Here is a 57,671-nt window from a genome sequence, read left to right as displayed (position 1 = left end):
CATGCTCGTTCCTTGCTACGATAACAGCAATTTCCTGTTTAATATCCACCAATTCTTCAAGCACACAGGGCACATCAAAAGCCTTTTCAATATCCGCCGGTGTTCTCAAAACCATCACGCCATAGCCATCGTACCCATCGCGCCGTTTTTTTAAACAGCCAGGTAGTTTACTCTCATACCGGTGCAGGTCATTTTTACCCTGAACGGCTTCACCTGGCACTACAGGTATATTGTGCGACTGTAAAAATTGCTTCTGGCTGAATTTATCCTGGATTATTTCAATAGTATCAGGAGTTGGAAAAACCTTTACCCCCTGTTTTTCCAGCTGACGCAAAGCAGCGATATTCACAGCTTCCTTTTCTATGGTAATAACATCCAGTCCCTTGCCAAACTCCAGCACGGCTTCATAGGAAGCGGGATCAGCACAAAAAAAAGAAGAAGTATAACGTGAACAGGGCGCGTTAGCATCACTGTCCATTACTGAAACGTTGAGGCCAAAATCTATTGCAGGCCGCATAAGCATAGCACCCAGCTGTCCGCCTCCCAGTACTCCTATTTTCAAATTTTCAAACATAATCTTCAGTTAGCAGGCAAAGGTATAAAACTATTTCAAATGATGGCAATACGCCCGATTACTGTAATTTCTGAGTAGCAGCCATCATTAAGAAGTTGTTTCATTATAACAATTTTCAGCGCTCCCGGTACTGCTGAAAGCATTGCACGTGACGAAAAACTGTTACTTAAAAAAGAAAAAAGCGAAACCCTTTTTAAAAGAATTTCGCTTTGTGACCCCGTCAGGATTCAAACCTGAAACCTTCTGATCCGTAGTCAGATGCTCTATTCAATTGAGCTACGGAGCCATGTGTTTTTGTGAGTGGATGGCAAAGGTAGGGGATTTTTTGAAAATCCCAAACAGTTATTAAAAAAATTTCCGCAATCTTCTGATTTACACTTACTTTTACAGCAATTGCTTAATCATTATACGAAGTGAAGATCCAACTCTGGAGCATAGGAAAAGAACACGATCCCTACATCAGGGACGGGATGGCCGTTTTTCAGAAAAGACTGCAGCATTATGTGGATTTTGAGGTTAAATTGATCTCAACTGTTAAACAGGCTGCCAGTTTATCTGTTCCGGAACTAAAAAAGCAGGAGGCGAAAATTATCCTGGATATGCTGCTGCCTACCGACTTCCTGCTGGCGCTTGATGAGAAAGGGAAAATGATGACCACTGTGCAGTTTGCCGATTTCCTGCAGCAACGTAATAATGCCGGCACGCGGCAGCTGATCATCCTGATAGGCGGCGCTTTTGGCATTGATGATGCGGTATTGCAAAGAGCGCAGCTGAAAATGTCGTTATCTCCGCTCACTTTTCCCCATCAGCTGGTACGTCTTATTTTTACAGAACAATTATATCGCGCCTATACAGTATTGAATAGGGAAAAGTATCATCATCAATAAGTACCTTTATCACCTAAACAAAAGCTTTATGATGTTTTCGATCAGTTTGGTTATTATCATTGTTACCTGCCTCGTATCCTATACTGCCCTTAAGAATTATGACCAGCTGGATAAGATGAGCCTGCAACCCTATATGGTAAAGAACTACAGACAATATTACCGCTTTATTACTTCAGGGTTTGTGCATGCTGATTTTCAGCATCTCATTTTCAATATGCTTACTTTATTTTTCTTTGGTCCTGCCATTGAAAATTTATTTATGCAGCTTTTCCAAAGTAAGGTGGTGTATATTTTATACTACCTGCTTGGAATAATTGTAGCCAATATTCCCTCTTATATAAAGCACCGGAATAATTCCAGCTATTCTTCCCTTGGAGCCTCCGGGGCTATTTCTGCGGTGGTATTTACGGCTATTATGGTAGATCCCTGGAACACCATTTACTTATTTTTCATCCCGATCCCCGCGGTCATTTATGGTGTTTTATTCCTTGCTTTGTCGGCGTATATGTCGAGGAAAGGTGGTGACAACATCAATCACGATGCGCATATGTGGGGTGCGTTATTTGGTATTGTGTTTCCATTGGTCTTTCATCCCGAGCTTGGAACTTATTTTCTGAATATGCTTATGCACCCGAGGTTTGGGAGATAAATAAAATTGCCGGCAGCGGTTTGGCCCCTGCCGGCAACCACTATCCTGCCAGGGTAATACTGATTACATTCTTTGTTCCTGAAGTGATCTTCACACGATCGTCTACCCTCATTCCCACCAGCCATACAATCCGTTTATCGGACTCCAGTACCCATACATTTTCCTTCCGGGGCATGGATAATTTCTGATCGATCAGGAAACGGCTTACCTTTTTCTTTTTAGGCATTCCCAGCGGATAAAAGTAATCGCCCTGCTTCCATTTTCTCAGGATCAGCGGAAACTTTACCTGGGCGGCATCCAGCCAGGCCGTTTCCGGGGATGCCGGGATACCGACGTTGCCTCTCTCCTGCTCACGGATCTGCAATTGTCCGCCTCCAAAATGAATGTGCGATTGTCCCCGCTCAATCACTACCAGGGGCGATACTTCCGTTGCCAGCGGCGTAATGAGCAGCCATTGACGGTTGCGGACAATACGGTGGCTACCGGTATCTACAAACCTGCCGGATTCACTTTCCAGCAACGACAATACCTGTTGTGTTTGTGCAGAAGTACATCCGAAGTTGCGGAACAGTTCCCAGGCAATTGTGTGCAGCGGCACTGTTTTCTGCAGCTTTAATACAGGCACCATCCAGGTGTTCCCCTGCTGGAACAGCAGCCGTTTACGATGTTTCGCCAATGCCTCCTGGTAAAGGATCTCCGCTTCCTTCATCCGTTCAATGGTGCCGGCCATATTTTTTACCACACCCAGGAATGCTTCCTGTAAACGGGGAATTACCTGGTGCCGGAAATAATTACGTGTATACTTATCAGTTATATTGGAACTATCTTCCACAAAAGAAATATTATTCATGGCAGCATACGCCACCAGTTTATCTTTCTCCGCAAATAACAACGGGCGGACCAGGTGTTCCTGTTTAGGAAGGATACCATGCAAACCTGCGATACCGGTACCTTTGGCAAAATTCATCAGGGCTGTTTCCACGCTGTCCTGCATATGATGGGCGGTAGCAATAAAGGCATACCCGTTTGCGGCGCGTGTTTCTTCCAGCCAGCGGTAACGCAGCTCCCGCGCGGCTACCTGTATGGTTACACGATGTTCTTCCACATAGGCATGGGTATCAAATTTCACTACATGAAGCGGTAATTCCAGGGCTGCCGCCATGCTGCGCACAAATGCTTCGTCCCGCTCAGATTCCTCCCCTCTCAGCTGAAAGTTACAGTGGGCAATGCCTGCGTGGTAGCCGGCATTTTTAAACAACCAGGCCATTACCACCGAGTCCACACCGCCGCTTACCGCCAGCAGCACCTTTTGTGCAGGATCAAATAATCGCTGACGGGAAATATAAGCAGCAAAATCAGTTACTAAATGTTGAGGCATGCGTTGTTTGTTGGATGAATAATATCAGTATAGCAGGTCTTCATAGGCCGATTGTAGCTCATTGTATGCATGTCTTTCATTACCCGCTTTAGCCATGGCCATACCTTTTTCATATATGCTGATAGCGCCGGTATTATCACCTGCGCGCTCCAGTAATTTACCCAGGTGATAATAAGAACCTACATAACCGGGTTCATGAGCCAGCAGTTCTTCAAACAGCTGCCTGGCCGTAACATCATCGTTGAGCTTAATGTATTCCAGCGCCAAAGCATGTTTCAGGAAGCTGTCGTTAGGCGTAGCCTCCAGGAACTGCTTTATCTGTGCGATTCTGTCCATTCAGATATTATTATTTTTTTATTCAATATGTCGTTGTTCGCGACTGATTAAAATCATTTTTCCGCCAGCGGTTGGCTTATATTATTTAGATATATTTGCTATTACCGCATTTTTAAACAAAACAGTTTAAGGCCATGAAGATTTTAGTATGTATCAGCAAAACTCCGGACACGACTGCAAAAATAGCTTTCACGGACAACAACACGAAATTCAATGAGGCAGGTGTACAGTTTATTATTAATCCGTACGATGAATGGTATGCATTGGTAAGGGCGCTGGAGCTGAAAGAAACCATCGGGGCCGATGTGCATCTTATTACGGTAGGCGGCGCTGATTGCGATCCGGTGATCCGTAAGGCACTGGCTTTGGGCGGAGACGAGGCATTCCGTATAAATGCGGATAATGCAGACAGTTATTATATAGCATCGCAGATTGCGGCGCATGCGAAGGATAAACAATACGATATAATTTTTACCGGTAAAGAGACCATTGACTACAATGGCTCCGGTATAGGCGGTATGGTGGCGGAGCTGCTGGAACTGCCCTATGTATCCATTGCTGCCAAATTTGATCTTAACGGCACCGTAGCTACCATTAACCGGGAAATAGAAGGCGGAGAAGAAGTGTGTGAAGTATCTCTGCCGGTGGTGGTTTCCTGCCAGAAAGGAATGGCAGAAGCCCGGATCCCCAATATGCGTGGTATTATGGCGGCCAGAACCAAACCCCTTACCGTGGTGGAACCTGTTGCGGCAGATGCCCTCACTTCAGTAGTAAGCTTTGAACTGCCTCCAGCAAAGGCCGGCGTTAAACTGATCAGTCCTGATAACGTGGAAGAACTGGTGAAGTTACTGCATGAAGAAGCAAAAGTGATCTAAGGGTAAATTATCTCTCAACTACTAATTAAATTATTGATGTCTATATTAATATTCGCCGACCAGGCACAGGGTAAGATCAAGAAAGCGGCGCTGGAAGCCGTTCAATATGGTGCAAAAGTAGCTGAACAGCTGGGAACTACCGCCACTGCGCTGGTGCTGGGCCCTGTGGATGCTGCCGAGCTGGCCGCACTTGGCAACTATGGCGCGCAAAAGGTTTTGCATGCTGCAGATGCCCGCCTGCATGAAATGGAAACCATCGTGTATACTAAAGTGATTACTGAAGCAGCTGAAAAAGAAGGCAGCAAAGTGATCATCTTCCCTCATAATTTTGATGGAAAAGCTATTGCCCCAAGGGTATCCGCCCGGCTGAAAGCCGGACTGGTAGCGGGCGCTATCTCCTACCCGGATACGGCCAATGGCTTTGTGGTAAAGAAGAATGTATTTTCCGGTAAGGCGTTTGCCAATATCAATATTACGTCAGACAAGAAGGTGATCGCCATTATCCCGAATACATTTCCTGTAAACCCGGGAAGCGGAACGGCCAGCGTAGAGGCCTTCTCCCCTGCCATCAGCGATGCGGATTTCAAAGTGAAAGTAGTTAAAACGGAAACCGTGAGCGGTGAAGTGCCGTTAACCGAAGCGGAAGTAATTGTAAGCGGCGGCCGTGGTATGAAGGGCCCGGAAAACTGGGGAATCCTGGAAGACCTGGCCAAAGCCCTGGGAGCGGCTACAGCGAGCTCCCGGCCGGTAGCAGATGCAGGCTGGCGCCCTCATCATGAGCACGTAGGACAAACCGGTTTAACGGTACGCCCCAATCTATACATCGCAGTAGGCATTTCAGGCGCTATCCAGCACCTGGCCGGTGTTAACGGCAGCAAGGTGATCGTGGTGATCAACAAAGATCCGGAAGCGCCGTTTTTCAAGGCTGCAGATTATGGCATAATAGGTGATGCATTCGAGGTGGTACCTAAGCTTACAGAAGCGGTGAAAAAGCTGAAACTCAGCTAAGCGAACAGGTTACGGTATAAGAATTACGGATGAGATATTCAGTTTTTAAGATCGTGTTGATTTTTCATCCGTAATTCTTTTACCTTAATTCTTATATCATAGATTTATCACTATAGATTTTTTTTAGATAAGGAATATTTTTCTAACTTCACGGTCTTACAAACTATTCAGCGACAACGCAAGACAGATATGAGAAAAATAGAACTGGAAATAGTTGCTTTATCGCACAGCATTACGCAAACTCATTCATATGCCGTGGTATTGGGAGAAGTGAACGGTTTACGCCGTTTACCCATTGTGATTGGGGGCTTTGAAGCGCAAGCGATTGCAGTGGCTCTGGAAAAAATGCAACCCAGCCGGCCTTTAACACATGACCTGATGAAAAACTTCATGAATGCCTTTAACGTGGAATTACAGGAGGTGGTCATCAGCAATCTGCAGGAAGGTATCTTTTACTCAAAACTGATCTGTTCCAACAATGATGAAACAATAGAGATAGATTCCCGGACATCAGATGCACTGGCGCTTGCAGTCCGCTTCGGATGCCCTATCTACACTTTCGAAAATATCCTCAACAGTGCAGGGATCCTGCTGGATGACCCTGCCGGTAAAAAGACCAGTAAGCCGGTTACCCCTACTATTTCAGAGCATGAGAAAGGCGCCGAAGATGACCTCAAAGCCTTAAATGTAGAGGAATTAACAACACTGCTCCAGGAAGTGCTGGAACAGGAAGATTATATCCGGGCTATCGCTATCCGCGATGAGATCAACAGCCGCAAAAGCAAATAATTTTTATTTCATATACGCCCTGCAGCTGGTTTAAACGTGGCTGCCGGATTACTGTGCAATAAACAATACATGATTGTATTTCCTAACTGTAAAATAAACCTGGGCTTACATGTTACCCGGAAACGCCCTGATGGCTTCCACGACCTGGAAACTATATTTTATCCCCTGCCTGTTAATGATGCGCTGGAAGTGATTACACATACAACGCTACAGTTTGAAAGCAGCGGGGTTCCTGTTCCTGGTAATGCGGCCGACAATCTCTGTTTAAGGGCGTTTCAGCTGTTACAGTCCGATTTCCCGCAACTACCACCGGTAAACATTCATTTACTAAAAAATATACCCATTGGAGCCGGCCTGGGTGGAGGTTCTGCAGATGCGGCTTTTATGCTGCAGCTGCTTGACCAGAAGTTTCAGCTGGGCTTAACAGAAGCGGCGCTCGTGGATTATGCCGCACAACTGGGGAGCGATTGTCCCTTTTTTATTGTGAACCGGCCTTGTTATGCTACAGGAAGGGGAGAAATTATGGAGCCGATAACCCTGGACCTCTCCGGGTATTCGTTTGTGCTGGTACACCCGGGCATCCATGTAAACACCGGCTGGGCATTTAAGCAGCTCACACCTGGTACACCGGCTTATTCGCTCCGGGAAGTGATACAAACGCCTGTAGAATTATGGAAAGATGTACTGACCAATGATTTTGAAGCACCCGTATTCCAGGCGCATCCTGTGCTGGGTTACATTAAGGCGCAGATGTATTCATCAGGGGCTGCGTATGCCGCCATGAGTGGCAGTGGTTCTGCGGTGTTTGGGATTTTCCCTAAAAACAAAATAGCTGACATCCTGTGGGATGCCAGCTACCGGGTATTTACTATCAGGTAAGTCTTACTTTACAGAAGCTACCAGTGCTTTAAATGTTTCTGGTTCATTCATAGCCAGATCAGCCAGAACTTTTCTGTTCAGGTCGATATTCTTACCGGCTAATTTGTTCATAAACACAGAATAGGTCAACCCTTCTGCTCTAACAGCAGCGTTGATACGGGCGATCCACAGCTGGCGATAGTTTCTTTTCTTTAATTTACGGCCAACATAGCTATAAGTAAGTCCTTTCTCAAGAACGTTCTTCGCTACGGTGTACACATTTTTTCTTTTACCGTAGAAGCCTTTGGCTTGCTTTAAGATCCTTTTTCTCCGGGCTCTTGAAGCTACGGCATTAACTGAACGAGGCATTTGCTTTGTTTTTTTCTCAGGTTATAAAATTCGATTCTTTTGACAGATACTAGCGCATTCCGAGCATTCTCTTAACCAGGTTAAGATTTGCTTCGTGAACCAGCGTACTACCTCTTAAGCTACGTTTTCTTTTCGTAGATTTCTTAGTCAGTAAGTGGCTTTTGAAGGCCATGAACCGCTTAATCTGTCCGTTCCCACCAACCTTGAACGTTTTCTTGGCACGGGAATGTGTCTTTACTTTGGGCATCTTACATCAAATTTGGTCTGCAAAGGTATGAAAATAATTGAATAAAGCGCAGTCTCCCTTAAATAATTCAGCCGCTCCCCTCAATGTGGATAACTTTTCTGATATTTTTTTACCTCCTTTAAGCAATTGACAATCAATTTTTCGCTAACCCATCTTCCCAACTTATCTGGCAGCTAATCATATTACGAATAAGTACACTTTTTTTATTTCCCCATATTATATCTAATTTTAATCTCAATTTAATTACATATTTTAACCATACCATGTATAAACACCTGACGCCTATGAAACCATTTTACACTTGCGCCACCCTCCGCCGAAAAAAACCATCCGGTGATGATAACAGATGTAAAGAGTTGAAGTACAATAGGTATTGAGTAAACAACCTGCTCAAAACCTGATACTTTTTTTACTTAACTGTTTGCACCTATGAAACGACTACTAACCTTATTGTACCTGATACTGGGGCTTGTGCTGCTGAATAAGCAAGCGACAGCACAAAGCGCGCCTCCCGACGGCACACCATTTATGAACCTTCCGGATACCATCTGTAAAGGAAGTTTCGCCAGTATGAACGCGTTCTTCTGGAAGAACACCAGTAACTACGCTGATTCTGCTACCTGGACCATTACGGGAGGAGCCTACGATGTGCTCTTTACTACTGACAACCGGCCCGGCCATGAACTGGTGGGCCAGCTGCGGGATACCTATAACAGCAACAGTATAAATATCAACAAAAACTCCCTGACCATAAAATTCAATGATGCGGCGAAATATACTGTGAACGTGATCCTGTACAGGGGAAAGAATACTTATCCTATTACAAAGTCGATATATGTAAAAGACTGTACCATTCAACCCTGCCTGGGAAACACCACCAGTAAAAGCGATTTTGTAGAAGACTTTGGCAGGTTCAAAAAGAATGCGACCGCCAGCCGGTCCAATTCAGCGGTTACAGGGTATAACTATGTAGCCATGCCGCTGAACGGGGCTAATTTTATCGATGATAGCTACAACATTTTCTGGCATACACAAATAAGAAACGAATGGGTATATTCAACCGATCATACGGGAAGTACTATAGATTCAGTAGGTGGTATGCTGATCGCTAACTCTTCGATCAATAAAAAATCCTTCTATACTAAAAATAACGTGCAGGTATGCCCTGGCTCTTCCTATAATTTCAGCGCCTGGTTCCTGAATGTAAACAGCTATAACGTATTTAACTATAATTGCGCGTGGGGAAATAACGACGGATATCACTATGCCGGGGTTACCTTCCTGATCATTAATAAAAAAGGCAGCACCAATACAGCCCTGTGGGATACGCTCGCCAGGTTTAAAACCTACGACGTATCCATGCACCTGGAATCTCCGGCATGGCAGCAGTATGGCGGCAGCTTTAAAACACCCGGAGGTGTAACTTCTGTAACACTGGAAATTGTGAACGACCGCCTGGGTGATTGCGGAAATGATATTGCGATTGATGATATCAAGTTCAATTATTGCAGCCCGGATATCTATTCATTTATAGATGGTCAGATTGATAATGAATTAAGAGCCGATTCACTTTGTGAAGGAGCACCTGTTACCATCAAAGCGTTGTATAGCCCGGATGGTCATTTGCCCAACGGTACTTACGACCCGAACCAGGATTACTTTAAGAACCCGATATACCAATGGTTTTACAGTACTACCGGGAATGAAAATAACCCGGCTGACTGGTTTCCTGTTACCAACGGGAATGGTATTTCAGGCGCCGCCACCAATACGCTTACGTTTGCCGACGGCGCCCTGAAAGGCGATCCTAACCAGGTAGTACATAAATATTACCGTGTAAATATTCTTGAATCGGGGAATCAAAGCAACTGTGCATCCCCATCCAAATACACTAAAATCACCATTCTTCCCAAACCCAAGGTGACCATTTCCTCGGGCAGGATATGTATCGGGGAAAGCGTGGATCTCACGGCCGATGGGGGTTACAGCACCTATGAGTGGAAAGTGGACCCGGTATATACAGGTGCAAAAATGACCGTGTTTCCCGACAGCACCAGGGACTACTGGGCTATCGGGATCGCTGATTACGGCTGGAACTCGGTAAAAAATGAGCCGCGGCAATGTAAGGATAGCGGATACGCCAGGGTGATAGTGGATAAAAAGCCGGTGACTGCCATTACAGGCGGGCCGGCTGAAATCTGTCTTGGTGCACAGATTAACCTGAACCTCGCTATTACAGGCGCTCCGGCCGACAGCCTGAACTGGAAATGGAAATATGGAACAGATTCTATTAAAGGCAAAGTGCCCTCTATTACGCATGTTCCATCAAACATTGGTGCAAAAGCCTACAACGTAGAGGTGACCAATAAAACCTGTGTGGTGGTTGATACGTTTAAGGTAAATGTGCGGTCGTTGCCCCAGGCCGATGCAGATACTATTTACAGGCAGTGTAATATATCTACCTTTAATATTAAAAGAAGCCCGCTTCCTACAGACCAGCAGGGTGTATGGTTATTTAATGGCCCGGGTAAAGGCGCTGTGATTACCAACACCACCAACGCCACTACCACTGTAACAGGCGTTCCTGCAGGTGATACTGTGCGTCTCTTCTGGGTAATTACCAACAAAGCGATGGCTGCGTGTACCGACACCAGCCGGGTAACGCTCATCAACACCAAACCGCTTACACCAAGCGTTGCCGGCCTGGATCAGATACAATGTGGTATGAGGGATTTCCAGTTAACCGCCAGTAAGCCGGGTGTTGGAGAAACCGGGAAATGGACATTGGAACCAGGCACTACATCGTCTGATATAAGCATTAATTATGACACCGCTTATAACGCCACTGCAACCGTAATCAGCAATGCAAGGCCGAAGTCGTTCCTGCTTACATGGACTATTTCCAATGGGGTTTGTCCTGGTCCCAACTCTACCACTATCCAACTTACCATTAAGGATAAACCCACACTGAACATTACTGCTGCCGCAGTTTGTAATACCGTGGATTCCTTTACAGTAACTTACAGTAATGTAGTGCCGGGATCAATAACGAAATATGAGCTGGATGTAGCCAGCACCAGGAAGATGCCCGGATTTACAAAGGTGTCCAAAGCATGGCCGTTTAACACTGCCAATGGTACCTTTAAAGTTAAGTTACCGCCCAATACAGCTGCCGGCAGTTACGATTTCGTAATCACTGCACAGGAAGATACACTGCACGGATGTAGCATAACTGTGCCATTCTCTGTTTCGGTGGAAAAACCATCGACCACACCAACCGGCATCGATGCCAGCATTGACAGTATATGTGTTAGCAGCAATGTTACCTTAAAAGTAACAGGCGGTTCACTTGGAACTGATTCTCTTGGTAATTCCCATCAATGGAAATGGTATACAGGCGCCTGCCCTGGTTCACCCGGAAGCGTGGCGGTTATTCCATCATCTTCTATTAATAATGGTGCAGAAGTGGTATTTAATAATGTAACTACTACCACCACTTATTATGTACGTGCAGAAACTACCGGTCCGTGTGGAAATACGGGTTGTGCCAATGTAACGGTACGGGTGTTTGCACAACCTGCTAAGGCCAATGCCAGCACTGATCAAACAGAATGTGACCGCACTACCGACTTTCAGTTGAATGGTAATGATCCTGGTGTTACAGGTGCGAAAAGCATCTGGACCTCACTTAACCCAAGAGTAACCATTACCAATCCAACGCAAAGGAATGCCACTGTAAAAGTACCTGTGGGAGATACAGCTACGCTTATATGGACCATCTCCAACGGGCCATGTCTGACTTCCAGCGATACAGTGTTTATTACCAATTACAAGAAGCCCATCATGCGCAGTGCAGGCACCGACCAGATGGAGTGTGATAAAACTGTTTTTAAGCTTGATGCCACCGCTCCTACGGAACTGGGTGCACAAGGCACCTGGTCCTTCCTCCCGGCTACTGCTGCGGTGACCTTCGTTGATAAAAATGATCCGAAAACAAATGTAACTGTGCCGGCTAACACTGCCGTGCAGCTGATCTGGAAGATTGCCAATTCCCAATGTGCGGCAGACAATGCAGATACCGTGCTGATCACCAGCCTGCTGAAACCGTCTGTACGTGATGCAGGTACCGACAAAATGGAATGTGATAAAACCACCTTCACCATGGATGCTACCGCTCCCACGGAGCTGGGCGCCATCGGCACATGGACATTCTCTCCATCCACTGCTGCGGTAAACATTGCCAATATCAATGATCCTAAAACTTCTGTAACAGTACCGGCCAACAGCTCTATCCTGTTCACCTGGAAGATCACCAACGCGAAATGTGCCGCTGATAACATTGATACCGTGAGGATCACCAGCCTGCTGAAACCAGCGGTTCGTGATGCAGGTACCGACAAGATGGAATGTGATAAAACCACCTTCACCATGGATGCCACCGCTCCTACTGAGCTGGGCGCCATCGGTACATGGACATTCTCTCCATCCACTGCTGTGGTAACCATCGGCAACATCAACGATCCTAAAACTTCTGTAACAGTACCGGCCAACAGCACTATCCTGTTCACCTGGAAGATCACCAACGCGAAATGTGCCGCTGATAACATCGATACCGTAAGGATCACCAGTCTGCTTAAACCGGCTGTACGTGATGCAGGTACCAATAAAATGGAGTGCGATAAAACCACCTTCACCATGGATGCCACCGCTCCTACTGAGCTGGGCGCCATCGGTACATGGACATTCTCTCCATCCACTGCTGCGGTAACCATCGGCAACATCAACGATCCTAAAACTTCTGTAACAGTTCCTGCCAACAGCTCTATCCTGTTCACCTGGAAGATCACCAACGCGAAATGTGCCGCTGATAACATTGATACCGTAAGGATCACCAGCCTGCTGAAACCAGCGGTTCGTGATGCAGGTACTAACCAGATGGAGTGCGATAAAACAGTATTCATCCTGGATGCCATCGCTCCTACTGAGCTGGGCGCCACCGGTACATGGACATTCTCTCCATCCACTGCTGTGGTAAACATTGCCAATATCAATGATCCTAAAACTTCTGTAACAGTTCCTGCCAACAGCTCTATCCTGTTCATCTGGAAGATCACCAACGCGAAATGTGCCGCTGATAACATCGATACCGTAAGGATCACCAGCCTGCTGAAACCAGCGGTTCGTGATGCGGGTACCAATAAAATGGAGTGCGATAAAACCACCTTTACCATGGATGCCACTGCTCCTAGTGAGTTGGGCGCAACCGGTACATGGACCTTCTCTCCATCCACTGCTGCGGTAACCATCGGCAACATCAACGATCCTAAAACTTCTGTAACAGTACCGGCCAACAGCTCTATCCTGTTCACCTGGAAGATCACCAACGCGAAATGTGCCGCTGATAACATCGATACCGTAAGGATCACCAGCCTGCTGAAACCAGCAGTTCGTGATGCAGGTACCGACAAGATGGAATGTGATAAAACCACCTTCACCATGGATGCCACCGCTCCTACTGAGCTGGGCGCCATCGGTACATGGACCTTCTCTCCATCCACTGCTGTGGTAAACATTGCCAATATCAATGATCCTAAAACTTCTGTAACAGTACCGGCCAACAGCACTATCCTGTTCACCTGGAAGATCACCAACGCGAAATGTGCCGCTGATAACATCGATACCGTAAGGATCACCAGCCTGCTGAAACCAGCGATTCGTGATGCAGGTACCAATAAAATGGAGTGCGATAAAACCACCTTTATCATGGATGCCACTGCTCCTACTGAGCTGGGCGCCATCGGTACATGGACATTCTCTCCATCCACTGCTGCGGTAACCATCGGCAACATCAACGATCCTAAAACTTCTGTAACAGTTCCTGCCAACAGCTCTATCCTGTTCACCTGGAAGATCACCAATGCGAAATGCGCTGCTGATAACATCGATACCGTGAGGATCACCAGCCTGCTGAAACCAACAGTACGTGATGCAGGCACTAACCAGATGGAGTGCGATAAAACAGTGTTCACCCTGAATGCTACAGCTCCTACTGAGCTGGGGGCCATCGGTACATGGACATTCACACCAGCTACCGCTTCTGTGAAGTTTGCTGATAAGAATGATCCGGAAACAACTGTTACCGTGCCGGCGGATAGTTCCGTGTTGCTCTTCTGGCAGATCACCAACGCCAGGTGTTCTGCGGTTACTTATGATACCGTAAGGATCACCAGCCTGAAAAAACCAATTGTACGTGATGCAGGCGCTAACCAGATGGAGTGCGATAAAACAGTGTTTAGACTGAACGCTACTGCTCCTACTGAGCTGGGCGCCATCGGTACATGGACATTCACACCAACCACCGCGTCTGTGAAGTTTGCTGATAAGAACAATCCAAAAACAACTGTCACCGTTCCGGCTGATAGTTCTGTATTGCTCTTCTGGCAGATCACCAACGCTAAGTGTTCCGCACCTACTTATGATACCGTGAGGATCACCAGCCTGAAAAAACCGGCAGTGCGTGATGCAGGTACCAATAAAATGGAGTGTGAGAAAACCACCTTCACCATGGATGCCACCGCTCCTACTGAACTGGGCGCCATCGGTACATGGACATTCTCTCCATCCACTGCTGCGGTAAACATTGCCAACATCAATGATCCTAAAACATCAGTAACAGTACCTGCCAACAGCACTATCCTGTTTACCTGGAAGATCACCAACGCGAAATGTGCCGCTGATAACATTGATACCGTAAGGATCACCAGCCTGCTGAAACCAGCGGTTCGTGATGCAGGTACCAATAAAATGGAGTGCGATAAAACCACCTTTACCATGGATGCCACCGCTCCTACTGAACTGGGCGCCATCGGTACATGGACCTTCTCTCCATCCACTGCTGCGGTAACCATCGGCAATATCAACGATCCTAAAACTTCTGTAACAGTTCCTGCCAACAGCTCTATCCTGTTCACCTGGAAGATCACCAATGCGAAATGTGCTGCTGACAACATCGATACGGTAAGGATCACCAGCCTGCTGAAACCAGCAGTACGTGATGCAGGCACTAACCAGATGGAGTGCGATAAAACAGTATTCACCCTGAATGCCACCGCTCCTACTGAGCTGGGGGCCATCGGTACATGGACATTCACACCAGCTACCGCTTCTGTGAAGTTTGCTGATAAGAATGATCCGAAAACAACTGTTACCGTGCCGGCGGATAGTTCCGTGTTGCTCTTCTGGCAGATCACCAACGCCAGGTGTTCTGCGGTTACTTATGATACCGTAAGGATCACCAGCCTGAAAAAACCAATTGTACGTGATGCAGGCGCTAACCAGATGGAGTGCGATAAAACAGTGTTTAGACTGAACGCTACTGCTCCTACTGAGCTGGGCGCCATCGGTACATGGACATTCACACCAACCACCGCGTCTGTGAAGTTTGCTGATAAGAACAATCCAAAAACAACTGTCACCGTTCCGGCTGATAGTTCTGTATTGCTCTTCTGGCAGATCACCAACGCTAAGTGTTCCGCACCTACTTATGATACCGTGAGGATCACCAGCCTGAAAAAACCGGCAGTGCGTGATGCAGGTACCAATAAAATGGAGTGTGAGAAAACCACCTTCACCATGGATGCCACCGCTCCTACTGAACTGGGCGCCATCGGTACATGGACATTCTCTCCATCCACTGCTGCGGTAAACATTGCCAACATCAATGATCCTAAAACATCAGTAACAGTACCTGCCAACAGCACTATCCTGTTTACCTGGAAGATCACCAACGCGAAATGTGCCGCTGATAACATTGATACCGTAAGGATCACCAGCCTGCTGAAACCAGCGGTTCGTGATGCAGGTACCAATAAAATGGAGTGCGATAAAACCACCTTTACCATGGATGCCACCGCTCCTACTGAACTGGGCGCCATCGGTACATGGACCTTCTCTCCATCCACTGCAGTAGTAAACATTGCCAACATCAATGATCCCAAAACGTCTGTGACCGTTCCGGCCGACAGCTCTATCCTGTTTACCTGGAAGATCACCAACGCGAAATGTGCTGCTGATAACATTGATACGGTAAGGATCACCAGCCTGCTTAAACCAGCAGTACGTGATGCAGGCACCAATAAAATGGAGTGTGAGAAAACTGCCTTCACCATGGATGCCACTGCTCCTACTGAGCTGGGCGCTATTGGTACATGGACCTTCTCTCCGGCTACCGCTTCTGTGAAAATTGCCAACATCAACGATCCTAAAACGTCCGTAACCGTTCCGGCCGACAGCTCTATCCTGTTCACCTGGAAGATCACCAATGCAAAATGTGCGGCAGATAAAATAGATACCGTAAGGATCACCAGCCTGAAAAAACCGGTAATGCGCGATGCAGGTTCCAGCAAAATAGCATGTGAGAAAACTACCTTTACCATGAATGCTGTTGCTCCTACTGAGCTGGGCGCTATTGGTACATGGACATTCTCTCCGGCTACCGCTTCTGTGAAAATTGCCAACATCAATGATCCCAAAACGTCTGTGACCGTTCCGGCCGACAGCTCTATCCTGTTTACCTGGAAGATCACCAATGCAAAATGTGCGGCAGACCTGGCTGATACCATAAGGATCACCAGCTATAAAACACCTGCCGCCGCAAATGCCGGCCCGGACCAGGAGAAATGTGATAACGTCAGCTTCACCCTGAATGGCAGCAAACCAGCTGGTTTACATGTAACAGGCACCTGGACAAATCCTGCCGGTACTGCAGGCGTAAATATTGTTTCTCCGAATCAATACAACAGCACCGTTACCATTGCTGCCGGAGTTAGTGTAAAACTGGTGTGGAAAATCACCAATGGCACCTGTGCCGCTACCTATGATACGGTAATGCTTACCAACTACGCTACCGCCAACAAGGCTAACGCCGGTCCGGACCAGGCCATCTGTAACAACACCAGCGACTTCAATATGGCGGCAAATGCCCCGGGCGTGCCAACTGCCAAAGGCACCTGGACGGATATCAGCCGGATACCGGGAAGAGCGAAGATCAAATCACCGAATAGCCCGACTACCGCGGTAACAGTACCAATAGGCGATACCGTAGTATTACAGTGGAGCATCGCCAATGGCGTATGTGATACTACTTTCAGCAGGGTGACCATCATCAATTACAAAGCTGCTGTTACTGCCAACGCCGGTCAGGACCAGGAGAAATGTAATACTACGCTTGATTTCATTATGAAAGCCAGTCAGCCTGGATCACCCAGCGCCAAAGGCACCTGGACAGATGTAAGCCGTGTTCCCGGTAAGGTTATCATCAAATCTGTAAACGATCCTTATACCGCTGTAACTGTTCCTGTGGGCGACACTGCAATACTGAAATGGACCGTTACAAACGGAAACTGTATAAGCACCAGCAGTATTGTTACATTGATCAATTACAAAACAGCCGCGGCGGCAAATGCAGGAGAAGATATTGAAATGTGTAACAACACAGGCGATTTCACCCTTGCAGCAGACCCGGTGTCTGTACCAAGTGCAAAAGGCTTCTGGTCGGTGATCAGGGGAAATGCGTCCATCAGATCTGTCAACAGCCCAACCTCCAAAGTAAACATCAACATTGGAGACACTGTAACCTTACGCTGGACTGTAACCAATGGTGTGTGCAGCGCTACCTGGGATGATGTAACACTCATTAATTACCGGTTGCCGCTACCTGCCAACGCAGGCTCAGACCAGGAACATTGCGACGATGCTACCTTTAAAATGAACGCCAGCGATCCTGGTGTGGCAGGTGCAAAAGGTACCTGGATCGTAACCAGCAATAACGCAGCGCTGATCAGCATCAGCGATATTAACCGGAAAGATGCTGTGATCACAGTACCGGCCGGTGAAACTGCCCAGCTGACCTGGGTAGTAAGCAACGGCGTGTGCGACGCCTCCAGCTCCAGCGTTACCCTGATTAACCGTAAACCGATACTCGGCAATACTATTCAGAACGATCAGACCATTTGCGTAACGGAAACGCCAATGGCTATACGTGGTAATACGCTTTCCGGCGGTAATGGCACCTATACCTTCCAGTGGCAGCAAAGCACTGCAGGCACCACCGGGCCATTCACCAACATCACCGGCGCTACCAGCGATACCTACCAGCCAGGCCTGCTCACCGCAAATACCTGGTACAGAAGGATTGTGGCTTCAGGGGCCTGTATCAACAACATCAGCAATGTGGTGAAAATCACAGCGATCACTATCAGCCCCATTGTTACCTTCACTCCTCCTGCCATTATTACGGAATGTGAAAGAGGTAAAGACTATACCACCCTCTTCGGAGATCCGGTGTTCAGTCATGCGCCTTACAACAACGAAGAGCTGACCATTACCCACAACGATGTGACCGTGGTTACTTCGCCTTGTTTAAGTACAATTACCCGTACCTGGACGGCAACAGACAGATGTGGCCTCTCTATAAGCGCTTCACAAACCATTACGGTGAAAGATACCAAAGCGCCTGTATTCACTACACCCGCGCCTGCGGATATCACTGTAGATTGTGATAAGGTGCCTGCTAAAACAGACCTGAAAGCAAACGACGACTGCGCAGGGGAAATCATTATCCCCGTAGTGGAAGTACGCCAGGATCTACCAGGCAACTGTTCCAACAATTACCTGCTGATCCGCACCTGGACTGCAAAAAACGAATGTAACACCGGCGTCACCCTGAAACAGGTGATCACTGTAAAAGATATGACCTCACCGGTATTCAACATGGCAACGCCGGCTGATACTACAGTGGATTGCGATAAGATACCCGCAGGATTCAATCTTACTGCTTCCGATAACTGCACCCCGGGTGTAATAACCGTAGTGCCGAAAGATTCAACTGTTCATCAGCCAGGCAACTGTAACAACAACTACGTGATCTACCGTAAGTGGACCGCCTTTGATGAATGTGGAAATGCCCGTGCAGTACAGCAGATCATCAAGGTACAGGATACAACCAGACCTGTGTTCAGCATGCCTGCCCCGAAAGACACCGTGGTGGATTGCGATAAGGTACCGGCATGGCCTGCGATTACCGCTACCGACAACTGCAGCGGTTCTATCCAGGTATTCACCAGTACTAAAACCGTTAAATTACCAGGCAACTGCGCCGGTAACTTCCGGGAAACAAGAACCTGGACCGCTACCGATGAATGCGGCAACAAGTCAGTGATGCAACAGATCATTACCGTACAGGATACCACTAAACCGGTATTCACAGTGAGACCTCCTGCAGACACCATCGTGAGCTGCGATAACATCCCTGCTCCTGCTACTGATGTACAGGTATCTGATAACTGCAGCAGTTTTGGAAATGGTCTTACCCTGTCCCGCAGGATCACTACAGAAAGAACACCAGGCGAATGTGCAGGCAATTACCGCATCATCAGGACCTGGATTGCGAAAGACGCCTGCGGCAATACCACCACCATTACACAGGTGGTAACAGTAAAAGACACCACCAGGCCGGTGATTATGCCTGCTCCTGCAGACGTGGTACTTTACTGCCAGGATAAGATCCCTGCAGCGCCGGTATTAACCGCAACAGACAACTGTGATAACAGCTTCCCGAAACGTGCTATCTATACAGAAGATCCTTACGTGGAAGATATCTGTAACGGGTATACGATTGTAAGAAGATGGACCATCATGGATGCCTGCGGCAATAAAGCCAACGACGTGATCCAACGGGTAATTATTAAGCCTTGTGATAAACCGCAACTGGAAGCTACCCTGCCTTCCAACTGTTCAGACAACGGCAGGATCGCCTTACGCAAAGCTGGTAACGTATACCTGCCTACGTATACACTGGTGGCGGTAACCCCGGCCAACGCGGTAACAGGTTTGCCAAGATCACAGAACAACAACGTGTTCAACCTGAACGGCGCTACTTCTGCTTCCTTTATCATAACAGATGGCAGAACAGGTTGCTCATCCGATACTGTGACTTACAACCTGAATTATATCCAGAAACCAATGGTGAACCTCGGCAACGACACGACCATCTGCGGAGGCAATAGCCTTGTACTGGATGCAGGCCCTGCTAACTTCGCCTACCAGATCAAATGGTCTACCGGCGCTACCACGCAACGGATCAATATTAACCAGGCGGGCACCTACTGGGTGAATGTAAGCAACGGCGAATGCGCCACTACTGATACCATTCATGTAGGCCTGGTACCCACCCCGCTGGTGGATATCCCGGATACTACCATCTGCCGCGGCCAAACCGTGAAGCTGGATGCTTATGTAAACGGCGGCACCTATCTCTGGAGCAACGGTTCCACCGAGCCTTCCATCCTGATAGGCACACAGGAACAATTCTGGGTGAAGGTGATGAAGTCAGGATGTATCACCATCGATACTGTGAAAGTGAGCGTGAATCCTCCGCCAGACATCAGCCTGAGCCGCGATACCTCTATCTGTCCTGACCAGTCCATTATGCTTACTGTTAATTCAAACGGCGGTCGTATCAAATGGCAGACAGGTGAAACCAGCAACTCCATAGTGGTGAATAAACCCGGCGGATACTGGGTGGCGGTAAGCAGGGACAACTGCGTGGTGAGAGATACCGTGAACGTAAGAATGAAACCTGTTCTCACCATGGATCTGGGACCAGACAGGAATATCTGCCCCGGAGGCTCTGTTACCATAGACGGTACCAACCCGGATGCAGTGTCTTACCTCTGGAACGACGGCGATCCGAACCCGGTTAAACAGATCAGCCAGGCCGGTAAGTATAAACTGGCGGTGATGGACAAATACTGCCAGCGTGTGTTCATGGACAGTGTGAACGTAAACATCACCGGCTTACCAGTCATCAACCTCGGAAGGGACACTACCTTATGTAAAGGTGAAACACTCATACTGCGCGCTGAAGGCGGCGGCATCACCGGTGTACGGTGGGATAACGGTTCCGGCGGACCATCCCTCACGGTTACCAACGGCGGTACCTATACCGTTACAGTATTCAACGATTGCGGATCCGCAACCGACGATATCACAGTAGGCTTTATAGAGTGTGAACCTAAACCTACCTTACCAAACGCCTTCTCACCAAACGGCGACGGACGCAACGATGTGTTCAGACCTGTTGTAAGAGGACAAATGTTCGAATACGAATTGAGGATCTTCAACCGCTGGGGTGAACTGATCTTCATGTCGTCCGACAACCATAAAGGATGGGATGGTAAATACAAGGGAGTTCCGGTGGATGTTGGCACCTATGTATGGTGGCTGTCTTACAAGAAAGTAGCCGGCGGATCATCCAATGTGCTGAAAGGAGAGGTGACCGTAATCCGCTGATAACGGTTATCATCTTCATAAAATAAAACAAAAAGCATAAGGCCGGCCGGCTTTATGCTTTTTGTTTTATATGCTCCATTGATTTGTTAACTTGCCATCGTTTCATTTGCAAACCAGAAATTGTTTTTATATGAGAGTGTACGACACCGTAACAGCAGCCATTGAGGATTTACGCAAACGCGGATATATCACTGATTTCAACCTTGTTTTTGACAGTATTCAATGCCCGGAAGGCAATGTGCGCCCGGAAGATTTTGAGATCACGGAAACCTATCGCTTTGAAGGAGATACCGATCCCGGAGATGAAGCGGTAGTATATGCTATTGAAACCAAATCAGGTATCAAAGGGGTATTGATGTATGGGTATGGGGTTTATTCAGAAGATATGTCGGAAGATATGATCCGGAAGCTGGGGCGGCGCTGATCATATACATTAGCGTTAGCCGGGCTGGCTAACGCTAATGTATAAACGTTATTATTAAAGTCCTGCTACTTTTTTACTCAACCTGAAATCAACCATCCCGTTAAACTTACCGGAGGTTACCATATTCGGGATAGCTTCGCGTAAATCATTGCTGGCAGCAGCACTTATCCTTGCAGAGGTGCGAAGATCCAGGTAAGTGCCTTTTGAGATATAGTTCAGCGCCTGCTGCAGGTTTTCGTCTACAGCGGTATTACCCCACGCTACGTTTACATAGTCTTTGGCAGTAGCATCTACCGGGATCCCTGTGTAGTAGCCGCCATTTCCGTTCGCATTTACTGTTTCAAAATTGATAGCATATAAATCGGCGAGGTATACCGGTTTATGGGCATTGTCGTACATGCTGATATTGAAGTCAATAAAGCCAACCGGCTTCCCATATGTTTTCTGCCCGATAAGGCGTACGTTCATATACGGTTTCAGGTTGTTGAGCGTTAATTCACTGGCGGAAGCGGTTTCACCGGTTACGATAAAGAATACATTATCCAGGTTCATGCCTCCGGTAGCCGCAGCAAAGTTCACCTGGGCATCCAGTTTGGTAGCAGCCAGGTTCTGCATGATCTTATCGTTATACTTGTAGGTATACATCAGTTTGCCTGCGGCAGCAGCGGGAGCAAACGCATTGTCGAGGTATTCTGCAGTAGTGGTGGCTCCGCCACCGTTATACCTGAAATCCACGATCAGCTGCCTTACGCCCTGCGCCTTGAATTTGGCAATGGTCTGATCCAATGCCGTTTTGGTGGCAGTGGCTTCTCCTTTATTATTGGTAACGCTGGAAAAGGTGTACATCACAAAATAGCCCACCTTTACATCTGCGTTCACTATATTTTTAACGGTATAAACGGTATCAAACAATACGGGGTTGATGTTGTAGGTAGCAGCATTAACGGTGATAGTCACCGGTGTCTGGTCCAGCTTTTTTAATCCCAATGTAACATTGTCGGATGTGGTGAGTGTGTTATAAAGGGAATTAATGGAAGATGAAGTACTGGAGAAACTGGTATTCCCGTTGATGGAAACGATTTCCCATCCCCTGGAGATACCTGCCTTGCCGGCCGGGCTGTTCTTATCTGCATATTTTACAAATATCCTCACTTTACTGGCGTCGGCGTCTGTGCCGAACCCTACATCAAATCCCAGTTTCGACGGATTGGCGGCTGCATTTTGTTCAGACACCCCGTTCATCAGCTGGTTGGTGATGGTGCCATCTTCATCCAGGAAGCTGTAATGATCATACGGCGCATTGGTCCCGGGGTTAATAGCATAAGTTTTCATTTCGGCCAGCAGGTCTTTTGCATCGGCATATTTGCTGGCCAACGGATCCAGCTGTGGTACACTGGAATACCAGTAGTAGGTAGGAAGCCCTTTGGCGGCGCTTCGTCCTCCATCTCCATAGGTTACCTGCATGATCTGGTACATCAGGTATTTCAGGGAATCCTTTTTCAGGGCGTCGGTGATCTCAACCGGCGGGGCTGCCGGGGATTTGTCTTTGTGGCAAGACATAAAAGTGCCTGCACAGAGAACACCTGCCAGCATGGTGGCAGGTCCTGCAGAAAACAGTTTTTTATGCATAAAAACAGTTATGACGATGGTAGTTTGGTTGGCCTATTTCCGGGTTGCCAGTGTTTGGCGTGTCCAGAAGTCGGCTGAATAATACAAAGCGAAATGGTCCGCATACTCACCTGGCATTGGGGGCTGCTCTCCTTTTGCCCTTTTGGCTTCCAGTTCTTTTTTGTCCTCTCTCTTCATGGCATTTACCTTGAAATGATAGGCAACGGCCTGGCTGCTTCCTGCAGGAATACCCAGTGCTTTCAGGGGAATTCCCAGCTCGCATACCAGGTTACCGGCAGCGTCATATGAAGAAGTGGTTTGAATACCAAACGTATTCTTTACCGGAATATTGCCGTCGGGTATGCTGTCGAAACCCTCTACTTTGATCTCCTTCACATTTGCCAGGAGCTGTTTCTTCAGTTCACCTGCAATAAGGGCCCTGGAAGCTTCCGGAACATCGGGTGCGCCGGTACTTATATTATAGGTGAGCGGAAATGTAACACTGGCGCCGCCTTTTTTCTTACCGGTAGCGTTCATGGCAATGGTGATCCCCGAGCGCATAATTTTGGCCTGGCTTTGCGGATCAGGTACACTAACGATTACGTATAAATTTTCCTGGTCGTTGGCTATCGTGTAAAATAACTTGGTTACGTTGTTATAGAACTGCAGGGGTTTAGGCCATTCAGTAGCCTGTCCGTCAATTTTAATGTTATCCGGAGCCCATTTATTCGGTTCATCTTGTGCGGAAGCATTTACGTACAACAAAAGACCGGCTATTACCCCCACTCCTGTTGTCAGTGCTCTGTTCATATTCATGTGCTAATTTTTTCAGTTGCACTACAAGGTTAACAAAGAATTTTGAAAATGTGGGAAGAAAAAAGGTATATGAGCTAAAAGAGCCGGTGAATGGGGGGAAAAAGAGAGTAGTTGCCGTCTGTTTCCCGGGGGAAACAAAAAGCAGGGATAAATCCCTGCTTCCTCTATAAAAAATTATGTCAATACTATTAATACAGCAACCTCGTTTTAATCGTATGTTCCACTTCCTTCAGCAGCGCCAGCGCCTCCTGCGATAACCTGGTGTCTACATCCAGCACTACATACCCGATCTGGTCGTTGGTTTTCAGGTATTGTCCCAGGATATTGATCTTGTTCGCAGATAAAGCCGTATTGATAGCGGACAATACTCCCGGCACGTTCCGGTGGATGTGCAGGATGCGGTGTGTGTTCTCAATAGGCGGTACGCTGATAGCCGGAACAGTATGGGAGCCAAAGCTGGCGCCTTTTTCCAGGTAATTAAGCATTTTGCTGCTCACGTCCAGCCCGATATTGTGTTGTGCTTCTTCCGTACTTCCACCGATATGCGGGGTGAGGATCACATTGGATAATTTCTGCAGCGGTGTGCTGAAAGCGGCGCCATTCTTTTCAGGTTCTACCGGGAATACGTCGATGGCTGCACCGGATAAACGGCCGCTTTCCAGCGCTTCCTTCAGCGCTTCCAGGTCTACCACCTCACCGCGGGCATAATTAATAAAGATAGCGCCGGGCTTTGCATCTGCCAGCACCTCTTTAGTGATCATATTCGCGGTGGTTTTGCTGGAAGGTACGTGCAGGGAAACAATATCTGCTTTATTGAAAAGTTCTTTCAGGGTGCGTTGCTGTTCCGCATTGCCGAGCGGCAATTTGGTTTCCGCATCGTAGTAGATCACGTTCATTCCCATTCCTTCCGCCAGTACGCTCACCTGGCTGCCGATGTTACCATATCCCACTATACCCAGTGTTTTACCCCTGAGCTCATAGCTGCCGGTAGCTTCTTTCATCCAGATGCCGTTATGTGCAGCATTGTTCTTATCCACAATGCGGCGGATGAGAATAATAGACAACCCTATTACCAGCTCAGCCACTGAACGGGTGTTGGAATAAGGCGCGTTAAAAACAGTTACACCATGCTCGGTAGCAGCCTTCAGGTCAACCTGGTTGGTGCCAATACAAAAACAGCCAATAGCCTGCAGCTTCCTGGCCGATTCCAGTACCTTGCGCGTTACTTTGGTTTTGGATCGGATGCCCAGGAGATGAACGTCCTTGATTTCATTGATCAGATCCTCTTCACTCAGCGCACCGGTAAGTTTGCGCACCTGGTACCCTGCCGTGGTAAATTCTGCCACCGCAGCATCGCTGATATTTTCCAGTAATAAAATGCTGATCTTCTCTTTTGGATAACTTGTCGACTTTTGCTGGTCCATAATATTATACTAAGTTATATATGTATCTGTGTGTTGCAATTGGCTTAATAATTGCTGATAGCGGGGAAACAGGGCACAAACCTACTTGAAGTTGAGGAATATTCAAATAGCAGGGGAATCAAATTTGATTCTATCAAAAAAACGTGGGAATCAGGGACATTTTTTAAAAATTTTCACACTTTTTTGCTTAAAAATGAATTAAAAGAATCGGAAATCACTGTTTTTATTTGGCAGTCTTTTACTTTGGGTCTAAATTTAGCGCTTTGTATTTTTTGGGTCTAAAAATTGAATTAAGCAAGTAGTCATACTCCTCTAATGAAGCGATTGAAAGCAGTAAGTATTATCTTAACTATATCGGGAATTGCAATTATTTCCAGCTGCCAGAGCAATGCAGCAAGAAGGGAAGAAAGCAGAAGAAAAGAAGCGTCAGATTCGGTACGTTTTACAGCAGGATTATCAGCGGCGGAAAAAGAAGCCATCCTGAAATCGCCGCGCACCATACAGATGCAACATGAACTGGAAGCGTTTTATAATGGTAAACTGCTTCGTACAGGATTTAACGGGGCCATGATAGTGGCAAGAAAAGGGGTCATCATCTTTGAAAAATATCATGGTTATGAAAACTCCCGGACTAAAACACCGGTGATGGACAGTTCCTCCTTTCAACTGGCCTCTGTTACCAAAACCTTTACAGGCGCGGCAGTGATGTGGCTGGTACAAAATGAAAAGCTCAGCCTGGAAGATTCCCTGCAAAAATTCTTTCCCGCATTTCCTTATAAAGGGATCAACGTTCGTATGCTCCTGAACCACCGGAGTGGCCTGCCTAATTACCTTTATTTCTGCGACAGTTTATGGAAAGATGAAGCCAGGTTTATCACCAACGAAGAGGTGATCAAATTAATGGAGCAGCATAAGCCGCCTGTGCAGCATCTGCCAAATACTCATTTCCAGTATTGTAATACCAACTATATGCTGCTCGCTTCCATTATTGAAAAAGCAAGCGGGCAGAAATATGCCGACTTCATGCAGCAGACTATTTTTGGGCCGCTGCGGATGACCAGCACTTTTGTGTACGATCCCTCCTCTGCCACCCGCACGCACCAGACGCAAAGCCACAAGTACAACGGGCAGTTTGAACCTGATACATACTTCGATGGCGTAATGGGCGACAAGGGCATTTACAGCAGCGCTGAAGACATGCTCAAATGGGACCAGGCGCTTTATTCAGGCCAGTTCCTGAATGATGCCACGCTAAAGGCTGCCTATACACCTTACAGCAATGAGAAGCCAGGTGTCCGTAACTACGGCCTGGGATGGCGCCTGATGGTATACCCCGACAGCACAAAAAATATCATTTATCACAATGGCTGGTGGCATGGTAACAATACCGTGTTCTATCGTTTCATACAGGATTCTACCACGCTGATCATCTTAGGGAACAAATATAACCGCGGTATTTACCAGGCAGTAAAACCAATACGTGATATTATTGGTCACGGTGATGGTGAAGAAGCGGGAGAAGAATAAAAGGTCATACATCTTACTATAAAAAAACAGCATCGCTTGTATAAGTGATGCTGTTTTTTTATAGTAAGATGTATTATTATCCGTGCTTCCGGTTGGGTAAAACGTTATCACGGGTCCATGCTATTTCGCCCGTAAAGGCATGGCTCCTCACCGGGCATGCTGCCTTCAGGCAGTAGTGGCAACAGGAAGGTATGCAAGGGTCCATATGAATAAAAAACTCTACTTCACTACCGGGAAAACCTTCATTAACCAGCTTCTCTATCTTCTTCATTTCATCATGCGCATCATTCAGTTCAAGGTAATATGGCATGGTTACATGGCAATCAATATGATAGTTATTCCCATATTGCTGTACGCGCATGTTATGCACGTCGATCCAGTTTTCCCTGCGATGGGCTGATAAAATAGTGATCACCTTGTCTACGATCTTCATATCCGTTTCATCCATCAAACCGGAGATGGAACGGCGCAGGAGCTGGTAGCCTTTTGCGAGGATCAATATGCCCATCACCAGTGATACCACGGGATCCAGCCACGTCCACCCTGTAAAGTGAATGATGACCAGAGCGGTGATCAACCCTGCGCTGCTGTATACATCGGTCATGATATGCTGCCCGTTCCCGGAAATAGTAATGGAGGAAAGCCGTCTGCCTGAGCCTACCAGGTATAGTCCCAGCAGTAAATTGGCCACTGTGGTAATGCCCAGCACCCACAAACCATTTTTTATCTGGTGCAGTTCCCTCGGCAGGATAAAATACTGGATGGCTTTCACCAGTATCAGTATACCGGCAATAAAGATCATGGCGCCTTCAAAACCGATGGAGAAAAACTCCACCTTTCCATGCCCGTATGGATGGTTCGCATCTTTGGGTTTACCTGCCAGGTAAATGCTATAGCAGGCAAAACCGCCAGCCACCACGTTGATAATGGATTCCAGGGCATCAGAAAGGATAGCCACTGAATGGGTCATAAAGTAGGCAGAGAACTTCGCCACGGTTAGGATAAAACTAACGATCAGCGATACGAGTATAACGCGCAGCTCTTTTTTTAGCAATGGCTCAGTTTTGTGTAATGGCAAAGGGCAAAGGTAAAGGATTATTGGCGTTTGAAAAACCTCTCCGGTATTAATAAAAACATAACATAAGGCATGCTGATAAAGCAGTTGCAGCTGTTACATTTGCGATAATACCACGAAAAACTGTACTAACCCTTATAAACGTACGAAAATGACCGGTAGCGAACACCATGCCCAAGCTGTAATCAATAAAATTTTTGACCTGTATAACACTTACGGCCAGGAAGAATACGGCGAACAGGTAACGATGCTGATGCACATGATGCAGGCCGCTCTCATAGCGGAAAGCACAGGCTTTGACGATGAAATGATCATTGCTGCCTTCCTACACGACATTGGCCACTTCTTTGAAAACGCTCCCCGGATGGACGGGCTCGGCGCAAAAGCGCATGACGACCTTGGCAGTGCCTTCCTGCTTGAATGCGGTTTTCCTGAAAGAATGGCCCAGCTGGTAGGCAGTCATGTTGCCGCTAAACGCTACCTCACATGGTCCGACAGCGCCTATTACGATACGCTTTCCGAAGCCAGCAAACAAACCCTGGAATATCAGGGCGGCCCAATGAATGAAGCAGAGGCGATGGCTTTCCGCAACGATCCTCTCTTCCATCAATATATACAGATCAGGATCTGGGACGATATGGGTAAGGAAACAGATATGCCGGTAAAACAGGAAGATGTGGACCGGATGCGGGAAAGAATGCTGGCCTACCTGCTGGCAAACACTCCTGCCGGCGATAATTAACGGGCTTGTGCTAAATTGCAGGTCTATGGACCTACGCGCTGAAATTTTACTGGAACATTCACGGGCGCAATCGCTCCGCATAGCTGCATGGATCGGTCATCACCCCAACCGGTTTGCCGCTTTGATACAGCTTTTCCTGCACGACGAATACCGTGTGGTGCAAAGGAGCGCATGGATTATAAGTTTGGTGGCAGAAAGGCACCCGGGTCTGCTCACTCCTCATCTGCCGGCCATGGTGGCCCGGATGGAGGAAGCCGGCATGCCTGTAGCGGTAAAAAGAAATGTATTAAGGATATTGCAATACCTGGCGATACCCGAACCCCTTCAGGGACCGGTAATGAACAATTGCTTCACCTTCCTGGAGGATCCTTTGGAAACAGTGGCCGTAAAAGCGTTCTCCATGACCATATTGGCCAACCTCGCGAAAGATTATCCGGATATCAAAAACGAGATCCGCCTGCTGATCGCTGAAGCGTTGGAGAATAATCCTACACCGGGTATCCGTTCAAGAGCAAAGAAGGTGCTGAAAGAAATAGGATAACTATTGCCACATAAAATAAAAAGCAGCGCAACAGGATACAATACCCTGTTGTGCTGCTTTTTTAATGTGATATCATCAGCGGTTACGCGTTGGCATCTCCTGCATCTGCAGCGGGAGGTGTAACGGGCGCTTTTGTCTCTTTTGGTTCTCTTGGTTCCCGTGGCTCCTTCGGTTCCTTTTCTTTCTTCTTTGCTGCTTTAGGGGCAAAGATGGCGATCATACGCTTACCTTCCATGGTAGGCATACTTTCCAGTCCACCTACTTCTGCCAGCCTTTCAGCAAACTTCAGGAGAATCAGTTCACCACGTTCCTTAAACATGATGGCGCGGCCTTTAAACTGTACATAGGTTTTTACCTTGTTACCGTCTTTCAGGAAGCTTTCAGCATGTTTTGCTTTAAAATCGAAGTCATGGTCGTCGGTGTTAGGCGTAAAGCGAATTTCTTTCACTTCGCTTTTGTGTGCCTTCGCCTTCATTTCCTTTTCCTTCTTTTTCTTTTCATAAAGGAATTTATTGTAGTCGATGATACGACAAACGGGGGGCACAGCATTTGGGGAAATTTCTACCAGGTCTAAACCCTGTTCCTCTGCCAGACGCAATGCATCCTCCGTTTTGTAGACACCTACCTCAATATTTTCACCTACAAGCCTTACCTCAGGAACGCGTATCATCCTGTTGGTGCGATGTTCTTGTTGTTGTTCCCTGCGGAAGTTGGGGTTTCTTCCCCGGTTGTTGCCGCCAAAACTTGGTCTGGGTCTTTGTTGCATTAAAAAAAATAAAATTAATTAATTAATTGTCCATTTAGTCCATGGTCCACATATCGTCCATGGACCAAAAACAATCTTTACAAAAATACGGGGAAAATCACAGCAATTAACATACCTTAATCAAGTAATGTTCATTGTTTTATATACCTTTTTTCCACATTTATGCGATGTTATTCAATTGGCTTCCTGTTGGCCACCTCTTCGTTGATCATAGTGATAAACTGTTCGGCTGGCATGGTTCCCAGGTCACCTTTTGACTGACGGCGAACGGCCACTACTTCATCGGCAGCTTCTTTTTCACCGAGTACGAGCATGTATGGAATTTTTGCCAGCTCTGCTTCCCGGATCTTTTTACCGATCTTTTCACTTCTATCATCTATTTCAGCGCGAATTTCCGCTTTTTTCAGCAATTCTGCTACTTTTTCTGCATAGGCCTGGCTTTTATCACTGATCGGCAGGATTTTCACCTGTGTAGGCGCCAGCCACAGCGGGAATTTACCGGCGCAATGCTCAATCAGTACGGCGATAAATCTTTCCAGCGAGCCAAACGGCGCACGGTGAATCATAACCGGGCGGTGTTTCTGGTTATCCGCTCCAATATACTCCAGCTCAAAGCGCTCCGGCAGGTTATAGTCCACCTGGATGGTACCCAACTGCCACTTGCGGCCCAGGGCGTCTTTTACCATGAAATCGAGCTTGGGACCGTAAAACGCGGCTTCGTCGTATTCTATCACCGTATTCAGGCCCTTTTCAGCGGCCGACTCGATGATCGCTTTCTCCGCCAGTTCCCAGTTCTCTTCAGAACCCATGTACTTGCTGCGGTCTGTTTTATGACGCAGGGAAATCTGTGCAGTATATTCTGTAAAACTTAAACTGTTGAATACGTACATCACCAGGTCTATCACTTTCTGGAACTCTTCTTTTACCTGGTCAGGGCGGCAGAAAAGGTGCGCATCGTCCTGGGTAAATCCTCTTACACGGGTAAGCCCATGAAGCTCTCCATGCTGCTCATAACGGTACACGGTGCCGAATTCCGCGAAACGTACCGGTAAGTCTTTGTACGACTTTGGCGATACCTTATACAGTTCGCAGTGATGCGGGCAGTTCATGGGTTTCAGCATAAACTCCTCGCCTTCTTCCGGTGTGTGTATAGGCTGAAAACTGTCTTTCCCGTATTTCTCGTAGTGACCGGAAGTCACATACAGGTTTTTATTCCCGATATGTGGCGTTACTACCGGCAGGTAACCGCTGGCTAGCTGTGCTTCCTGGAGAAAACGTTGCAGGCGTTCGCGCAGCATAGCGCCTTTGGGCAGCCACATAGGTAATCCGAGACCTACTTTTTCGGAGAAGGCAAACAGTTCCAGTTCCTTGCCCAGTTTGCGGTGATCACGTTTTTTGGCTTCCTCTATCAGGGCCAGGTACTCGTCCAGCTCTTTCTGGTTAGGGAAGGTGATACCGTAAATACGGGTAAGCATCTTATTCTTTTCACTGCCGCGCCAGTAAGCGCCTGCAATGCTGGTAAGCTTGATGGATTTAATAAAGCCGGTGTTTGGAATATGCGGTCCACGGCAAAGATCTGTAAATCCGCCCTGGGTATAGAAAGTAATACTTCCATCCGGCAATTCATTGATCGTTTCTATTTTATACGGATCGCCCTTCTCTGTAAAGTAGTTCAGTGCATCCGCCTTACTTACCTCCTTGCGTATGTACTCACTGTTGTGTTTAGACAACTCCACCATTTTCGCTTCAATCGCTTTCAGGTCATCTTCAGAGATGGTACGGTCGCCCAGGTCAATATCGTAATAGAATCCATTTTCAATGGAAGGGCCATAGCCGAGTTTTACACCGGGGTACAGCGCTTCCAGGGCTTCTGCCATCAGATGCGCCGAAGAGTGCCACATGGTGGCCTTACCATCCTTGTCCACCCACGTCAGCAGTTGCAGCGTGCTATCCGTCAAAATCGGGCGCGTAGCATCCACTACCTGCCCATTAACATTTGCAGCCAATACTTTGCGTGCCAATCCCTCGCTGATGGACTTGGCGATCTCCAATGCAGTTACTCCTGGTTCATACTGACGAACTGCGCCATCCGGAAAAGTGATATTTATCATACGTTTTGCTGTTAGCACCATACCTTTTCGTATGGGCTATATTTCCTTTATAAAATGTTTGCGAAGTTAAGAAATAGTTTGTTAGCTTTTAGATAACCATGTGATTGAACTTAAGGATTTTAAAAATAAATATTATTACAGCGATGTGAGCACAGTTGGAAGGATGGAGTGATTTTACATTTATAAATATAAAATAATATACTATTACGAGGTAGTGTATGGCTTTGGCAGGACTAAAAATTTTGAATGTATAGCTTTTCCAGGACGAGACAAACTGGGCTAAGTGCATGCACTAAGCATTGACAGTGCAGTTCGTGTTGACCGTATTAAGAGTATATGAGAAGTGTATAGGAAGTGTATAGCGAGTACTACACATAGACGACTCCTAAGTATCCAAGAAGTATCCGAAAGGTATGACAAAGGTAATAATCAAACTAATTTCGCCTGTCTCGTTCTCAAAATGCAAACCATTTTTAAGCAATAATAACAGTCGTCAGCATTTGATATATTTAAAAGAAATATCTGTAATACTCTCAATATGGATAGAGAGAATAGATTAAATTTATGATGTAATATAAAACCGTTACATATGACAATTGGAAATTTAAAGCTGTACGACATCTTCCGGACGGATCTGCATTTGTCGGACGCCAAAGCCATGGAAATAGTAAACGCGATGGATGAGCATTATGAAAGGAAGTCTTTTGCAAAAACCGATCAACTGGCTACCAAAGCGGAGCTAGCTGCTATTAAGTCGGAATTGAAAGGCGACATTAGTAATCTCAGAACAGAATTGAAAGGCGACATCAGCAATCTCAGAACAGAATTAAAACAGGACATTGGCAATCTCAGGGTGGAAGTAAAAGAAGACATCGGTAAAGTAAGGGTAGAAATTAAGGATACGGAAAACAGGCTGATGAAGCACATGCACTCTGTTACAATTCTCCAGTACATTATGTTGATCGGCTCCATAGCTGCTCTGCTCAGATATGCAGGCATACTGAAATAATCCCCACGCTATCACCCCATGTTAATCCCCGGTCAGAACTTGAAATTATACGTTACAGACGGCAACACCGGAAATAACGACACCTGCTTCGCACTTACCTTCAATGTTCCATCAATTGCACTACCCTCCTGGTCGAAATAAATAAAATAAGGATTCTTCCTGCTATAAACATTGTATACTGAAAAAGTCCAGCTCCCTTTAACACGTTTATTAGGCTTTTTAGGCACGGGCGTATAAATAGCCGAAAAATCCAGCCGGTGATACGCATCCATTCTGTATGAATTGATGCTGCCATAACCCTGCACCAGCGTGCCTTCTATAAAATAGAACTTTTCCGGCAACGTGGTAGTGTTACCCGTGCCATAAATAAAGACACCGGATATCGTCCATCGCTTGTTCAATTCATAAGTGCCCACCAGGGCAAGGTCGTGCCGGCGGTCGTATTTAGCCGGGTAACGCTTCCCATCATTCAACGCCGGGAACTCCCGCCAGGTCCATGCCAGCGTATAACCCAGCCACCCGGTAAACCGTCCCTTCCTTTTGTTCACAAATAATTCCAGTCCGTATGCCTCCCCTTTCCCAAATACAAAGTCCTGTTCGGGGTCATTAAAGGTAGGCGTATATCCTTCCTTGTATTCGATCTGGTGCTGCAGGCTCTTGTAATACACCTCTGCCGAGGCCTCGTATATATTGTTGCTGAAATTGCGGAAATACCCGGCTGAATACTGCCAGGAGATCTGCGGCTGCACCAGGTAAGTACTGGGCACCCAAACATCTGTAGGCAGCGTAGTGCCTGCATTGGACACCAGGTGGATAAACTGGTAGTTACGGGTTACAGAAGCCTTTACTGAGCTTACATCATTCCATGACCAGCGCAGGATAAACCTCGGCTCAAAGCCGCCATGACGTGATATTGGCTGCCAGCACCGGTATATAGTACTGTCTGTTTTATTTCCTGCTGCATCCCGGTAATAACGGGTATAGGGCCCTATCTGCATAAACCCGCTGTAACGCAGCCCTACATTCAGCTGCAGCCGGGGAGATATTTCCCAGTCGTCCATTACATACAAAGCCGCTTCATGGGCGTATTTCTTAAATACATTTTCCGGCGAAAACCTCGTGGAATCCTGCTGCCCGCTGATGGTAGACGGCGTAAACGTGTGATAAATATAATTCCCTCCGAAACGGATATGATGCTTTACATGCACATAGTAGTCGAAATCTGTTTTCAGGTTCATATCACTGATACCGGATGATAAACGGATGTCAAAATTATTCTGGAGGGCGCTGAACTGGAATTTATAATCATTGTAAATGAGGGAGGTATTGGCAAACAGTTTCCGGTTAAACACATGGTTCCATCGCAAAGTAGCCGTGGTATTGCCCCAGGGGATCTTAACATCAAAGGAACGGTCCTGGTTATTAAAGCTGAATACATCTTTCCCTAAATAACCACTCAGGTAAACACGGTCCCGGTCCGAAATAATATAATTCATCTTTACATTCAGATCATAGAAATAATAACCCGAACCCTTATACGAAGTATTATTTATGAAAGGCTTGGTTATAACGTCGATGTATGTACGCCGGCCGCTCACAATAAAAGATGCTTTATCTTTTTTCAGTGGTCCCTGGAAAGATAAACGGGAGGAAATAAGGCCAATCCCTCCTTCTCCCTGGAAATTTTTACTGTTCCCTTCTTTCATGGCGATATCCGCCACGGACGACAAGCGCCCGCCGTAATTGGCTGGCATACCGCCTTTAATGAGCGTAGTGCCACGGATAGCATCTGCATTAAACACGGAGAAAAAACCAAAAAGATGCCCGGTATTATATACCGGTGCTTCATCCAGCAGGATGAGGTTCTGATCAGCTCCGCCGCCCCTTACATAAAAACCGGCATTTCCTTCGCCGGCAGCCTGAACGCCAGGCATCAGCTGCAGGGCTTTCAGCACATCCACCTCTCCCATCAGCGCCGGCAGTTTCTTTACCTCCATGGCGGTAAGCTCCACTCTACCCATGTCGGTACTTTTTACGTTGGCATCCTTTCGTTTATCACTGATCACTACTTCCTTTGCCTGGTAAGAACGGGGATATAACTGCAGGTGCTGCGTGGTATTAGCGTCAAGGTTCAGCGCCAAGGCTTTGGATTCATAGCCAAGAAAAGAATACAGGAGGATATAGTTGCCTGCCGGCAGGGTGATGGAATAAAAGCCATAGTTATTGGTATGCACCCCGTTGGTGGAATGCAATACCTGCACAGTGGCGCCTGGAAGGGATTCCCCGTTGGTGCTGTCTTTAATGAAACCGCTTATGGTAAATTGCTGTCCCGCTGCCTTGTTGAAGAAACATAGCAAAAAGAAGAGCCATAAAAAGGAAACATATCGTGTGAACATACCGTTGAATCAGGTGCAGCAAAGGCAAGTTACGATTTACAGCGCATGATCCAACGATAAGTTATTACTTGTAAATCAGGCTGTCTTTTGTTTCGCCACAGGTGAGCATCTTATGACCGAAGTAGGGATTCTGGATATCCGCTTTATCGCTGAGCCAGTAAGCCCCTTTATCATCAAATGCCATCGGGCAATACTGGTGATAAATAGTATGACCTTTCAAACCGGTGTTCTTTACAAGATCAAACAGCATATCAGACACCATCTGGAAAGAAGCTCTCTTCCCTTCCAGTGTTGATTCCCCGGCCAGTCCGGCCAGTTCTGCGCTCACGCTGCCGGTAATACCGGTTATGTTGGCCAGGTGGCTGCTGTCCATTTGCAGAAGGGTCACCGGCAAACTGTCCACATGCCCCTTAAGCGCCGCCGCAGCCGTGTTGGCAGCGGTACTGTCGGCCTGCACCAACGCATCAGACAACTTATAGTACGATTGCATTGTAGCGCCCAGGGAATCGTAGAACACCTGGCTGTAAGGAGCCTGCAACGCTTCGGCAACGCCGCCGGCAGCTTCTTTCTCCTCCGGCGCCTGCTGGTTACAGGCAAACAGCGCTATACCCAGTATTAACAGGCCAGCCGGAAGACATACTTTAAAATTCATAATCTTACACTTTGTAACAAAACTAAATAAAATGACCGGATTGTTTGTCGGGAGGATTGAATTTGAGTAGGTTAAAGTCCGCATTTTTCCTTAACTTTGCACGTTTTTTATCCAATTTTTTTATTTTTTATGTTGATCGCATTACAGGACATTACGTTTGAGTTTGGATCCAGGGTTATACTGGAAAATTCCTCCTGGCATATAGAACCGGGCGACCGGGTTGGGCTTATCGGGTTGAATGGTACCGGCAAATCTACCCTGTTGCGCATTATCAATGGAGAATATTCCGTTTCCAAAGGAAGTGTGAATAAAAGCAAAAGCCTGACGATCGGCTTCTTTAACCAGGACCTGCTGAGCTTTGAAACCGAGGAATCCATCCTTACCGTAGGTATGATGGCCTTTGGCAAAGCACTGGAGCTGGAGAAAGATATTGAGCGTATTACCAGGGAGCTGGAAGACAGCCAAACGGATGAACTGTTGCATGAATTCAGCGACAAGCTGCATGAATTTGAAGCTCTTGACGGCTATAACATGAAACATAAAACGGCCCAGGTACTGGAAGGCCTCGGCTTTACCACCGCCGACCTGGACCGTCCATACAGCCAGTTTTCCGGTGGATGGCGCATGCGGGTACTCCTGGCACGCCTCATCCTGCAGCAACCGGATGTACTGATGCTCGATGAGCCCACGAACCACCTGGATCTTCCCTCCATCGAATGGCTGGAAAGATACCTGGTAGGTTATAATGGCGCCGTGATCATTGTATCGCACGACCGCTTCTTCCTGGACCGTATGGTGAACAAGATCGTGGAAGTATACCAGCAGCAACTGCACCACTACGCCGGTTCTTACGCCGACTATGAAGTGGAAAAGGAACTGCGCCGCGAAATGCAGCAACGCGCTTACGAAAACCAGCAGGATTATATCCGCCAGCAGGAACGCTTTATTGAACGCTTTAAAGCAAAAGCTTCCAAGGCCGCACAGGCACAAAGTATTGCCAAAAGACTGGATAAACTGGAACGTGTAGAGCAAACAGATAACGGCCCATCGAAAATAAAAATAAACTTCACGGTAGATAAAACACCCGGCAAGATCTTATGCACACTGAAAAATGTCAGCAAACGCTTTGGCAATATCGAGATCTTAAAAAACACCAGCGCTGAGATCAACCGGGGCGATAAAATTGCCCTCATCGGCGCCAACGGTAAAGGTAAATCTACCCTCCTCCGGATCATTTTCGGGATGGAACCTATGGAAGGTGAGCGCATACCCGGTCATAACGTGGTAACCAGCTTCTATGCACAGCATCAGCTGGAATCACTGGACCTGAACAGTGAAATACTGGACGAGCTGAAAAACTTCGGCAGCGGCCGAACAGAACTGGAATTACGCCAGCTCCTGGGCTGCTTCCTCTTTACCGGTGATGATGTGTTTAAGAAGATCAAGATCCTTTCGGGAGGCGAAAAAGCACGCGTGGCACTGGCAAAAACCATTATCAGCCAGGCTAACTTCCTCATGCTGGATGAGCCCACGAACCACCTTGACATGAACTCCGTGCAGATGCTGATAGACGCCCTTAACAAGTACGATGGCAGCCTGGTGCTGGTATCGCACGACCGTTATTTCGTGAGCCAGACAGCCAATAAGATCTGGGAAATTGTAGACGGTGAGATCAAGGAGTTCAAAGGCACCTACAACGAATACGAAGAGTGGAAAAAGAGAATGGCCGCCCAGCAGCAGAACAATAATGCCAAAGCCGGTAACAGTAACGCAGATACGAAAAAAGAAAGCCGCCAGCAAAACACCGCTCCTGCTGCAGAAACAGGCAAAGGCGCTATCAATAAAGACGTTCAGCGCGAATTACAGAAACAGCAGAAACAGTTTTCACAGGTAGAGGGTCAGGTGGCCAGCCTGAAGGAACGTAAGGCCAGTCTTGAAGCCAGCCTCGGTTCCCCTGAAATCTACAACGATAAAGCTAAATTTGCCCAGGTAGAAAGCGAATACCAGGATGTTCAGAAATACCTGGACAGGGCCAATCAGCAATATGAGCAATTATTTGAAAAAATAATGCAGCTGGAAGCGAACCTTATCAGCTAGTAATTTTGTTATACAGGTATCTTACGGGATACCTGTATAATACCTACTAAAAACCTTTCTGAAGTATGCAAAAAATACTGGTAGTTGAAGACGAAATTAAAGTAGCCAATGCCGTTAAGAAAGGACTGGAAGAAAACGGTTTTGATGTGGATGTGGCCTACGACGGGCGTATCGGCAAAGGATTAGCCACCAGTAACGACTACGACCTGGTGATCCTGGACCTCAACCTCCCCCACAACAACGGCTATGAACTTTGTGAAGTGATCCGCCACAAAAACAACCGGGTTCCGGTAATCATGCTCACCGCCCTCGGTGGCATGGAAGACAAAATGCAGGCCTTTGAACTGGGCGCAGACGACTACCTTGTAAAGCCATTCGACTTCCGTGAACTGCTGGCGCGTATCCGCGTATTCCTCAAAAGGGCCGGCTCCGATGCCACGCACGGTACCCAATACAAAATTGTGATCGCCGACCTGGAAATAGACCGGGAAAAGAAAGACGTAACACGCGGCGGCAAAAAAATTGCCCTCACCGCCAAAGAATACCAGCTGCTGGAATTCCTCGCCATGCATAAAGGTAAAGTTATCTCCAAAATCACCATCGCGGAAAAAGTATGGGATATCGACTTCGATACCGGTACCAATGTAATTGAAGTGTATATGAACTTCCTCCGCAAAAAAATAGACAAGGATTTCGAACAGAAACTCCTGCACACAAAAACAGGCATGGGATATTATCTTTCTGAAGAATAACACGCCCGGTTGAAGATCAAATATAAAATAGCGCTTTATTATACCCTATCGGCCACGCTGATGCTTGTTGCATTTGCCGTGCTGGCATATTATTTCTCCGCCAAATCAAGGAAAGCCGAATACCTGGAACGGTTGGAATACCGCGCCCGCTCTATTGCCAACGTGATCATTGAAGACGGCAATGTGAAGGTAGACCTGCTGCGGAAGCTGGACCGTACCACTTTCCAGGATCTCTATAAAGAAACCATCCTGGTATATAATCCCACTTACGACCTGCTGTACAGCAACCTGAAAGATACTACCATCCGTACCCACCCCAAATTACTCGACTATATCAAGGAAAATAAGGTATACAGTGCCGATAAAGGCAGCGATGAAGTAGTGGGCGTTTACTATACAGAAGAGAAGGTATCCGTGATCGTTATTGTATCCTCTTTTGATAAATATGGTTTTCAAAACCTCCGGAACCTCAGCCAGATCCTGCTGCTGGAGCTTATTACCGCTGTGATTGTACTGGTAGGTGTTGGATACTTCTTTGCCCGTAAAATGGTGCAACCTATCGATCAGCTGGTACAGCAGGTAGACAGCATCAACGCCAATAACATGCAGGACACGCAGGTAGCGGTGAAGGGAAAAGATGAAATTGCCAAACTGGGCGCCAATTTCAATACTATGCTGCAACGCCTCAGCGAATCGTTTCACCTGCAGAAAAGCTTTGTAAGCAATGCCTCTCATGAGCTGCGCACTCCCCTTGCAGCCATCATCAGCCAGTTGCAGGTGGCTTTGTCGAAAGACCGCAGCAAGGAAGAATACCTGGCCCTGCTCACCTCTGTGCTGGAAGACGCGGAAAACCTTTCCGATCTTTCCAACGGCTTATTGCAACTGGCCCAGTCGGAAATGCGGCAACAGGAATTTGTACTGAGTAATGTGAGGATAGATGAACTGTTAATGGAGATGACCACCCTGATCCGGCTGAAACAAAAAACCGCCAGTAAAGTGGAGATCCATTTCATGAAAGTGCCCGACAACGACCTGCTGGTAACCTGTTATGGAAATGAAAATCTGCTGAAAGTACTTTTCCTCAACCTGATCGATAATGCGTGTAAGTTTTCCGATAATAATACCGCGCATGTATCGATAGACTTCTTTACAAAATATATCCTCGTACAGGTGAAAGACTCCGGGATCGGTATTCCACCGGATGATATCAGCAAAATATTTGAGCCCTTTTACCGGGGGCAGAACGCCCTTCAGATCCGCGGCCATGGCCTGGGTTTATCTATCTGCAAAAAAATTGTACAGATACACAACGGCCATATCACCGTTACTTCCAACCCGCAGGAAGGAACTACTTTCGCAGTGATCCTGCCACACATATAAGTTTCTTTTAAGTTTTTTTTAATCTTCCTTAAAGGCCGCTTTAATTCCTCTTTCTGAGCTTTGTGCTATGAAATCTGGCATTATGCGAACTATCAGGATGCTGTTCCTAACAGCTTGTGTTTCCAGCCTGGGCTTTATTCAGTATTCACAGGCACAGGTTACTTCCCAACCTGCAACATTGCAGCAAGTGGAAGATTCTTTCCTCGTAAAAAATTATTTATTACTGGCACAACGCTACCAGGTAGATGCTTCCAAAGCACTGGTACGGCAGGCGAAGATGTGGAACAATCCCTCCTTCAGCACCGTACTGGGATTCGGAAGTACCAACAAATTCAAACCATTTGATGTGGGCGCCAGTGGCGAAACACAGTATAATGTGGACCAGCTGATCCAGCTGGCCGGCAAGCGGAACAAAACCATACAACTGGCCGCAGCAGCGGCAAAAATGAGCGAAGCCAACTTTGATGAATTGGTGCGTACCCTTCGCCTGCAACTCCGGGAAAACTTCTACAATATCTACTACCAGCAACAGATTGAAACCGTGTTAAAAGAACAGCTGGATAACCTGCAGAAAATTGTGGATGCATATGTAACAGCTGATAAGAAAGGAAGCGTGGCCCATGCAGACCTGGTAAGGTTGCAGGCATTACAGGTAGGTATTGAAAACGACTTTGCCGACCTGAAACAACAGGAACTGGAATCACAGAAGAACCTACAGCAACTGTTACATACCAGTGTTTTTTATGAAGCCCGGCTGCAACCAGCAGACCTGGCTTCATATAACCTGGATAAAATACAGCTGCAACCGCTGCTCGACAGCGTAGCACAGAACCGGCCGGATGTGCGTATAGCCGATATGCAATACCAGACCGCGCAGCTCAACTACCGCCTCCAGAAATCACTGGCTGTACCGGATCTTCACGTAGGCGCCACTTACGATAAACAAGGCAGTTATACGCCTAATTTCGTGGGGCTCACGCTGGGAATTGATCTGCCCACCTGGAACCGTAACCAGGGAAATATCCGCGCTGCGCAACTCCAGATCGGATCCGAACAGCAACAACTGCTGCAGCAACAGTCCATCGCACAGTCGGAAGTACTGAATGCCTACCAGCGCATAGTAACACTGGAAAAACGTTACAAAAGCTTTGACCTGCACCAGTTCCAGGGCGAGTTTGATACCCTGATAGCTGAAGTAGCCAAAAACTTCAGCAAGGGAAATATCTCCCTTCTTCAGTTCATCGATTACTTCAACAGTTACAGCGACAACGCCAAAAATATCAACAAGTTTTTATCCAACCGGGTAAATGCCTACGAAGAACTCAACTATGCAACAGGACAAGAATTATTTAAAAACTAAGCGCATGAAACAGCCTATCCTCATTATTGGCTTTTCGCTGCTGGCAACTATTCTGTGGAGTGGTTGCAAACACAGCCAGGCAGAAGATCAGGAAAAAACCACTTTCGTTCTCAGTGATACGATGCTGAAAAATATCCGTATCGATACTGCGCACCTGCAGCCTGTAATGAATGAAGTTCGTTTATCCGGTAAGGTTACCCCCAACGGTGGTAAGGTACTGAAGGTGTACCCGCTGGTAAGTGGTTATGTGGAAGATATAAAAGTACAGCTGGGCGATTATGTACAAAAAGGCCAGGTACTGGCAGTAATACACAGTGCGGAAATTGCCGATTATGAAAAGCAGCTGGCACAGGCCCAATCCGACCGCAATGTGGCAGATAAAAATCTCAAAGTGGCGCAGGACCTGTTCGAGAGCCGTTTGAATACAGATAAGGATGTGGTAAACGCCAAAGGGGAAGTACAGAAATCCAATGCTGAAATTAACCGCCTCAACGACCTGTTTAAAATATACCGCAAAGGTAAAGGCGCTACCTACCTGGTAACCGCCCCTATTTCCGGTTATATTATTGAGAAGAATATCAATAATAACATGGAGATCCGTACGGATAACAACACCAATATTTTCACCATTTCAGAACTGGACGATGTATGGGTGATGGCCAATGTTTTTGAAACAGATATTGCCCGTATCAAGGAAGGCTATGAAGCAGACGTGGTAACCGTAAGCTATCCTGATCAGCCCTTCCGCGGCAAGATCGATAAGATCTACAATTTCCTCGACCCTGCTACCAAAACCATGCAGGTAAGGATCAGTATCGATAATAAGAATATGTTGCTGAAGCCGGAAATGTTTGCTACCGTTTATGTGAAGTACCAGGATAACGATCAGAAAATAGCAGTGCCCTCTGCCGCTGTCATCTTCGATAACAGCAAAAATTATGTGCTGGTATTTAAAGACAAATTTAATATAGCCGTGCGCGAAGTAGAGGTAGATAAAACAGCCGGGGATATGACCTATATCTCTTCCGGCCTCGCTGCAAACGAGAAAGTGATCTCCAAAAACCAATTGCTCATCTACGATGCTCTTAAAGATTAAACGCGTCATGAAGCAACTGTTCTCCATAGGAGTGCTCACACTGGGCTGTACCCGCCTGCTGGCGCAGGATAAGAAGACGGATAGCATTATCCCCTACTCTTTCCATTTCCAGCAAACACTGGTAACGCAATGGCACCCGGATTTTTCTGCAAAGTATTCAGGTATCAACAGTTTCCGTACGCATGACAACGGCGCAACTTCCATTACCAGTACTATTTATGCAGGTATCCGCCCTTGGAAGAACCTGGAATTATATGTGAACCCGGAACTTGCAGGTGGGGAAGGTCTTAGCCATGCTACCGGCATTGCGGGTTTTCCCAACGGGGAAACCTTCCGCGTGGGCGATCCCAAACCTAAAATTTACCTGGCGCGTGCATATGGCGTTTATACATTACCGTTATCATCCGGTACGGAAACGGACCAGGATGACCTTAACAATGTAGGCGGCACCACTCCCACAAGATACCTGCGTTTTATTGGCGGTAAATACTGCCTTGCAGATTTCTTTGACCAGAACGATTACAGCCATGATCCCCGCACCCAGTTTATGAACTGGGCGCTGATGAGCAACGCTGCCTGGGATTACCCTGCAGATGTGCGCGGATATACCATGGCGCTCACGGTTCAGTACAGGTCTAACAACTGGCTGTTACAGGCCGCCACCTCCCTGGAACCGGAAGTAGCCAATGGTCCAAAGCTGAACTATCATTATGGCCAATCCAACGGTGAGGTAGTGGAAGTAACGCACACGCATACACTGAATAAGCATGAAGGGTCAGTACGGCTGATGGCTTTCATTAACCAGGCGCCCATGGGCAATTATAACGAAGCTGTAAACGCGGCTAAAGACACGCCGGATATCAGTGCAGTAAGGCGGAACGGCCATACCAAATACGGTTTCGGCATCAATATAAACCAGGAGCTGACCGGCAGCGGTGGCGCCTTCCTCAAAGCATCATGGAACGATGGGCATAATGAAACCTGGGCCTATACAGAAATTGACCGTTCAGTCAGTGCCGGATGGTTGCAAAGCGGCCAAAGCTGGCACCGTGCGCAAGACAATGCCGGCGCGGCACTCGTGGTAAACGGATTATCCGGCGACCACCGGAACTACCTTGCTGAAGGCGGCGCAGGTTTTATGATTGGCGACGGACGGCTCAACTATGCCCCTGAAGTAATTGCTGAAGTATTCTATCAATGTAACATCACCAGGCTACATATAGCTTTAAGCCCTGATTACCAGTTTGTGATGCATCCTGCTTATAACAGTGACCGCGGACCGGTGAATATTTTCGGGTTAAGGACCAGGGTAGCATTCTAAAGAACAGGAGTTATGAATAAATTCATTAGAAATATTGTAGCCTTTTCGCTGAGGAACAAACTGTTTGTTTTCATCAGTGTGGCCACGCTGATCGCAGCAGGCGTATTTTCCTTCTTACATACGCCCATTGAGGCTTTCCCCGATGTTACCAACACGCAGATAGTGATTGTAACCAAATGGAATGGCCGCAGTGCGCAGGAAGTGGAGCGTTTTGTAACGCTGCCCATAGAAGTATCTATGAATGCAGTGCAGAAAAAAACCAGTGTACGTTCTGTTACCATGTTTGGTTTGTCTGTAGTAAAGATCATGTTTGATGATGATGTAGAAGATTTCTTTGCCCGTCAGCAAGTGAACAACATGTTGCAGAGCATTAGTCTGCCTGACGGCGCTGAGCCGGAAGTGCAGCCACCCTACGGTCCTACCGGCGAAATATTCCGTTACTACCTGAAAAGCAGCAAGCGGGATTCACGTGATCTGCTTACCTGGCAGAACTGGGTCATAGACCGGCAGATCCGCAGCGTGCCCGGTGTAGCCGATGTGGTGGCCTTTGGCGGACAGGAAAAGATCTACGAGATCTCTGCAGACCCTGTACGGCTCGCCAAATACGATATTACCCCGCTGGAGCTGTACCAGGCCGTTACCAAAAGCAATGTGAACGTAGGTGGCGATGTGATAGAGAAAAACGGGCAGGCATACGTAGTGCGGGGAATCGGCCTGCTGAACAGTATCCCGGATATCAACAATATCATTGTTCAGAATATCAATGGCGTGCCCCTGCTGGTGAAGGATCTGGCCAATGTACATGAGGCATCCGCCCCTCGCGTGGGACAGGTGGGCATAGACAACAACGACGACCTGGTGGAAGGCATCGTAGTGATGCGTAAAGGGGAAAATCCCACAGAAGTATTGGCCCGCCTGAAAGATAAGCTGAAAGAGCTGAATGAAACCATCCTGCCGGATGATATCAAAATGGAAACATTCTACGACCGTGATAACCTGATGGAATTCTGTACCCACACGGTAATGCACAATCTGGCAGAAGGTATCATATTCGTAACTGTGATCGTATTCTTGTTCATGGCCGACTGGCGCACTACGGTGATCGTGTCTATCATTATCCCGCTGGCGCTGCTGTTTGCATTCATGTGCTTACGCTTAAAAGGTATGAGCGCCAACCTGCTGTCGATGGGGGCGATCGACTTCGGGATCATTATAGATGGGGCCGTGGTGATGGTAGAAGGCATCTTCGTAATGCTTGACCATAAAGCCCACAAATTTGGCATGGAGCGGTTCAACAAAATGGCGAAACTGGGATGGATCAAACAAACCGGCGGAGAGCTGGCAAAGGCCATCTTCTTTTCCAAACTTATTATTATCATCTCCCTGATCCCCATTTTCTCTTTCCAGAAAGTAGAAGGCAAAATGTTTTCACCACTGGCCTGGACACTGGGATTTGCATTGCTGGGCGCCCTGTTGTTTACCCTCACACTGGTGCCGGTACTGTGCTCCATTTTGCTCAACAGGAATGTGAAGGAAAAGAATAATCCACTGGTGAATTTCTTTGACCGTTTTGTAATGAAAGGCTTCAGCTGGACTTACCGGAACAAACGCCTCAGCATCACACTGGCACTGGCTTTCATGCTGCTTACTTTTATATCGGCGAAGTTCCTGGGCACAGAGTTCCTGCCACAGCTGAATGAAGGCTCCCTGTGGGTTACCACAGAATTGCCCATGAGCATGTCGCTTACCGAAAGCACCAAAATGGCGCATGATATCCGGCAGGACCTCGGCGGTTTCCCGGAAGTAAAAAGGGTATTGTCGCAGGTAGGCCGTTCCAACGATGGCACCGATCCCAACGGCTTTTACTTTGTGCAGTACCAGGTAGACCTGGCGCCAAAAGAAAGCTGGAAACGGAAGATCACGCAGGACGAGCTGATTGCGCAGATGGAAGCCCGTTTGAAGAAATACCCGGGCATCATTCTCAACTTCTCCCAGCCTATCAGCGACAACGTTTCTGAAGCGGTGGCCGGCTTCAAAGCAGCCAACGGGGTGAAGATCTTTGGCGACGATCTTGTGAAGCTGGAATCGCTTTCACAGCAGGTAATGGCGCAACTGAAAACGGTGCAGGGCATCAAGGATCTTGGTGTGATCCGGAATATTGGTCAGCCTGAAATGAGCATTAACCTCGACGATAATAAGATGGCCCAGTATGGCGTAGCCACCGGTGATGCGCAGGCAGTGATTGAAATGGCCATTGGCGGTAAAACCGCCACACAGCTGTATGAGGGTGAAAAGAAATTTGACATCCGCATCCGGTATGATGAGAACTACCGCAAAACGGAAGATGATCTTGCCAACCTGATGGTGCCTACTATCAACAATAATAAGATACCGTTGAAAGAAATTGCGGAGATTAAAACCATTACAGGACCGGCTTTCATTTACCGCGATAACAATAAACGCTTTATAGGCGTGAAGTTCTCTGTACGTGACCGCGACCTGGGTAGTACTATTGCCGAAGCGCAGGCGAAGATCAACCGGGTAGTAAAACTGCCCAAAGGCTACAGCATTGGCTGGACCGGTGAATTTGAAAACCAGGTACGCGCCACACAGCGTCTCGGACAGGTAGTGCCTATCAGTATCATCGCGATTTTCATGGTATTGTTCATGATGCTGGGCAGTGTGAAGGATGCAGGACTGGTGCTGATGAATGTGCCCTTTGCATTGATTGGCGGTATCCTGGCATTGCATATCACCAATATGAACTTCGGTATCTCCGCCGGGGTAGGTTTTATTGCCTTGTTTGGTATTTGTATCCAGAACGGGGTGATCCTCATTTCCGTATTCCATAAGAACCTGGAAGCAAAACTATCACTGAATGAATCTATCAGGCTGGGCGTACAAAGCCGTGTACGGCCTGTGGTAATGACAGCGATGATGGCCGCTATAGGCCTTATTCCCGCCGCCATATCACATGGTATAGGATCTGAAACACAGAAGCCGCTGGCGATTGTAGTAATTGGCGGGCTGATTACGGCAACGGTATTAACGTTGCTGGTATTCCCCATCATTTTCTATGGCGCTTATAAAAATAAGAGAGACCAGATGTAGTCAACAGATTGCGTATAGCCGTTCGCTTTAGTACAATACGAATGTGCATGCGCTGGTTTTTAGTTCGCATATAGGTTGATAGAATGGTCATAAAAAAGAAAAGGCCGGATCACCCCGGCCGGTTCGATTTTATGGTCAACTACTCCGCCCTGCCGAGAAGAAACAACGCGGGGCGGATTTTTTTATTCTATTTTTCTTCTTCTTGATTTATTGAACATCAGTCCTTTCTCCACTCCCTTGCGTAATTCTGCCTGTTGCTCCGGTGGTAGCGCGTGGGTAGTTTGACAAGCTTCACTGCAGCAGCCATCATATTTTTTTGCGCATGATTCACACTGGATAAACAAAAGGTGACAACCATCGTTCAGGCAATTGGTGTGGCTGTCGCAAGGCTCACCGCATTGGTGGCAATGACTGATAATATCGTCGCTGATGCGCTCTCCGAGACGGTCGTCGAACACGAAGTTCTTTCCTTTGAATTTAATGGGAAGCCCTTGTTGCCGTGCCTTGTTTGTATACTCAATAATACCGCCTTCCAGGTGAAATACATTCTTAAAGCCGTTGTGCAGCATATAAGCCGATGCTTTTTCGCAACGGATACCGCCGGTACAGTACATGATGATGTTCTTGTCTTTCTGATCAGCCAGCATATCCACAGCCATGGGCAGCTGATCGCGGAAAGTATCTGAAGGTACTTCTATAGCGCCTTCAAAATGCCCCACTTCATACTCGTAGTGATTTCTCATGTCTACGATCACCGTATCCGGGTCTTCCGTAAGTTTATTAAAAGTGACGGCATCCACATATCGGCCGCGATTGGCCATATCAAAGGTGGGGTCTGTAATACCGTCGGCCACGATCTTCTCACGTACTTTGATCTTCAGTACAAAAAAGGACTTGCCGTCGTCGTCAACAGCAATGTTCAGCCGGATGCCACTGAGAAAGTCGATAGCATATAATTGTTGCTTAAACGCCTCAAAATGATGCTCCGGCACGCTCACCTGGGCATTAATGCCTTCATGGGCTACGTAAATACGTCCGAAAGTGCCAAGTTGGAAAAGCGATTCGTACAATTGATCACGGAATGCCTTTGGGTCGGGGATTTTTGCGTATTGGTAGAAGGAAACGGTAACGCGTTTAAACGTTTCATTGGCCAGCCGGACTTTCAGTTCGGCGGCAGATACTCTGTTGTGTAATGCCATAATTGCTTGAAATTTTAAGGACGCCTGCGTCGCGAACAAAACTCCAATCAATTTTCTTTCATCTTAAAAGAACAATTGATTCAGGGCGCAAAGATAGCGAAATCCCTTGAATATCAATAATGATAAGGATCTGATTCCTTTGCCCACTGGTAAAGAACATGCAGAGAAAACCAGGCTATGGCGCTGATAATGAAGATGTAACCGATAAAACCGGGGGTTCTCAGTTCTGCCGCACCGGGCAGGTCATTTGTTTCCGTAATGTAGGCGGCTGCGGCCAGGACAATTCCGGACAGCAGCGCAATGAGGGCGATCTTTCTCATACCGGGTAATTCAAGAGGATGACTATTCGTTCTGGCATTAACGTGTGAGTAAAATGTGCACAGCGCTTATCCAAAATGTACTACCTTGATTAACGTATTCAGACAACCAAAAGTTCATCGTAGATCTAAAAAATATTTATTTTTTTATAACTATTTGATAATTATTGTATATATCTTTGCGAAAACGTTACAACCCCAATTGGCACCCTTTTTGAAAAATGACTTAAGAAGCAATATTGTTTAACCCGAAAATGTTATTTTATGAGTATTTACATTACTTACTTTATTTATGCAATTGTTGGTATCTGGATTTACAGGTTACTGGCTTATTTCTTTGACGAAAAGAAAGAAATAAAGAGCAGGAAGAAATTCTAGAACCGGTCGGTGAATAGTGAGATACGGGGATTTTGTTACCTGGCAAGCATATCTGGTGGTAACAGGGTCCCCGGAATCAGTGTCAGTTAGTTTTAAGCTTTACCATGTTGCCCAGGATTCCCCCAAAGCCAACACGCACCCCGATACGGGTATCTTCTTTACTTTGATAGCCTGCCACTACATCTACCCTGATCATCTTGAAAATATTTTCAATACCCCCGAAAACTTCCATATAGTTATTGTCGCTGTTTACATAAAACCCATTGGCGCCAGCCACCAGGTTCCATTTCAGCCGGTTCAGCAACGGGATTTTATTGGTGAGTAAGCCATTGAAATGATGTTCCACATTGGCAGTGGCATAAAATGGCGCAGTAGTGCTATACCGGTAATACGGCGCCAGCTGGAAGCTGTTCAGGTATTTTATATTGTAGAAGGTTTGATTACCGTTGAAATGCTGGTAATCGGGTATCTGTACATTCCGGTCGTTCAGGAAGCCTCCTATACCAATATGGTAGCGGAATTCACCCAGCAGTTTGAAATTCATATTGTCCTGCACCGAAAAATTCCATTTATCAAAATCAACAATGCTGTTCCCCACATTGGGTATGCCTTTGCTGTATCCGATGATGAAGGTGGGATATTTTGAACCAAAAGGGATTTTGCGGTCGGGCAATTCCACAAATTGTTGTCCGGGCTGGAATGTGAAGCTGGCATCCAGCACCAGCGCCTGGTGTTTTTCAAATGGTACGTTCGCCAGCTCATAAGGATGATTGGGCGTAAACTGTTTACGGTCGTTTTTAAAGATCACGAAATCGGTAGTGTTTTCCAATGGGTTCCTGCTTTCATAAGCAGCCCCTACCGACAACTTATCATTTGTCTGGAATGTACGGGTATAGCGTAGTTTGCCGAACCAGTTTTCATACAGCTTCATATAGTTCTCCTTCAGGAACAGGGTATAAAACTCGTTGGCAATATTATCGATGGGATTATCCTGGTTGAACTGGGAAACACGCTTCCCTCCAGCCAGCAACCAGTCGTTGCGGCCAAAACGCTTACGCTCCTTACTGCGGTTGCTGAAATCAATTTGCGTATAGGCATTGAAGTGAGTATTGCTCAATCCGTACCGCAGGAAGGGGGTAATGCGTAAACTGCTTTCTTCCCCGGTGTAGATGTTCAGGTCTGGTTCCAGGGCAATCACCAGGCCTTCCACGGTGTTATACTTCAATGATTTCAGCAGTCCTCTTACGCCCAGGGAATTATACTGAATGGAGCTGTCGCGGCGAAAATAATACTTGCGTTTCACCCCGTTCCAGAGCACATCCATTACCTTAACGCGTGGTTGTTTATGTTGCAGGGAATCGAGGTGATAACGGGAAAAGGAGGAGTCGCGCGCCGCCTTGGCGATGCTGTCTTTTTCGTGATAATCCTTTACCTCATCGGTTTCCAGTGGCACCGGCCGTACACTGTCCCAGTATGTGTGCGTCTGTTTATCAAAAGCAGAATCATACTTGAGGAAAGTGTTATCAAAGAACTTTGGCGGGAAACGGGGGGCTACATTATAATCGGAATATACATTTACAAAGCTGCCTCCCATGCGGAAGCCAAATTTATTAAAGGATATATGTATCACCTGGTCTTTTACACGCCATATATCTCCTGTAACGGGTACGTGTGTCTGGCGTATTTCCAGTGAATCCATCAGCTCCAGCTGGTATTCACTGGTAAGGAGCAGGTCTGTGCTGTGAATACGCCAATCGCTGTCTGTAATAAAGATATAGCCTGAAAACAGGGGCTCATGTTTACGGCGGGGAATAACCTGTATCTTGTTCACTGTTTTACCGTCTTCTGTAAATGTACCTTCCAGGTGATATTGATAATAGGCCAATGCATTTTCAGCAATAGGTGAAATATAGCCCCTGGGGCCCATTTGCGTGATCACTGCGGAAACGTTATTATCATAGAAGCTGATGATGGCAGGGAAACTCAAACCGAAGCCGCCGCCGCTTTTCCGGGAAGAAATTACTTCCAGTTTGATTTTGTCCGGTTGCCGAGCAGATATTTTTGTTACTGATTCCGACAGGAAGATCATGCCTTTCCCGGTGCTGTCTACCCCCATATCCTTCTTATCTATCTTCTGCCCCATAAATCTTCCGGGAACGCCTTTCATCCCTATGGTTCCTTTGATATACGACATGCAGGTATATTCCTTTACCTGTTCCTGGTAGAAATGTCTTTTCTTAATAGCCTGCCGGATGATGGCGTATGCAGGATCTTCTCCATTTGCTTTCACCACCACTTCCTTTATCTGCATATTCACTGGCTGCAGGCGGAAGTCGAGTATTTGCGCAGAGGTATTTACGTTAAGCGGCAGCTCTGTTCTTTTAAAGCCGATATACTGGCATACCACGGTATATTGTCCTGGCGCCAGATCAAGCTGGTACTGGCCGGCGGCATTGGTAGTAGTACCGGTAGTGGTTCCTTTTATGAAGATGGTAGCAAATGGAAGTGGTTGATCTTTATCATCCGTTACGCGGCCTTTTACCACAATAGCCTGGCAGTAGCTGGAAATGAAAATGCAAAACAGGGCAGACAGGTAATACTTCATATTCCAAATGTAACGGCGAACAGCTTATGGGTTATTGGTGTAAACTGTTTTATCAGAATTTTAACAGCCTGGATAAGTAATCAGGCGACCTTTTTAGGAGCACGGACAAACGCAGCGGTGCTGGCCGCAAAACCGGCTACCAGCGCGCCCAGAAACGAGCTAACCGCTCCCATCAGCGGTCCGCTCCGCACCTTCAATATCATTTCACTCATACGGTTGGCCAGCAGGTGATCGTTTCTTACATCCATATAAAAAGCAAGGATCATCCATAATACAAAAATGCCCATGAAGGCGCTGAAGAATGATTTACCCGGAGATAACGGCATCAGCAGGGTAACGAGAAAAGCGACGAGCGCTACACTCCACCAGGGTAGTATCATACCTGCTGCATAAGCCAGGAGCAGAACGAGGAGAAAATGGGCAAAGGATTTCATAGTTCTAATATAAGTAGAAAAGTTTAAAAATAAGGGAGGCTAGTCACAATAAGGGAAGCGTTTTTTGAATCTTTTAAAGATCAGCGGAGAAAATACGAGTTGATCTTTATCCAACGAGATGTCACCTGCGGTCATCTCCTGCGAAAAGGTCCATACCTCATCGCCGGACTTTCCATCCATTAACCGGAATGTAAACATTTTGTTATTCCTTTTGATAGCTCTCAAAGCCTGGCTAAGTCCTTCGCTTGCGGCCAATCCTATTGGCCATGGTGCCGGTGCTCCAACAGCCACATTTCCCCGGCTGCTAAGTGTAGCAGTGGTTGTAATACAGGCATCTACCTTCAATACTTTTGCGATAGCAGACATATCCAGGTAAGGTACTTTCCGCAGATCCAAACCGGCTCTTTTTAAAATGGAATCAGTTGTTTGCCATGATTGTACTTCTACCAACAACCGGCCCGTATCACTGGTAATGGTTTGGTATAATGCCTCCTGCAACTGTATACCGTATTTTATTTCAAGCGCCATAAATGCTTTCATACTACTGTCCGACAAACTTCTATACTCTGCAAACGTCGTTCTGACGGGCAGCACTGCAATCACTTTATGATCATAATTGCTTTGCGCTGCTGTATACAACGGATAAGTGCCAGTCAATAAAAGCAACAGGAATAATATTTTCTTCATAGAGGGGAAACTATCAGGTCACACATGACCGGGTTACATGACTTAAAGGGGGTGAATCACAAAATGGGGCTGTTGTTATTCATTTTCGACTACAGTATTGGACCATGAGCAAACGGGCAATGAATTTTATATCAGTACATTGATTTTGCTGATTATCTTTTAAAAATCAAAGATGATCAAATCCGGGTAATCAGCAAAATCAACGCGATCCTGGGTCAGACCAGACCCGCGGCGCTCGATTCCAGCGCCTGTTCTATATCTTCCAAAATATCCTTAATATTTTCCAGTCCAACTGAAATCCTTATCAGGCCTGGTGTTATACCCGCAATGGCCCTTTCCTCATCAGAAAGCTTTGCATGCGTGGTGCTGGCCGGATGGGAGGCAATACTGCGGCTGTCGCCCAGGTTAGCTGTTAATGAGAGCAGCTGCAATGCATCCAGGAAACGGACACCCTGCTGCAGGCCGCCTTTGAGCTCAAAACATACAATACCGCCGCCACCGCTCATTTGTTTTTGAGCGATACTGTATTGCGGGTGACTGGGAAGCAAAGGATATTTTACAGACAGCAGGTGGGGATTGTTTTCCAGCCCCTGCGCCAGTTTTAATGCACTGGAGGAATGACGCTCTACTCTCACGAACAGGGTTTCCAGGCTTTTGCTGAGCACCCAGGCGTTAAACGGCGACATAGCCGGGCCTGTGCTTCTGCAAAAGGTATGGATCTCCTTGATCAGCTCTGCTTTACCAACTACTACCCCGCCCAGTACGCGGCCTTGCCCGTCGATCCATTTGGTAGCTGAATGTGTTACCAGGTGGGCGCCGTATTCGATTGGCCGTTGCAATACTGGCGTCGCAAAACAGTTATCGACGTTCAGGATGAGATTATGCTTATTGGCAATTCCTGCCAGCAGTTCCAGGTCAATGATTTCCAGGCCCGGGTTGGAGGGTGTTTCCACGAAGATCATCTTCGTATTGGGTTTGATCATCGCTTCTATGCCTGCCGGATCGGTCATATCAAAATAAGAAGTTTCAATGCCCCACTTAGGGAGGAACTTCGTGATCACAGTGTGGGTAGAGCCGAAGATAGCGCGGGCCGATAACAGGTGGTCGCCGTTTTTCAGCAGGGCCATAAAGCCGGCAAATATTGCGCTCATGCCGGAAGCGGTGGCATATCCTGCTTCTGCTCCTTCCAGGGCGCACATCTTCTTTACAAATTCGTCTACATTGGGATTGCTGAAACGGCTGTAGATATTGAAGTCTGTTTCATCCGCAAAAGTAGCCCGCATTTCTTCCGCATTATCAAAACAAAAACTGGAAGTCAGGAACATGGGTGCAGAATGCTCCATCTGGTCTGTTTTAGACATCTGCATTCTTACCGCATTGGTATCCGGCTGGTATTGATTTTTTTCTTTGCTCATGGATATGGTAATTACAGCATTTTTAAGCGTTCAGTTTCACTTCCCAGGTCAGTTTAGTATTTCCCTGACGCAGGGTTTCCGCCACAGAACAATATTTGTTCATAGACAATTCCACAGCGCGTGCTGCTTTATCGGGATCGATATTACCTTTGAGATGGAACACCAGGTGAGCGGTTTCCCAGAGGGAAGGCTCCTTGCCTTTTTCTCTTTCTGCATCAATTTCTATACGGAAATCTGTTACTTCCTGGCGTTGTTTCTTCAGGATCATCATCACATCAATGGCAGAGCAGCCGCCCAGGCCCATGATCACCATTTGCATGGGTCTTACGCCATTGTTCTTGCCGCCATTCTCCACAGATGAGTCCATCAGTACTTTGTGGCCGCCTTCATCTACTGCCTCCATATTAAATCCGTCATCTACTCTTTGTAATGCTATCTTCATGATTATTAGGTTATCTTCAACAAAGATAAATAAAACCATCAGGATTTATGCAGTGACCGCCATTCGTAAATCATCAGTTGTATTTTACAATATTTAATTCTGATATTGTAGTTTTGCGCAAATTTGAAGAAGCATTGTCGGCAAAGGTATTTTACACTCAGACAGCATTCCGGTTAGAGTCCGGGGAAGTATTACCGGGATTACATATCGCGTATCATACATATGGTACGATGAAAGAAGATGGAAGTAACGTGGTTTGGGTATGTCATGCCCTCACGGCCAACAGTGATGCAGCTGATTGGTGGACCGGACTGATAGGGGCCGGTAAAGCCATTGACCCCGACAAGCACTTTATTGTTTGCGCCAATATCATTGGCTCCTGCTATGGCAGCAGCGGCCCGCACACCACTAATCCTGAAACGGGGCATCCCTGGTACAAGCAATTCCCCACCGTCACCATCCGCGATATGGTACAGGCGCATATCCTCCTCAGGCAGCACCTGCAGATACCCCGTATCCACCTGCTGATAGGCGGTTCCATGGGGGGATACCAGGCCCTGGAATGGTCGTTGTTCGAGCCGGCTGTTATAGACCGCCTCTTTTTACTGTGCACCGGCGCAGCGGAAAGCGCCTGGGGTATTGCTATCCACACGGCGCAGCGACTGGCCATTGAAGCGGATGATACCTGGCAGGACAATAACCACAGCGCAGGTTCAAAAGGGCTGAAAGCCGCCAGGGCTATCGGTATGCTTACTTATCGCAACTACCAGACCTTTGTGCGCGCACAATCTGATGAAGATAAAGAGAAGACCGATAACTTCAGGGCTTCTTCCTATATCAATTACCAGGGCGATAAACTCGTAAAACGTTTCAATGCGCAATCGTACTGGCTGCTCACCAAAGCGATGGACAGCCACAATATTGCCCGTGGCCGCCATGAGGACATTACCACTACCCTTTCTCACATCCGGCAGCCTACGCTGCTGATCGGCATCAGCAGCGATATTTTATGTCCGCCGGAAGAACAGCAGTTTATGGCAGCACATCTCCCCAATGCCACTTATCATGAAATAGACTCTTCGTACGGACATGATGGTTTCCTGATAGAATTTGAGAAGATCGGCAAGATCTTACGGGAATGGATGCACTAAAAATATATTGATTCTGAAGATCTTACAGGAAGATATATGCAGCAGGATAACCCTGCTGCATTTTTATTTTAATCCCCTGCGCTCCCGATGGCTATATGCGGTTTTTTTTCATTATATTTATTTAAACCAAGTCTAAACCTTTTATAAATCCATCGTGTATGAGAAGCATTCTAATCAAAGCCTTCACAGGCTGCCTGGTGCTTTTATTATCCCTTACCCAGGTAATTTCAGCACAACCCCCCGCCACTATTCATGGTACTGTACGCGAAAAAGGTTCCGGCAACGTCATGCCTGGTGTGACCGTAGCGGTTAAAGGTTCCTCCACCGGTACCATTACCGGCAGCGGCGGCGCCTTCACCCTTAAAACCACTCACGCTTTCCCGCTAACCCTCGTGTTCTCTTACGTGGGTTTTAAAACAGAAGAGCACGAGGTTTCTTCCGCTACCAGCAACCTGGATGTGCAGCTCAGCTCTACGGAAATTCTCGGTCAGGAAGTAGTGGTTGCCGCCAGCCGTACACAGGAAAGCATCCTGCAATCGCCCGTATCCATCGAAAAACTGGATGCCCGTGCCCTGAAAGCCTCTCCTGCAGCCTCTTACTACGATGCGCTGGCCAACCTGAAAGGCGTGGAAATGAGCACCCAGAGCTTAACATTCAAATCAGTGAACACCCGCGGTTTTAACAGCAATGGCAATACCCGCGTGCTGCAACTGAATGATGGAATGGATAACCAGGCTCCAGGTCTGAATTTCGCGGTAGGCAACATGGTGGGCATTCCTGAAGTGGACCTGGATAATATGGAGCTTATTCCTGGCGCGGCTTCCGCCCTGTATGGCCCCAATGCACTCAACGGCATCCTGCTGATGAACAGCAAAAACCCCTTCCAGTACCAGGGATTAAGCGCCCTGGTGAAAACCGGCTTCCTGAATGATGCCGGGCGCTCTACTGCCACTACCGGTTTTTACGATGTGTCTGTTCGTTATGCGCACGCCTTCAGTGATAAGGTTGCATTCAAACTGAATGTTGGCTACCTCCAGGCAAAAGACTGGCAAGCTTATGATCAGCGCGACCAGAGCCTGGCAAACGGTCATACCCTGGAAAACGGTACCCGTGCCAATAATGAAGGTTATAATGGAGTGAATGTTTATGGAGATGAGAATACGGTGAATATGTACACCGGCCTCAAACCTTCCCTCATGCCGCAGATGATCGCATTGTCGCAGCAGCTGGGAGGCGCCCTCACACCAGATCAGTTATACAACGCCATCCTGCCTCCGCAGAATATGTCGAATGTAACCCGCACTGGTTACAATGAAGCGGATGTAGTGGATTATACCACCAAAAACCTAAAACTGAACGCTGCATTGCATTACCGGCTAACACCCAACCTGGAAGCCATTTTACAGGGTAGCTACGGTTCCGGTACCACGGTATACACCGGGGCCGACCGCTACTCCCTGAAAAACTTCAACATGGGTCAGTACAAAGTGGAACTTAAAAGCCCTGATTTCTACG

General features: G+C 47.1%; 41 protein-coding genes and 1 tRNA gene (2 of these 42 cut by a window edge). 21 read left to right on the top strand and 21 right to left on the bottom strand.

Features of this window, described 5'->3' with window-relative positions:
• Window positions 1-574, bottom strand: the 5' portion of a protein-coding gene (locus FN124_RS22155; RefSeq protein WP_142686958.1) for a 5-(carboxyamino)imidazole ribonucleotide synthase. It extends 545 nt beyond the left edge of the window; the window shows 574 of its 1,119 coding nt (coding positions 1-574); its start codon is at window positions 572-574; its stop codon lies beyond the left edge, outside the window.
• A gap of 212 nt (window positions 575-786) precedes the next feature.
• Window positions 787-860 (bottom strand) — tRNA-Arg (locus FN124_RS22150).
• A gap of 127 nt (window positions 861-987) precedes the next feature.
• Here FN124_RS22150 and FN124_RS22145 point away from each other — a divergent pair.
• The gene (locus FN124_RS22145) at window positions 988-1,461 is read left to right on the top strand and encodes a 23S rRNA (pseudouridine(1915)-N(3))-methyltransferase RlmH (RefSeq protein ID WP_142686957.1); all 474 of its coding nucleotides are present in this window, start codon (window positions 988-990) and stop codon (window positions 1,459-1,461) included.
• A 28-nt stretch (window positions 1,462-1,489) separates the two neighbouring features.
• Window positions 1,490-2,110: a rhomboid family intramembrane serine protease gene (locus FN124_RS22140; protein WP_142686956.1), complete on the top strand. Its 621-nt coding sequence runs from the start codon at window positions 1,490-1,492 to the stop codon at window positions 2,108-2,110.
• 40 nt (window positions 2,111-2,150) lie between these two features.
• On the opposite strand, the gene tilS is transcribed toward FN124_RS22140, so the two are convergent.
• Together tilS and FN124_RS22130 are read right to left on the bottom strand one after the other, a co-directional pair.
• On the bottom strand, window positions 2,151-3,488 hold the full coding sequence (tilS, locus tag FN124_RS22135; protein WP_142686955.1) for a tRNA lysidine(34) synthetase TilS: 1,338 nt from the start codon (window positions 3,486-3,488) through the stop codon (window positions 2,151-2,153).
• A 24-nt stretch (window positions 3,489-3,512) separates the two neighbouring features.
• Window positions 3,513-3,824, bottom strand: a complete 312-nt coding sequence (locus FN124_RS22130) for a tetratricopeptide repeat protein (protein WP_142686954.1) — start codon at window positions 3,822-3,824, stop codon at window positions 3,513-3,515.
• A gap of 134 nt (window positions 3,825-3,958) precedes the next feature.
• Between FN124_RS22130 and FN124_RS22125 the strand changes: the two genes are divergently transcribed.
• From FN124_RS22125 to ispE, 4 genes are all read left to right on the top strand, one after another.
• Window positions 3,959-4,699 (top strand): electron transfer flavoprotein subunit beta/FixA family protein, encoded by a 741-nt coding sequence (locus FN124_RS22125; protein WP_142686953.1) that lies wholly within the window; start codon window positions 3,959-3,961, stop codon window positions 4,697-4,699.
• A gap of 36 nt (window positions 4,700-4,735) precedes the next feature.
• A complete protein-coding gene (locus tag FN124_RS22120; protein WP_142686952.1) occupies window positions 4,736-5,707 on the top strand; it encodes an electron transfer flavoprotein subunit alpha/FixB family protein in 972 nt (323 codons plus the stop codon).
• A gap of 189 nt (window positions 5,708-5,896) precedes the next feature.
• Window positions 5,897-6,496 (top strand): bifunctional nuclease family protein, encoded by a 600-nt coding sequence (locus FN124_RS22115; RefSeq protein WP_142686951.1) that lies wholly within the window; start codon window positions 5,897-5,899, stop codon window positions 6,494-6,496.
• A 69-nt stretch (window positions 6,497-6,565) separates the two neighbouring features.
• Window positions 6,566-7,375, top strand: a complete 810-nt coding sequence (gene ispE / locus FN124_RS22110; RefSeq protein ID WP_142686950.1) for a 4-(cytidine 5'-diphospho)-2-C-methyl-D-erythritol kinase — start codon at window positions 6,566-6,568, stop codon at window positions 7,373-7,375.
• 3 nt (window positions 7,376-7,378) lie between these two features.
• Here the strand turns inward: ispE and rplT are convergent, their stop codons facing one another.
• Complete coding sequence (gene rplT / locus FN124_RS22105) at window positions 7,379-7,723, bottom strand: 50S ribosomal protein L20 (RefSeq protein WP_078673350.1); 345 nt, start codon at window positions 7,721-7,723, stop codon at window positions 7,379-7,381.
• A gap of 49 nt (window positions 7,724-7,772) precedes the next feature.
• The gene (gene rpmI, locus FN124_RS22100; protein WP_079471802.1) at window positions 7,773-7,970 is read right to left on the bottom strand and encodes a 50S ribosomal protein L35; all 198 of its coding nucleotides are present in this window, start codon (window positions 7,968-7,970) and stop codon (window positions 7,773-7,775) included.
• A 429-nt stretch (window positions 7,971-8,399) separates the two neighbouring features.
• Between rpmI and FN124_RS22095 the strand changes: the two genes are divergently transcribed.
• Together FN124_RS22095 and FN124_RS22090 are read left to right on the top strand one after the other, a co-directional pair.
• A complete protein-coding gene (locus FN124_RS22095) occupies window positions 8,400-21,320 on the top strand; it encodes a DUF8696 domain-containing protein (protein WP_142686949.1) in 12,921 nt (4,306 codons plus the stop codon).
• Window positions 21,321-21,450: 130 nt separating this feature from the next.
• Window positions 21,451-21,744 (top strand): hypothetical protein, encoded by a 294-nt coding sequence (locus FN124_RS22090; protein WP_142686948.1) that lies wholly within the window; start codon window positions 21,451-21,453, stop codon window positions 21,742-21,744.
• Between the two features lie 54 nt (window positions 21,745-21,798).
• Here the strand turns inward: FN124_RS22090 and FN124_RS22085 are convergent, their stop codons facing one another.
• From FN124_RS22085 to serA, 3 genes are all read right to left on the bottom strand, one after another.
• Window positions 21,799-23,373: a S41 family peptidase gene (locus tag FN124_RS22085; protein ID WP_142686947.1), complete on the bottom strand. Its 1,575-nt coding sequence runs from the start codon at window positions 23,371-23,373 to the stop codon at window positions 21,799-21,801.
• Window positions 23,374-23,406: 33 nt separating this feature from the next.
• The gene (locus FN124_RS22080; protein ID WP_142686946.1) at window positions 23,407-24,168 is read right to left on the bottom strand and encodes a hypothetical protein; all 762 of its coding nucleotides are present in this window, start codon (window positions 24,166-24,168) and stop codon (window positions 23,407-23,409) included.
• Window positions 24,169-24,356: 188 nt separating this feature from the next.
• Window positions 24,357-25,592 (bottom strand): phosphoglycerate dehydrogenase, encoded by a 1,236-nt coding sequence (gene serA, locus FN124_RS22075; protein WP_142686945.1) that lies wholly within the window; start codon window positions 25,590-25,592, stop codon window positions 24,357-24,359.
• Window positions 25,593-25,907: 315 nt separating this feature from the next.
• On the opposite strand from serA, the gene FN124_RS22070 reads away from it, so the two are divergent.
• Entirely contained in the window at window positions 25,908-27,119 is a 1,212-nt protein-coding gene (locus FN124_RS22070; protein ID WP_260607558.1) for a serine hydrolase domain-containing protein, read from the top strand.
• Window positions 27,120-27,195: 76 nt separating this feature from the next.
• On the opposite strand, the gene FN124_RS22065 is transcribed toward FN124_RS22070, so the two are convergent.
• On the bottom strand, window positions 27,196-28,173 hold the full coding sequence (locus FN124_RS22065) for a cation diffusion facilitator family transporter (RefSeq protein WP_142686944.1): 978 nt from the start codon (window positions 28,171-28,173) through the stop codon (window positions 27,196-27,198).
• 172 nt (window positions 28,174-28,345) lie between these two features.
• On the opposite strand from FN124_RS22065, the gene FN124_RS22060 reads away from it, so the two are divergent.
• Window positions 28,346-28,936 carry an HD domain-containing protein gene (locus tag FN124_RS22060; protein WP_142686943.1) on the top strand — a complete coding sequence of 197 codons (591 nt, stop codon included), beginning with the start codon at window positions 28,346-28,348 and terminating at the stop codon, window positions 28,934-28,936.
• 25 nt (window positions 28,937-28,961) lie between these two features.
• Window positions 28,962-29,477 carry a HEAT-like fold family protein gene (locus FN124_RS22055; protein ID WP_185937320.1) on the top strand — a complete coding sequence of 172 codons (516 nt, stop codon included), beginning with the start codon at window positions 28,962-28,964 and terminating at the stop codon, window positions 29,475-29,477.
• Window positions 29,478-29,559: 82 nt separating this feature from the next.
• On the opposite strand, the gene infC is transcribed toward FN124_RS22055, so the two are convergent.
• Window positions 29,560-30,243, bottom strand: a complete 684-nt coding sequence (gene infC / locus FN124_RS22050) for a translation initiation factor IF-3 (protein WP_260607557.1) — start codon at window positions 30,241-30,243, stop codon at window positions 29,560-29,562.
• 170 nt (window positions 30,244-30,413) lie between these two features.
• Window positions 30,414-32,354 (bottom strand): threonine--tRNA ligase, encoded by a 1,941-nt coding sequence (gene thrS, locus FN124_RS22045; RefSeq protein WP_142686942.1) that lies wholly within the window; start codon window positions 32,352-32,354, stop codon window positions 30,414-30,416.
• A gap of 589 nt (window positions 32,355-32,943) precedes the next feature.
• Between thrS and FN124_RS22040 the strand changes: the two genes are divergently transcribed.
• Complete coding sequence (locus tag FN124_RS22040) at window positions 32,944-33,363, top strand: hypothetical protein (RefSeq protein WP_221887863.1); 420 nt, start codon at window positions 32,944-32,946, stop codon at window positions 33,361-33,363.
• A gap of 32 nt (window positions 33,364-33,395) precedes the next feature.
• Here FN124_RS22040 and FN124_RS22035 read toward each other — a convergent pair whose 3' ends face one another.
• Together FN124_RS22035 and FN124_RS22030 are read right to left on the bottom strand one after the other, a co-directional pair.
• Entirely contained in the window at window positions 33,396-35,759 is a 2,364-nt protein-coding gene (locus FN124_RS22035) for a TonB-dependent receptor (RefSeq protein ID WP_142686941.1), read from the bottom strand.
• 64 nt (window positions 35,760-35,823) lie between these two features.
• Window positions 35,824-36,411, bottom strand: a complete 588-nt coding sequence (locus tag FN124_RS22030) for a DUF3347 domain-containing protein (protein ID WP_185937319.1) — start codon at window positions 36,409-36,411, stop codon at window positions 35,824-35,826.
• A 129-nt stretch (window positions 36,412-36,540) separates the two neighbouring features.
• On the opposite strand from FN124_RS22030, the gene FN124_RS22025 reads away from it, so the two are divergent.
• The 7 genes from FN124_RS22025 to FN124_RS21995 all read left to right on the top strand — a co-directional run bounded on the left by FN124_RS22025 (window position 36,541) and on the right by FN124_RS21995 (window position 47,528).
• Window positions 36,541-38,508, top strand: coding sequence for an ABC-F family ATP-binding cassette domain-containing protein (locus FN124_RS22025; protein ID WP_142686939.1), 1,968 nt, complete (start codon window positions 36,541-36,543; stop codon window positions 38,506-38,508).
• A 65-nt stretch (window positions 38,509-38,573) separates the two neighbouring features.
• The gene (locus FN124_RS22020) at window positions 38,574-39,260 is read left to right on the top strand and encodes a response regulator (RefSeq protein ID WP_142686938.1); all 687 of its coding nucleotides are present in this window, start codon (window positions 38,574-38,576) and stop codon (window positions 39,258-39,260) included.
• 9 nt (window positions 39,261-39,269) lie between these two features.
• Entirely contained in the window at window positions 39,270-40,640 is a 1,371-nt protein-coding gene (locus tag FN124_RS22015) for a HAMP domain-containing sensor histidine kinase (protein WP_142686937.1), read from the top strand.
• An 82-nt stretch (window positions 40,641-40,722) separates the two neighbouring features.
• A complete protein-coding gene (locus FN124_RS22010) occupies window positions 40,723-42,000 on the top strand; it encodes a TolC family protein (protein ID WP_185937318.1) in 1,278 nt (425 codons plus the stop codon).
• A gap of 4 nt (window positions 42,001-42,004) precedes the next feature.
• Window positions 42,005-43,096 (top strand): efflux RND transporter periplasmic adaptor subunit, encoded by a 1,092-nt coding sequence (locus FN124_RS22005; protein ID WP_142686935.1) that lies wholly within the window; start codon window positions 42,005-42,007, stop codon window positions 43,094-43,096.
• Window positions 43,097-43,103: 7 nt separating this feature from the next.
• Window positions 43,104-44,417 (top strand): carbohydrate porin, encoded by a 1,314-nt coding sequence (locus FN124_RS22000; RefSeq protein WP_142686934.1) that lies wholly within the window; start codon window positions 43,104-43,106, stop codon window positions 44,415-44,417.
• 12 nt (window positions 44,418-44,429) lie between these two features.
• Entirely contained in the window at window positions 44,430-47,528 is a 3,099-nt protein-coding gene (locus tag FN124_RS21995; protein ID WP_142686933.1) for an efflux RND transporter permease subunit, read from the top strand.
• A 182-nt stretch (window positions 47,529-47,710) separates the two neighbouring features.
• On the opposite strand, the gene trhO is transcribed toward FN124_RS21995, so the two are convergent.
• The 7 genes from trhO to FN124_RS21960 form a co-directional block, all read right to left on the bottom strand.
• Window positions 47,711-48,727: an oxygen-dependent tRNA uridine(34) hydroxylase TrhO gene (trhO, locus tag FN124_RS21990; protein ID WP_221887862.1), complete on the bottom strand. Its 1,017-nt coding sequence runs from the start codon at window positions 48,725-48,727 to the stop codon at window positions 47,711-47,713.
• Window positions 48,728-48,840: 113 nt separating this feature from the next.
• Window positions 48,841-49,047, bottom strand: a complete 207-nt coding sequence (locus tag FN124_RS21985; RefSeq protein WP_142686932.1) for a hypothetical protein — start codon at window positions 49,045-49,047, stop codon at window positions 48,841-48,843.
• A 457-nt stretch (window positions 49,048-49,504) separates the two neighbouring features.
• Window positions 49,505-52,027 carry a DUF5686 and carboxypeptidase regulatory-like domain-containing protein gene (locus FN124_RS21980; RefSeq protein WP_142686931.1) on the bottom strand — a complete coding sequence of 841 codons (2,523 nt, stop codon included), beginning with the start codon at window positions 52,025-52,027 and terminating at the stop codon, window positions 49,505-49,507.
• Window positions 52,028-52,107: 80 nt separating this feature from the next.
• Window positions 52,108-52,461, bottom strand: coding sequence for a hypothetical protein (locus FN124_RS21975; protein WP_142686930.1), 354 nt, complete (start codon window positions 52,459-52,461; stop codon window positions 52,108-52,110).
• Window positions 52,462-52,500: 39 nt separating this feature from the next.
• The gene (locus FN124_RS21970; protein WP_142686929.1) at window positions 52,501-53,148 is read right to left on the bottom strand and encodes a hypothetical protein; all 648 of its coding nucleotides are present in this window, start codon (window positions 53,146-53,148) and stop codon (window positions 52,501-52,503) included.
• Between the two features lie 215 nt (window positions 53,149-53,363).
• A complete protein-coding gene (locus FN124_RS21965) occupies window positions 53,364-54,563 on the bottom strand; it encodes an O-succinylhomoserine sulfhydrylase (RefSeq protein WP_142686928.1) in 1,200 nt (399 codons plus the stop codon).
• A 22-nt stretch (window positions 54,564-54,585) separates the two neighbouring features.
• Entirely contained in the window at window positions 54,586-55,005 is a 420-nt protein-coding gene (locus tag FN124_RS21960) for an OsmC family protein (protein WP_142686927.1), read from the bottom strand.
• A 113-nt stretch (window positions 55,006-55,118) separates the two neighbouring features.
• On the opposite strand from FN124_RS21960, the gene metX reads away from it, so the two are divergent.
• Together metX and FN124_RS21950 are read left to right on the top strand one after the other, a co-directional pair.
• Window positions 55,119-56,156 carry a homoserine O-acetyltransferase MetX gene (gene metX, locus FN124_RS21955; RefSeq protein ID WP_221887861.1) on the top strand — a complete coding sequence of 346 codons (1,038 nt, stop codon included), beginning with the start codon at window positions 55,119-55,121 and terminating at the stop codon, window positions 56,154-56,156.
• 158 nt (window positions 56,157-56,314) lie between these two features.
• On the top strand, window positions 56,315-57,671 hold the 5' end (the start) of the coding sequence (locus FN124_RS21950; RefSeq protein WP_142686926.1) for a TonB-dependent receptor. 1,505 nt of this gene lie beyond the right edge of the window; only the first 1,357 of its 2,862 coding nucleotides appear in the window; its start codon is at window positions 56,315-56,317; the stop codon falls past the right edge of the window.

Origin of the sequence: Chitinophaga polysaccharea, assembly GCF_902150045.1 — a bacterium.
In the GTDB taxonomy this organism is placed as follows: domain Bacteria; phylum Bacteroidota; class Bacteroidia; order Chitinophagales; family Chitinophagaceae; genus Chitinophaga; species Chitinophaga polysaccharea_A.
This window is presented reverse-complemented; position numbering and strand designations above follow the sequence as displayed.

Coding starts and splice junctions, on each gene's coding strand:
- FN124_RS22140 (WP_142686956.1), top strand. CDS start 1,490: ATGATGTTTTCGATCAGTTTGGTTATTATCATTGTTACCTGCCTCGTA.
- tilS (WP_142686955.1), bottom strand. CDS start 3,488: ATGCCTCAACATTTAGTAACTGATTTTGCTGCTTATATTTCCCGTCAG.
- FN124_RS22130 (WP_142686954.1), bottom strand. CDS start 3,824: ATGGACAGAATCGCACAGATAAAGCAGTTCCTGGAGGCTACGCCTAAC.
- FN124_RS22125 (WP_142686953.1), top strand. CDS start 3,959: ATGAAGATTTTAGTATGTATCAGCAAAACTCCGGACACGACTGCAAAA.
- FN124_RS22120 (WP_142686952.1), top strand. CDS start 4,736: ATGTCTATATTAATATTCGCCGACCAGGCACAGGGTAAGATCAAGAAA.
- FN124_RS22115 (WP_142686951.1), top strand. CDS start 5,897: ATGAGAAAAATAGAACTGGAAATAGTTGCTTTATCGCACAGCATTACG.
- ispE (WP_142686950.1), top strand. CDS start 6,566: ATGATTGTATTTCCTAACTGTAAAATAAACCTGGGCTTACATGTTACC.
- rplT (WP_078673350.1), bottom strand. CDS start 7,723: ATGCCTCGTTCAGTTAATGCCGTAGCTTCAAGAGCCCGGAGAAAAAGG.
- rpmI (WP_079471802.1), bottom strand. CDS start 7,970: ATGCCCAAAGTAAAGACACATTCCCGTGCCAAGAAAACGTTCAAGGTT.
- FN124_RS22095 (WP_142686949.1), top strand. CDS start 8,400: ATGAAACGACTACTAACCTTATTGTACCTGATACTGGGGCTTGTGCTG.
- FN124_RS22090 (WP_142686948.1), top strand. CDS start 21,451: ATGAGAGTGTACGACACCGTAACAGCAGCCATTGAGGATTTACGCAAA.
- FN124_RS22085 (WP_142686947.1), bottom strand. CDS start 23,373: ATGCATAAAAAACTGTTTTCTGCAGGACCTGCCACCATGCTGGCAGGT.
- FN124_RS22080 (WP_142686946.1), bottom strand. CDS start 24,168: ATGAATATGAACAGAGCACTGACAACAGGAGTGGGGGTAATAGCCGGT.
- serA (WP_142686945.1), bottom strand. CDS start 25,592: ATGGACCAGCAAAAGTCGACAAGTTATCCAAAAGAGAAGATCAGCATT.
- FN124_RS22070 (WP_260607558.1), top strand. CDS start 25,908: ATGAAGCGATTGAAAGCAGTAAGTATTATCTTAACTATATCGGGAATT.
- FN124_RS22060 (WP_142686943.1), top strand. CDS start 28,346: ATGACCGGTAGCGAACACCATGCCCAAGCTGTAATCAATAAAATTTTT.
- FN124_RS22055 (WP_185937320.1), top strand. CDS start 28,962: ATGGACCTACGCGCTGAAATTTTACTGGAACATTCACGGGCGCAATCG.
- infC (WP_260607557.1), bottom strand. CDS start 30,243: ATGCAACAAAGACCCAGACCAAGTTTTGGCGGCAACAACCGGGGAAGA.
- thrS (WP_142686942.1), bottom strand. CDS start 32,354: ATGATAAATATCACTTTTCCGGATGGCGCAGTTCGTCAGTATGAACCA.
- FN124_RS22040 (WP_221887863.1), top strand. CDS start 32,944: ATGACAATTGGAAATTTAAAGCTGTACGACATCTTCCGGACGGATCTG.
- FN124_RS22035 (WP_142686941.1), bottom strand. CDS start 35,759: ATGTTCACACGATATGTTTCCTTTTTATGGCTCTTCTTTTTGCTATGT.
- FN124_RS22030 (WP_185937319.1), bottom strand. CDS start 36,411: ATGAATTTTAAAGTATGTCTTCCGGCTGGCCTGTTAATACTGGGTATA.
- FN124_RS22025 (WP_142686939.1), top strand. CDS start 36,541: ATGTTGATCGCATTACAGGACATTACGTTTGAGTTTGGATCCAGGGTT.
- FN124_RS22020 (WP_142686938.1), top strand. CDS start 38,574: ATGCAAAAAATACTGGTAGTTGAAGACGAAATTAAAGTAGCCAATGCC.
- FN124_RS22010 (WP_185937318.1), top strand. CDS start 40,723: ATGCGAACTATCAGGATGCTGTTCCTAACAGCTTGTGTTTCCAGCCTG.
- FN124_RS22005 (WP_142686935.1), top strand. CDS start 42,005: ATGAAACAGCCTATCCTCATTATTGGCTTTTCGCTGCTGGCAACTATT.
- FN124_RS22000 (WP_142686934.1), top strand. CDS start 43,104: ATGAAGCAACTGTTCTCCATAGGAGTGCTCACACTGGGCTGTACCCGC.
- FN124_RS21995 (WP_142686933.1), top strand. CDS start 44,430: ATGAATAAATTCATTAGAAATATTGTAGCCTTTTCGCTGAGGAACAAA.
- trhO (WP_221887862.1), bottom strand. CDS start 48,727: ATGGCATTACACAACAGAGTATCTGCCGCCGAACTGAAAGTCCGGCTG.
- FN124_RS21985 (WP_142686932.1), bottom strand. CDS start 49,047: ATGAGAAAGATCGCCCTCATTGCGCTGCTGTCCGGAATTGTCCTGGCC.
- FN124_RS21980 (WP_142686931.1), bottom strand. CDS start 52,027: ATGAAGTATTACCTGTCTGCCCTGTTTTGCATTTTCATTTCCAGCTAC.
- FN124_RS21975 (WP_142686930.1), bottom strand. CDS start 52,461: ATGAAATCCTTTGCCCATTTTCTCCTCGTTCTGCTCCTGGCTTATGCA.
- FN124_RS21970 (WP_142686929.1), bottom strand. CDS start 53,148: ATGAAGAAAATATTATTCCTGTTGCTTTTATTGACTGGCACTTATCCG.
- FN124_RS21965 (WP_142686928.1), bottom strand. CDS start 54,563: ATGAGCAAAGAAAAAAATCAATACCAGCCGGATACCAATGCGGTAAGA.
- FN124_RS21960 (WP_142686927.1), bottom strand. CDS start 55,005: ATGAAGATAGCATTACAAAGAGTAGATGACGGATTTAATATGGAGGCA.